This window comes from Pseudomonas sp. PA-1-6B (assembly GCF_021609545.1).
GTDB lineage: Bacteria > Pseudomonadota > Gammaproteobacteria > Pseudomonadales > Pseudomonadaceae > Aquipseudomonas > Aquipseudomonas fluorescens_BV.
This window is the reverse complement of the sequence record NZ_WJZM01000040.1, coordinates 1-54,988: the sequence shown is the minus strand read 5'-3', so window position 1 is coordinate 54,988 and position 54,988 is coordinate 1. Positions and strand designations below refer to the sequence as shown.

General features: G+C 60.2%; 56 protein-coding genes and 1 pseudogene. 43 read left to right on the top strand and 14 right to left on the bottom strand.

Annotated features, from left to right (window positions below; genetic code table 11):
• On the bottom strand, window positions 1-222 hold a 222-nt coding region (locus GIV35_RS18790; RefSeq protein WP_213153534.1), incomplete at its 3' end, for a hypothetical protein.
• A gap of 179 nt (window positions 223-401) precedes the next feature.
• Between GIV35_RS18790 and GIV35_RS18785 the strand changes: the two genes are divergently transcribed.
• Window positions 402-1,775: an MFS transporter gene (locus GIV35_RS18785; RefSeq protein WP_213153533.1), complete on the top strand. Its 1,374-nt coding sequence runs from the start codon at window positions 402-404 to the stop codon at window positions 1,773-1,775.
• A 60-nt stretch (window positions 1,776-1,835) separates the two neighbouring features.
• Here GIV35_RS18785 and GIV35_RS18780 read toward each other — a convergent pair whose 3' ends face one another.
• The 4 genes from GIV35_RS18780 to flgA form a co-directional block, all read right to left on the bottom strand.
• On the bottom strand, window positions 1,836-2,585 hold the full coding sequence (locus GIV35_RS18780) for a flagellar brake protein (protein ID WP_054922165.1): 750 nt from the start codon (window positions 2,583-2,585) through the stop codon (window positions 1,836-1,838).
• A gap of 96 nt (window positions 2,586-2,681) precedes the next feature.
• Window positions 2,682-3,152: a flagella synthesis protein FlgN gene (locus GIV35_RS18775; RefSeq protein ID WP_034128459.1), complete on the bottom strand. Its 471-nt coding sequence runs from the start codon at window positions 3,150-3,152 to the stop codon at window positions 2,682-2,684.
• Between the two features lie 48 nt (window positions 3,153-3,200).
• The gene (gene flgM / locus GIV35_RS18770; RefSeq protein WP_034128458.1) at window positions 3,201-3,524 is read right to left on the bottom strand and encodes a flagellar biosynthesis anti-sigma factor FlgM; all 324 of its coding nucleotides are present in this window, start codon (window positions 3,522-3,524) and stop codon (window positions 3,201-3,203) included.
• 141 nt (window positions 3,525-3,665) lie between these two features.
• A complete protein-coding gene (gene flgA / locus GIV35_RS18765) occupies window positions 3,666-4,430 on the bottom strand; it encodes a flagellar basal body P-ring formation chaperone FlgA (protein ID WP_105227972.1) in 765 nt (254 codons plus the stop codon).
• 74 nt (window positions 4,431-4,504) lie between these two features.
• Here flgA and GIV35_RS18760 point away from each other — a divergent pair, with 74 nt between their 5' ends.
• From GIV35_RS18760 to flgE, 6 genes are all read left to right on the top strand, one after another.
• Entirely contained in the window at window positions 4,505-5,437 is a 933-nt protein-coding gene (locus tag GIV35_RS18760; RefSeq protein WP_105227970.1) for a chemotaxis protein CheV, read from the top strand.
• A gap of 42 nt (window positions 5,438-5,479) precedes the next feature.
• Entirely contained in the window at window positions 5,480-6,307 is an 828-nt protein-coding gene (cheR, locus tag GIV35_RS18755; RefSeq protein ID WP_014719581.1) for a protein-glutamate O-methyltransferase CheR, read from the top strand.
• Window positions 6,308-6,622: 315 nt separating this feature from the next.
• A complete protein-coding gene (flgB, locus tag GIV35_RS18750) occupies window positions 6,623-7,030 on the top strand; it encodes a flagellar basal body rod protein FlgB (RefSeq protein ID WP_034120825.1) in 408 nt (135 codons plus the stop codon).
• A 3-nt stretch (window positions 7,031-7,033) separates the two neighbouring features.
• The gene (gene flgC / locus GIV35_RS18745) at window positions 7,034-7,477 is read left to right on the top strand and encodes a flagellar basal body rod protein FlgC (protein ID WP_032895649.1); all 444 of its coding nucleotides are present in this window, start codon (window positions 7,034-7,036) and stop codon (window positions 7,475-7,477) included.
• Window positions 7,478-7,493: 16 nt separating this feature from the next.
• Window positions 7,494-8,213: a flagellar hook assembly protein FlgD gene (flgD, locus tag GIV35_RS18740; protein WP_034128455.1), complete on the top strand. Its 720-nt coding sequence runs from the start codon at window positions 7,494-7,496 to the stop codon at window positions 8,211-8,213.
• Window positions 8,214-8,243: 30 nt separating this feature from the next.
• Window positions 8,244-9,560 carry a flagellar hook protein FlgE gene (flgE, locus tag GIV35_RS18735; protein ID WP_054922158.1) on the top strand — a complete coding sequence of 439 codons (1,317 nt, stop codon included), beginning with the start codon at window positions 8,244-8,246 and terminating at the stop codon, window positions 9,558-9,560.
• A 257-nt stretch (window positions 9,561-9,817) separates the two neighbouring features.
• Here the strand turns inward: flgE and GIV35_RS18730 are convergent, their stop codons facing one another.
• Window positions 9,818-12,712 (bottom strand): ribonucleoside-diphosphate reductase subunit alpha, encoded by a 2,895-nt coding sequence (locus tag GIV35_RS18730; RefSeq protein WP_032895655.1) that lies wholly within the window; start codon window positions 12,710-12,712, stop codon window positions 9,818-9,820.
• 685 nt (window positions 12,713-13,397) lie between these two features.
• Between GIV35_RS18730 and GIV35_RS27535 the strand changes: the two are divergent.
• The 3 genes and pseudogenes from GIV35_RS27535 to GIV35_RS18720 form a co-directional block, all read left to right on the top strand.
• A pseudogene (locus GIV35_RS27535) lies at window positions 13,398-13,508 on the top strand (outer membrane lipoprotein carrier protein LolA); the annotation flags it as partial.
• Between the two features lie 17 nt (window positions 13,509-13,525).
• On the top strand, window positions 13,526-14,251 hold the full coding sequence (locus GIV35_RS18725; RefSeq protein ID WP_213153530.1) for a response regulator: 726 nt from the start codon (window positions 13,526-13,528) through the stop codon (window positions 14,249-14,251).
• On the top strand, window positions 14,248-15,858 hold the full coding sequence (locus GIV35_RS18720) for an ATP-binding protein (protein ID WP_105227958.1): 1,611 nt from the start codon (window positions 14,248-14,250) through the stop codon (window positions 15,856-15,858). Before GIV35_RS18725 ends, GIV35_RS18720 begins: the two co-directional genes overlap by 4 nt.
• A gap of 79 nt (window positions 15,859-15,937) precedes the next feature.
• Here GIV35_RS18720 and GIV35_RS18715 read toward each other — a convergent pair whose 3' ends face one another.
• A complete protein-coding gene (locus GIV35_RS18715) occupies window positions 15,938-16,657 on the bottom strand; it encodes a 4'-phosphopantetheinyl transferase family protein (RefSeq protein WP_105227956.1) in 720 nt (239 codons plus the stop codon).
• A gap of 138 nt (window positions 16,658-16,795) precedes the next feature.
• On the opposite strand from GIV35_RS18715, the gene GIV35_RS18710 reads away from it, so the two are divergent.
• From GIV35_RS18710 to GIV35_RS18700, 3 genes are read left to right on the top strand one after another with little or no spacing between them, the layout of a single operon-like run.
• Window positions 16,796-17,104, top strand: coding sequence for a hypothetical protein (locus GIV35_RS18710; protein ID WP_198716422.1), 309 nt, complete (start codon window positions 16,796-16,798; stop codon window positions 17,102-17,104).
• Window positions 17,105-17,122: 18 nt separating this feature from the next.
• Window positions 17,123-17,800 (top strand): response regulator, encoded by a 678-nt coding sequence (locus GIV35_RS18705; protein ID WP_003193559.1) that lies wholly within the window; start codon window positions 17,123-17,125, stop codon window positions 17,798-17,800.
• A complete protein-coding gene (locus tag GIV35_RS18700) occupies window positions 17,797-19,143 on the top strand; it encodes an ATP-binding protein (protein WP_019817208.1) in 1,347 nt (448 codons plus the stop codon). The genes GIV35_RS18705 and GIV35_RS18700 overlap by 4 nt, the downstream gene beginning before the upstream one ends.
• 128 nt (window positions 19,144-19,271) lie before the next feature.
• Here the strand turns inward: GIV35_RS18700 and GIV35_RS18695 are convergent, their stop codons facing one another.
• Window positions 19,272-20,270 carry an AraC family transcriptional regulator gene (locus GIV35_RS18695; protein WP_105227952.1) on the bottom strand — a complete coding sequence of 333 codons (999 nt, stop codon included), beginning with the start codon at window positions 20,268-20,270 and terminating at the stop codon, window positions 19,272-19,274.
• A 338-nt stretch (window positions 20,271-20,608) separates the two neighbouring features.
• On the opposite strand from GIV35_RS18695, the gene GIV35_RS18690 reads away from it, so the two are divergent.
• From GIV35_RS18690 to GIV35_RS18680, 3 genes are all read left to right on the top strand, one after another.
• Complete coding sequence (locus GIV35_RS18690) at window positions 20,609-21,940, top strand: dicarboxylate/amino acid:cation symporter (RefSeq protein WP_003189258.1); 1,332 nt, start codon at window positions 20,609-20,611, stop codon at window positions 21,938-21,940.
• Between the two features lie 133 nt (window positions 21,941-22,073).
• Window positions 22,074-23,060 (top strand): XdhC family protein, encoded by a 987-nt coding sequence (locus GIV35_RS18685; RefSeq protein ID WP_223023106.1) that lies wholly within the window; start codon window positions 22,074-22,076, stop codon window positions 23,058-23,060.
• Window positions 23,057-23,641 carry a nucleotidyltransferase family protein gene (locus GIV35_RS18680; RefSeq protein ID WP_236264290.1) on the top strand — a complete coding sequence of 195 codons (585 nt, stop codon included), beginning with the start codon at window positions 23,057-23,059 and terminating at the stop codon, window positions 23,639-23,641. The genes GIV35_RS18685 and GIV35_RS18680 overlap by 4 nt, the downstream gene beginning before the upstream one ends.
• A gap of 557 nt (window positions 23,642-24,198) precedes the next feature.
• On the opposite strand, the gene rne is transcribed toward GIV35_RS18680, so the two are convergent.
• Window positions 24,199-27,357, bottom strand: a complete 3,159-nt coding sequence (rne, locus tag GIV35_RS18675; protein WP_442962633.1) for a ribonuclease E — start codon at window positions 27,355-27,357, stop codon at window positions 24,199-24,201.
• Window positions 27,358-28,114: 757 nt separating this feature from the next.
• On the opposite strand from rne, the gene rluC reads away from it, so the two are divergent.
• Genes rluC through GIV35_RS18660 form a run of 3 tightly spaced genes read left to right on the top strand, consistent with a single transcriptional unit; the run spans window position 28,115 to window position 30,728 of the window.
• Window positions 28,115-29,074 (top strand): 23S rRNA pseudouridine(955/2504/2580) synthase RluC, encoded by a 960-nt coding sequence (gene rluC / locus GIV35_RS18670; RefSeq protein WP_034128444.1) that lies wholly within the window; start codon window positions 28,115-28,117, stop codon window positions 29,072-29,074.
• A complete protein-coding gene (locus GIV35_RS18665) occupies window positions 29,061-29,723 on the top strand; it encodes an HAD-IA family hydrolase (RefSeq protein ID WP_198716417.1) in 663 nt (220 codons plus the stop codon). The genes rluC and GIV35_RS18665 overlap by 14 nt, the downstream gene beginning before the upstream one ends.
• A 21-nt stretch (window positions 29,724-29,744) precedes the next feature.
• On the top strand, window positions 29,745-30,728 hold the full coding sequence (locus tag GIV35_RS18660; RefSeq protein ID WP_034128442.1) for a S49 family peptidase: 984 nt from the start codon (window positions 29,745-29,747) through the stop codon (window positions 30,726-30,728).
• 131 nt (window positions 30,729-30,859) lie between these two features.
• Here GIV35_RS18660 and GIV35_RS18655 read toward each other — a convergent pair whose 3' ends face one another.
• Window positions 30,860-31,438: a Maf family protein gene (locus GIV35_RS18655; RefSeq protein ID WP_223023104.1), complete on the bottom strand. Its 579-nt coding sequence runs from the start codon at window positions 31,436-31,438 to the stop codon at window positions 30,860-30,862.
• A gap of 105 nt (window positions 31,439-31,543) precedes the next feature.
• On the opposite strand from GIV35_RS18655, the gene GIV35_RS18650 reads away from it, so the two are divergent.
• The 20 genes from GIV35_RS18650 to GIV35_RS18555 all read left to right on the top strand — a co-directional run bounded on the left by GIV35_RS18650 (window position 31,544) and on the right by GIV35_RS18555 (window position 49,128).
• Entirely contained in the window at window positions 31,544-32,074 is a 531-nt protein-coding gene (locus GIV35_RS18650) for a YceD family protein (protein WP_003175611.1), read from the top strand.
• A gap of 13 nt (window positions 32,075-32,087) precedes the next feature.
• Window positions 32,088-32,270 (top strand): 50S ribosomal protein L32, encoded by a 183-nt coding sequence (gene rpmF / locus GIV35_RS18645; RefSeq protein ID WP_003179396.1) that lies wholly within the window; start codon window positions 32,088-32,090, stop codon window positions 32,268-32,270.
• Between the two features lie 4 nt (window positions 32,271-32,274).
• Window positions 32,275-33,285: a phosphate acyltransferase PlsX gene (gene plsX / locus GIV35_RS18640; RefSeq protein ID WP_236264292.1), complete on the top strand. Its 1,011-nt coding sequence runs from the start codon at window positions 32,275-32,277 to the stop codon at window positions 33,283-33,285.
• Between the two features lie 126 nt (window positions 33,286-33,411).
• Entirely contained in the window at window positions 33,412-34,350 is a 939-nt protein-coding gene (fabD, locus tag GIV35_RS18635) for an ACP S-malonyltransferase (RefSeq protein WP_054897933.1), read from the top strand.
• Between the two features lie 24 nt (window positions 34,351-34,374).
• Complete coding sequence (gene fabG, locus GIV35_RS18630; protein WP_003189275.1) at window positions 34,375-35,118, top strand: 3-oxoacyl-ACP reductase FabG; 744 nt, start codon at window positions 34,375-34,377, stop codon at window positions 35,116-35,118.
• 191 nt (window positions 35,119-35,309) lie between these two features.
• A complete protein-coding gene (acpP, locus tag GIV35_RS18625; RefSeq protein WP_003175607.1) occupies window positions 35,310-35,546 on the top strand; it encodes an acyl carrier protein in 237 nt (78 codons plus the stop codon).
• Between the two features lie 110 nt (window positions 35,547-35,656).
• Entirely contained in the window at window positions 35,657-36,901 is a 1,245-nt protein-coding gene (gene fabF, locus GIV35_RS18620; RefSeq protein ID WP_034128438.1) for a beta-ketoacyl-ACP synthase II, read from the top strand.
• Window positions 36,901-37,716, top strand: a complete 816-nt coding sequence (pabC, locus tag GIV35_RS18615; RefSeq protein WP_236264293.1) for an aminodeoxychorismate lyase — start codon at window positions 36,901-36,903, stop codon at window positions 37,714-37,716. Before fabF ends, pabC begins: the two co-directional genes overlap by 1 nt.
• A gap of 1 nt (window position 37,717) precedes the next feature.
• A complete protein-coding gene (mltG, locus tag GIV35_RS18610; RefSeq protein WP_236264294.1) occupies window positions 37,718-38,854 on the top strand; it encodes an endolytic transglycosylase MltG in 1,137 nt (378 codons plus the stop codon).
• A 19-nt stretch (window positions 38,855-38,873) separates the two neighbouring features.
• Entirely contained in the window at window positions 38,874-39,506 is a 633-nt protein-coding gene (gene tmk, locus GIV35_RS18605; protein WP_202692307.1) for a dTMP kinase, read from the top strand.
• Complete coding sequence (locus tag GIV35_RS18600; protein WP_202692306.1) at window positions 39,499-40,488, top strand: DNA polymerase III subunit delta'; 990 nt, start codon at window positions 39,499-39,501, stop codon at window positions 40,486-40,488. The genes tmk and GIV35_RS18600 overlap by 8 nt, the downstream gene beginning before the upstream one ends.
• A 62-nt stretch (window positions 40,489-40,550) precedes the next feature.
• Window positions 40,551-41,336 (top strand): TatD family hydrolase, encoded by a 786-nt coding sequence (locus GIV35_RS18595; protein WP_034128433.1) that lies wholly within the window; start codon window positions 40,551-40,553, stop codon window positions 41,334-41,336.
• 445 nt (window positions 41,337-41,781) lie between these two features.
• A complete protein-coding gene (locus GIV35_RS18590) occupies window positions 41,782-42,447 on the top strand; it encodes a TetR/AcrR family transcriptional regulator (protein WP_198716411.1) in 666 nt (221 codons plus the stop codon).
• A 139-nt stretch (window positions 42,448-42,586) separates the two neighbouring features.
• Window positions 42,587-43,555 carry a GTP 3',8-cyclase MoaA gene (locus tag GIV35_RS18585; RefSeq protein WP_019817203.1) on the top strand — a complete coding sequence of 323 codons (969 nt, stop codon included), beginning with the start codon at window positions 42,587-42,589 and terminating at the stop codon, window positions 43,553-43,555.
• Window positions 43,556-43,666: 111 nt separating this feature from the next.
• Window positions 43,667-44,272 carry a DUF4823 domain-containing protein gene (locus GIV35_RS18580; protein ID WP_034128431.1) on the top strand — a complete coding sequence of 202 codons (606 nt, stop codon included), beginning with the start codon at window positions 43,667-43,669 and terminating at the stop codon, window positions 44,270-44,272.
• 16 nt (window positions 44,273-44,288) lie between these two features.
• Window positions 44,289-44,849, top strand: a complete 561-nt coding sequence (locus GIV35_RS18575) for a DUF1285 domain-containing protein (protein WP_105227932.1) — start codon at window positions 44,289-44,291, stop codon at window positions 44,847-44,849.
• A gap of 70 nt (window positions 44,850-44,919) precedes the next feature.
• The gene (locus GIV35_RS18570; protein WP_057976379.1) at window positions 44,920-45,633 is read left to right on the top strand and encodes a GntR family transcriptional regulator; all 714 of its coding nucleotides are present in this window, start codon (window positions 44,920-44,922) and stop codon (window positions 45,631-45,633) included.
• Entirely contained in the window at window positions 45,630-46,631 is a 1,002-nt protein-coding gene (locus tag GIV35_RS18565; RefSeq protein ID WP_105227930.1) for an ADP-ribosylglycohydrolase family protein, read from the top strand. The genes GIV35_RS18570 and GIV35_RS18565 overlap by 4 nt, the downstream gene beginning before the upstream one ends.
• 126 nt (window positions 46,632-46,757) lie before the next feature.
• A complete protein-coding gene (locus GIV35_RS18560; protein WP_105227928.1) occupies window positions 46,758-48,224 on the top strand; it encodes a purine-cytosine permease family protein in 1,467 nt (488 codons plus the stop codon).
• On the top strand, window positions 48,217-49,128 hold the full coding sequence (locus GIV35_RS18555) for a PfkB family carbohydrate kinase (protein ID WP_105227926.1): 912 nt from the start codon (window positions 48,217-48,219) through the stop codon (window positions 49,126-49,128). The genes GIV35_RS18560 and GIV35_RS18555 overlap by 8 nt, the downstream gene beginning before the upstream one ends.
• Window positions 49,129-49,178: 50 nt before the next feature.
• On the opposite strand, the gene GIV35_RS18550 is transcribed toward GIV35_RS18555, so the two are convergent.
• The 4 genes from GIV35_RS18550 to GIV35_RS18535 form a co-directional block, all read right to left on the bottom strand.
• Window positions 49,179-49,559, bottom strand: a complete 381-nt coding sequence (locus GIV35_RS18550) for a termination factor Rho (RefSeq protein WP_213153519.1) — start codon at window positions 49,557-49,559, stop codon at window positions 49,179-49,181.
• A gap of 48 nt (window positions 49,560-49,607) precedes the next feature.
• On the bottom strand, window positions 49,608-49,874 hold the full coding sequence (locus GIV35_RS18545) for a hypothetical protein (RefSeq protein ID WP_032895690.1): 267 nt from the start codon (window positions 49,872-49,874) through the stop codon (window positions 49,608-49,610).
• Between the two features lie 51 nt (window positions 49,875-49,925).
• Window positions 49,926-50,264 (bottom strand): hypothetical protein, encoded by a 339-nt coding sequence (locus tag GIV35_RS18540; RefSeq protein ID WP_034128424.1) that lies wholly within the window; start codon window positions 50,262-50,264, stop codon window positions 49,926-49,928.
• A gap of 85 nt (window positions 50,265-50,349) precedes the next feature.
• Complete coding sequence (locus tag GIV35_RS18535) at window positions 50,350-51,546, bottom strand: MFS transporter (protein WP_236264295.1); 1,197 nt, start codon at window positions 51,544-51,546, stop codon at window positions 50,350-50,352.
• Between the two features lie 188 nt (window positions 51,547-51,734).
• Here GIV35_RS18535 and GIV35_RS18530 point away from each other — a divergent pair, with 188 nt between their 5' ends.
• The 4 genes from GIV35_RS18530 to GIV35_RS18515 form a co-directional block, all read left to right on the top strand.
• Window positions 51,735-52,214 (top strand): GNAT family N-acetyltransferase, encoded by a 480-nt coding sequence (locus GIV35_RS18530; protein ID WP_034128422.1) that lies wholly within the window; start codon window positions 51,735-51,737, stop codon window positions 52,212-52,214.
• 270 nt (window positions 52,215-52,484) lie between these two features.
• Complete coding sequence (locus tag GIV35_RS18525) at window positions 52,485-53,306, top strand: SDR family oxidoreductase (RefSeq protein ID WP_034128421.1); 822 nt, start codon at window positions 52,485-52,487, stop codon at window positions 53,304-53,306.
• A gap of 32 nt (window positions 53,307-53,338) precedes the next feature.
• Window positions 53,339-54,319: a substrate-binding domain-containing protein gene (locus GIV35_RS18520; RefSeq protein WP_014719544.1), complete on the top strand. Its 981-nt coding sequence runs from the start codon at window positions 53,339-53,341 to the stop codon at window positions 54,317-54,319.
• Window positions 54,316-54,988: ATP-binding cassette domain-containing protein (locus tag GIV35_RS18515; protein ID WP_236304378.1), on the top strand; the 673-nt coding region annotated here is incomplete at its 3' end. The genes GIV35_RS18520 and GIV35_RS18515, both read left to right, overlap by 4 nt.

The window sequence follows — 54,988 nt, the reverse complement described above, 5'->3', positions numbered from 1 at the left end:
GCAGTGAAACGATGCATCGCCGATGGTAGTGTGGGGTTTCCCCATGTGAGAGTAGGTCATCGTCAAGATTAAATTCCGAAACCCCAATTGCGAAAGCAGTTGGGGTTTTGTTTTGGGCGCTCGAAAAGCACGCCAACTTCCAAAGCCTGCACAGCGCTCCATTGAAACCTTTTGTACAGATACCCGAATACCAGTCGAACCTTGCGTGTTATCAAGGTTCACAGGTGGTGCGCCGTGTATTTATCTCCACGGTTATGTACCTCACAGACACCCGCGTAGCGTCTGAGCTGTGAAACAAAATAATCGCCGGGAACAGGCCCTGCTGCCTGTCCGGATTCAACCGCCCCGGACTATCATGCTGATAGCCCTACCCTCACCGCAAGGAGCCGCTCGGAACGCCGATGCGCCAGATCTGGAAATCTTTTCGAGCCCTTTATTTCGCCTCTTTGATGATGCTGATCGGCTCCGGCCTACTTAGTACTTATCTGGCTTTGCGTCTGGCAGCAGACAATGTCGACAGCCTGTGGGTCGGTGCGCTGATGGCCGCCAACTATTTTGGCTTGGTGCTGGGCGGTAAGCTCGGACACCGACTCATCGCCCGGGTCGGGCATATTCGCGCCTACGCCACCTGCGCGGGCATCGTCGGTGCAGCGGTGCTGGGGCACGGTTTGATTGATTGGCTGCCAGCCTGGATCGTGCTGCGGATGATCGTGGGCCTGGGGATGATGTGCCAGTACATGGTCATCGAGAGTTGGCTCAACGAGCAGGCGGATGCCAAGCAGCGCGGTGTAGTGTTCAGCGGCTACATGATTGCGTCCTACCTTGGGTTGGTGCTGGGCCAGCTGATCCTGGTCATGCACCCCCATCTTGGGCTTGAGCTGTTGATGCTCGTGGCGTTGTGCTTTGCCCTGTGCCTGGTCCCGGTGGCAATGACTCGACGCATTCACCCGGCCCCACTGCACCCGGCCCCGATGGAGCCGCGCTTCTTTATCAAGCGCGTGCCGCAGTCGCTCAGCACCGTGTTGGGCGCTGGGTTGATCGTCGGTTCGTTCTACGGCTTGGCACCGCTGTACGCCTCTCAGCAGGGCCTGACGACCGAGCAAGTCGGCCTGTTCATGGGTAGCTGCATTTTTGCTGGATTGGTCGTGCAGTGGCCACTGGGCTGGTTGTCAGACCGCTATGACCGCGCGCTGCTGATTCGCTGCTTCGCCTTGTGCCTGGCGGTGACGGCCTTGCCGTTGGCAATCATGACGCAGGTTCCGCTGGAAGTGTTGTTCGTGGCGGGCTTCTTCTGTTCGCTGGTGCAGTTCTGCCTTTACCCTTTGGCAGTGGCCTTTTCCAACGACCATGTGGAAGGCGATCGTCGGGTATCGCTGACGGCCATGTTGCTGGTGACCTACGGGATCGGCGCCAGCGTGGGGCCGCTGTTGGCCGGTGTGGTAATGAAGCTATTCGGCAGCCAGATGCTCTATGCGTTTTTCAGCCTGTGTGCATTGATCCTGGTGTGGCGCATTCGCCCCAAGGCGGTGACCAACCTGCATCAGGTCGATGACGCGCCGCTGCATCACGTGGCGATGCCCGACAGCATGTCCAGTTCGCCTTTGGTGGCTGCCCTTGACCCGCGGGTGGATGAGCAGGTGGTACAGGATCAGATGCAAGTCACTGTGCCCGATCCAGAGGCTGCCCCTGAAACCGATGAGCCGACGAGCGAAGAGCCGCACGAGCCACCAGATCCGGACGAACATCCCCATGACTTAAGCAGGGCACGCCCCTGAACGAAAAAACGGGCAGATTCCATCAGGATCTGCCCGTTTTTTTATCTCAGCGTCTAACGCTTAGAGATCGTCGTCTTTATCGAAGCGCCGAGCTTCACGCTGTAATTGGTAGACAAAGCGTTCCACTTGTCGCTGCACCAAGCCACTCATGTTATGAAAGCGCACGCCGGCAAAGGTGGTGTTGATCTTGTCTTCGAAGTGCAGATAGCGCAGTTCCACAGAGGTGGTCATGCTGCCGAAGGGCAGGGCAGCGATAAAGCGATCATAGACCTGGCCTAACTGCAGACGCTCGGAGATGTCGCCTTCAAAGCGCAATTTGCAGCCGGTTGCCGAGATGTCCAACAGCTTACCGCTGACAGGCACCTTGAGCTTCTCGCCACCTAACTGAATATCCACCAATTGCGCGAGTTTCAGTGCGGCGCGGAAGGCATTGCGTCTTTGGTGGTAAACCACTTCGCCGGGCAGGCTGCCGCTGTAGATGCGGTGGCCGCCTTTCTCGCTGATGGTCAAGGTGCCGTTGCTTTCCCAGGCAACCCGCACGCCCTCATGGAAACCTTCGATACGGAAGGCTTCGCCATTCTCAAGATAGCGTTCACCGTCGCGGGGAATCATTTCGTCCAGTACCAGCGTCTTGCTGTCCCGGTCGATGTCCACCAGGTAGCTCTGGAAGCGCTGGCTACGTTCGTGGAAGGTGATGATCAGCGGGTCATGGCTTTCTTGCAGCATCCGCAACGTGCTGGCGATTTCCAGAGGCGTGGTGAGCACCTTGGGGGGCTGCGGTGCATCTTCCGCATTAAGGGCGTTGAACACGGTTCTTCCATCTCCAGACAAAATACGACTACACGCAAGAGCCGGCATTTTGCCAGTATGTAGCGCGCCTTGGATAGGTCGCGCTGTAAACCGGCGTCAGGCTTGGCTGCGGGTGCTTGGTTTGATCAGGCGTGAGGTGGAGCCTTGGGCGTTATACAGGGCCGGAGGCTCTCCGCCGTGCAGTATGCGCAACTGATTGGCGGTGGTGGCTTGCTGAAGCTGGATCGACTGGCCGTTGAGCAGGTTGGCTTCCTGGCACTGGGCGAGCAAATGATTGAGTTCTTTGCTTTGTGCCAGCAGTTGATCGCCGACTGAGGAGTGGCTGGCCAGTTGTGCCAGGCCATCATGATCGGCGGGCAGGCCCAGGCTGATCAGAATCTCGCTGCGTTTCTTGCCGTGCTGTTCGAGCAAGACAATCAGCGACTGTTTGCGCGCCAGGATTTCTTCCAGCAAGGGCATATCCCGGCCGTACAAGGCCAGTGATTCTTCCTTGAGCAGCTCGAGCAATTGTTGCGTCGGCGCCAGATCATCAATGATCAGTTGGAGCAAATGTTCGTCGTGGTGCATGGCTGGCCTTGGGTTTTAAGCGTCCAAAAGCCCTGCGCAGGCTTTTGCCTAGCGCTCGGCTTCGAAGTTGAGCAGCTTGCTGGCTACACGGTTGCTGTCGACTTTATAGCTGCCATCGGCGATAGCCTGTTTCAACTCGGCCACGCGGGCTTTATTGACGACGGGTTGATCGCGCAGCGAGTCAGTGACCTTCTGCAACTGTTGAGCCTCATTGCTCAGGTGTACCGATTCCCCACTCTGGCTGGCGGCGGCCTGTTCTGCTTTGGCAGGCAAGGGCTGCGGCTTGGCCTCTACGCTGTCCTTGGTACCGCCGGTGCGCGTATTGCCGGGCAAAGCCGGGGCGTTATTCAAACGACTGAAATCAATGACCATGTTGAAAAACCTCTGGGTATTTGGACGCTTGCCATGTTTTCGGCCATACCCGGGCAAACTTTAGGCTCGATTGACAATAAACCTGTTCGGCTCAATATCCAGCACACAGTGTAGGAAAAGCTGGCATTTGATTCCAGTCATCTATAGCGCCACCTCGACCTGGCCTGGTGCCGTGACCCGCGCCTTGATCACGCGATTGGAGTTGAGGTTCTTGACGCGGATCTGTTCGCTCATGCCGCCATTTGACAGCGCCTCGCCCGGCATCCTGACGTTCAGGCCGCCGCTGCTGGCGGAAATTACCACCTGGTCACCCTTGCGAATCACCTCGGCCTGTTCCAGATGAACCAGCGTGAGGACTTGGTCGGTGACCACTGGCCGCGTGAGTTTCTGCCCGACGGCCTGGTCCAGCGACGTCAGGTAGCCCTGGTTGATCAAGCTGATATCCCGCTCGCGCAACGCCACGTCGTCGTAGCCGATGATGCCCGTGCGCTTCAACGGTCGCGCCACTACCACCACATCGCGATACAGCTTGACCTGAGCCGGTACGAAAACCGTCCAGGGCGAGGCGCCCTCACAGCGTACCTTTACGGTCACACGGCCGATGGGCTGGGCGGGGCTTTCCAGAGTGGCTGTCAATTCCTTGTCGCACAGTGGCATGCGCAAGCGAGGGTCCAACTGGTTGACCTGAATTTCATAACGCCCCGGCGTCTGGGTAGTCGCCAGATAATCTTCTACAGTGAACTCAAGAAAGCCTTGGGTGACGCCGATAAGTAGATCAGGCAGGGTGACGTTGTCGGCACGGGCCGTGACGCCCAGGCCCGAGACAAGCAGTGCCATCGCGGCGCAGAGCAGTCTACGGTAGCGTGAGCGGCCAGGGTGTCGGGAAACTGTCGTTTTAATATCCATACTCAGTAAATAGCAAAGCTCGTGCCGTTTAGTGTTGGGTACGCGTCGTACCCCTAGGATTTAGGAGTCTGGGCATGGCAGGTGTAATGGATTCAGTAAACCAGCGCACACAGCTGGTAGGGCAGAATCGCCTGGAGTTGTTGCTTTTCCGCCTGGATGGCAAACAGTTGTATGGCATCAACGTGTTTAAAGTGCGTGAAGTGCTGCAATGTCCCAAGTTGACGATCATGCCCAAGTCCAGTCCGGTGGTGTGCGGCGTGGCCAACATCCGTGGTGCGACCATTCCGATTCTTGACCTGGCCATGGCCACGGGGGCCGCGGGTTTGCAAGACCGCCAGAACCCCTTCGTGATCATCACCGAATACAACACCAAGACCCAGGGTTTCCTGGTGCGCTCGGTGGAGCGCATCGTCAATATGAACTGGGAAGAGATCCATCCGCCGCCCAAGGGCACGGGGCGCGATCACTACCTGACGGCGGTGACGCGGGTCGATAACCAGTTGGTGGAAATCATCGACGTGGAGAAGATCCTCGCCGAAGTGGCCCCCACGTCGGAAACCATTTCCGTCGGGGTGGTGGATGCCGAAACGGCACACAAGGCGGTTTCGCTGCGTGTGTTGACCGTGGACGACTCTTCTGTGGCGCGCAAGCAGGTCACGCGTTGCCTGCAAACGGTCGGGGTTGAGGTGGTAGCCCTCAATGATGGCCGCCAGGCCTTGGATTACCTGCGCAAGCTGGCGGACGAAGGCAGGAAGCCTGAAGAAGAATTCTTGATGATGATCTCTGACATCGAGATGCCGGAAATGGATGGCTACACGCTCACGGCCGAAATACGTAACGATCCACGCATGCAAAAATTGCATATCATCCTGCATACTTCGTTGTCGGGGGTATTCAATCAGGCAATGGTCAAGAAGGTCGGTGCGGATGACTTTCTGGCCAAGTTCCGTCCTGATGACCTCGCATCCCGGGTAGTCGACCGGATCAAGGCAGCAGATCACGGCTAGGGGATTTCCCCCGGCGGTCACACGATTTAAGAGGCGGCATCATTGTCTACGGGTAATTTGGATTTCGAACAGTTCCGGGTCTTCCTGGAAAAAGCCTGTGGCATATTGCTCGGTGAAAACAAGCAGTACCTGGTATCCAGCCGTCTCAACAAGCTGATGGAACAGCAGGGCATCAAGTCCCTGGGTGAGTTGGTCCAGCGGATCCAGGGGCAGCCGCGCAGTGGGCTCAAGGAAATGGTGGTCGATGCCATGACTACCAACGAAACCTTGTGGTTTCGCGATACCTATCCCTTTGAAGTGCTCAAGAACAAAGTCTTGCCGGAAGCCATCAAGGCCAGCCCGGGCCAGCGCCTGCGCATCTGGTCGGCGGCCTGTTCCTCGGGGCAGGAACCGTACTCGATCTCGATGTCCATCGACGAGTTCGAGCGGACCAACATGGGCCAGTTGAAAGCCGGCGCGCAAATTGTGGCCACGGACTTGTCCGGCACTATGCTCACCAACTGCAAGACCGGTGAGTACGACAGCCTGGCGTTGGGCCGAGGCTTGTCCCAGGAGCGCCTTCAACGTTACTTCGATCCCAAAGGGGCGGGGCGTTGGGCGATCAAGGCGCCGATCAAGAATCGCGTCGAATTCCGCTCGTTCAACCTGCTCGACAGCTACGCCAGCCTGGGCAAGTTCGACATGGTGTTCTGCCGCAATGTGCTGATCTATTTCTCCGCTGAAGTGAAGAAAGACATCCTGCTGCGTATCCATGGCACGCTCAAGCGCGGAGGTTATCTGTTCCTCGGTGCCTCCGAGGCATTGAACGGCCTGCCGGATCACTTCCAGATGGTGCAGTGCAGCCCGGGAATCATCTATCAGGCCAAGTAGTCCGGGTACAGGCAATAAAACTGTGGGAGCCGGGCTTGCCCGCGATAGCGTTTTGTCAGTCGACGAATAGGTCGGCAGGCACTCCGCCATCGCAGGCAAGCCGGCTCCCACATTTGTTTTCTCGGCAAGCTGGCGTAAAGCGGCAACTGCCCATTGCCGCTTTACTGGCACTACGCGGAAATCGCTTGCCGCTTTTCTGGCATAGTCGCCGGCAACTCCCTTCGAAACCCTTGATATACGGGGCTTTCGCAAGTTTGGCATACACCTTGCTATAACCCTGCTAACGAACAGCAGGTCAGCCTAAAGGTTTCCGCCATGAGCATCAGCTTCGATAAAGCGCTCGGTATCCACGAACAAGCCCTGGGCTTCCGCGCCCAGCGTGCCGAAGTCCTGGCCAACAACATCGCCAACGCCGACACCCCGAACTACAAAGCTCGGGACCTGGACTTCTCCGCCGTGCTCGCCGCACAACAGGACAAGACCAAGAACGGCACCTTCGCCTTGAACATGACCAATAGCCGTCATATCGAAGCGCAAGGCCTGGGCAATGGTGACGAGTCGCTGCTGTATCGCACGCCGATGCAGCCGTCGATCGACCAGAACACCGTTGACGCCCAGTTGGAGCAATCGAACTACGCCGAAAACTCGGTGAACTTCCAGGCCAGCTTCACCCTGCTCAACAGCAAATTCAAAGGGCTGATGTCAGCCCTGCGCGGAGAGTAAGCCATGTCCCTGTCCAGTGTTTTCAATATTGCCGGCAGTGGCATGAGCGCGCAGACCACGCGTTTGAACACCGTCGCCAGTAACATCGCCAACGCCGAGACCGTCTCCTCGAGCATTGACCAGACCTATCGCGCCCGCCATCCGGTATTCGCCACCATGTTCCAGGGTGGCCAGGCAGGCGGCAGCGAGTCGCTGTTCCAGAATCAGGACGCAGCCGGCTCCGGCGTGCAGGTGTTGGGCGTGGTCGAAGACCAGAGCAACCTGGAGGCCCGTTACGAGCCCAACCATCCTGCCGCGAACGAAAAGGGTTACGTCTACTACCCCAACGTCAACGTGGTCGAGGAAATGGCTGACATGATTTCCGCCAGCCGTTCGTTCCAGACCAACGCGGAAATGATGAACACCGCCAAAACCATGATGCAGAAGGTCCTGACCCTGGGTCAGTGATAAGGGGCGCCAAATAATGGCCATCGTTGATACGTCAAACAACACGGCTGTCCAGGACCTGTTCAACTCCAAGGTCAAGGACGCGTCGAACAATGTCTCGAATGTTTCCAAAGCGGCCACGGGTAACCAGGCGCTGGGCAAGGACGCATTCCTGCAGTTGCTGGTGACCCAGCTGAAAAACCAGAACCCGCTGTCGCCCCAGGACAACGGCGCGTTCGTGGCCCAGCTTGCCCAGTTCAGCAGCCTGGAAGGCATCAACACCCTGAACGACTCGGTGAACAACATCTCCAGCAACTTCAGCTCTTCTCAAGCGCTGCAGGCTTCGTCGCTGGTGGGGCGGTCGATCATTATCCAGACCGACAAAGCCATGGTGGATACCAGCAAGAGCATGAACGGTTCAGTGGCGGTGCCATCGGCTGTTGGCAACGTGTCCGTCAAGATCACCGACAAGGACGGCAACGTCGTACGCACCGTGGATATGGGCGCGCAGAGTGCCGGCAGCCAGAGCTTTATCTGGGACGGCAAGAACGACAAGGGTGAGGTCGCCCCAGCCGGCACCTACACCTTCAATGCTTCCACCAAGAACGACAAAGGTGACGCGGTGGCCCTGACCACCTCGCTACCAGCCACGGTCACCAGCGTGACCCTGAGCAAGACCGGCGGCGAAATGCTGCTCAACCTTGCAGGCGGCATGGGCAGCGTCAAGCTGTCGCAAATTCAGACTATCGGTACATAGAGCCGGCTAAATACGGCAGAGGAGAGAAACATGTCTTTTAACATCGGCCTTAGCGGCCTCTATGCGGCCAACAAACAACTGGACGTGACCGGCAACAACATCGCCAACGTCGCGACCACTGGCTTCAAGTCATCCCGTGCGGAATTCGCGGATATCTATGCGGCCTCCAAGCTGGGCACCGGCCAGAACAGCATCGGCAACGGTGTGAACCTGGCGGCGGTGTCCCAGCAGTTCACCCAGGGCGACGTCAACGGGAGTGGCGGCATCCTCGACATGGCGATCCAGGGTGGTGGCTTCTTCGTGCAGAAGGGCAGCGACGGTTCGCTGGAATACACCCGTAGCGGTGCTTTCCGTGCGGACAAAGACGGCTATATCACCAACAATACCGGCACCTCGCGCCTGCAAGGCTATGCCGCGGACGAGAATGGCAAAATCACCAAAGGCGGCCTGGTTGACCTGCAGCTGAACCTGGCGAACCTGCCGCCGAAGGCGTCTACCAAGGTGGACTCTTCCAGCAACCTGAACTCCTCGTCGCCGGTGATCGATCAGTCCAAGAACCCGTTTGATCCAACCAAGTCCGAAAGCTTCACCACGCAATACAGCACCACCTTGTACGACTCCCAGGGTAATGCGCACCCAATGGTGCAGTACCTGGTCAAAACCGATGCCAACCAGTGGCAGGCCTACACCTTGATCGATGGCCGCAATCCTGATGGTTCGGCTCCTACCGGTACCGGTGCTGACGTGAAGGCGCCTGTGCCGTCGACGTTGAGCTTCGATGGTGCTGGCAACCTCAAGAGCATCGTGACCGGCGGTGTTGCCGGTAACACCTTGACCATCAAGGATTGGGTACCTGGCACGGTGACCGATGGCGTATGGAAAGCTAACGATGCGACGGCTAACAAGGACGGCATCGCCATCAACATGGGCACTGTCACCCAGTACAACTCGGCCAGCTACCGTAACCCGCCGGTCACAGATGGTTACGCCACCGGCCAGATCACCGGCCTGAAGATCGATGGCAGCGGCGTGCTCTTCGCCACCTTCAGTAACCAGCAGAGCAAGGCCATCGGCCAGATTTCCCTGGCCAGCTTCAACAACGAGCAGGGCCTGCAGCCCGCCGGTGGTACGACCTGGAAAGAGACCTTCGCGTCGGGCCAGCCGGGCTACGACGCACCGGAATCTGGCACTCTGGGGTCGATCAAGGCCTCCTCCCTGGAGAACTCCAACGTCAACCTGACCAACGAGTTGGTGGACCTGATCAAGGCCCAGAGCAACTACCAGGCGAACGCCAAGACCATCTCCACCCAAAGCACCATCATGCAGACCATCATTCAGATGACCTGATAGGTTAGCGCTTTACAATGTGGGAGGGGGCTTGCCCCCGATAGCGGTGTATCAGCCAAGTATCCATTGACTGACACCCTATCGGGAGCAAGCCCCCTCCCACATTTGCATCTGCTTCACGCTGTCCATCCAGGTATTGACCGAACAGCAATACAGCAACAAGGGCTTTATGCCCGCCCAAGAAAAAGCCCCCGATACACCCTAGGTGTATCGGGGGCTTTTCTGCCTCGGGTGGTTAAACCCAGGGCAGGTTCAGCTTATTGGCAAGCTTCGCAATCCGGCTCGTCAATCGCGCAGGCCTTTGGCACAGGTGCCGGGCCGGCTGGCGCTGCGAGTACCGAGTCATCACCGTGGTTGCCGCTGGACACTGCGTTCAGCTTGCCGGTGTTGATGGTCGACTTCTCGGTGCTGGTGGCGGCCAGGGCACGGAGGTAGTAAGTGGTTTTCAGGCCACGGTACCACGCCATGCGGTAGGTCACGTCCAGCTTCTTGCCCGAAGCGCCGGCAATGTACAGGTTCAGGGACTGGGCCTGGTCGATCCACTTCTGACGACGGCTGGCGGCGTCAACGATCCACTTGGTGTCCACTTCAAAGGCGGTCGCGTAGAGCTCTTTGAGTTCTTGCGGGATGCGCTCGATCTGCTGCACGGAACCGTCGTAGTACTTCAGGTCGTTGATCATGACCGAGTCCCACAGGCCACGAGCTTTCAGGTCGCGAACCAGGTACGGGTTGATCACTGTGAATTCGCCCGACAGGTTCGATTTCACATACAGGTTCTGGTAGGTCGGTTCGATCGACTGCGACACGCCAGTGATGTTGGCGATGGTGGCGGTCGGTGCGATGGCCATGATGTTGGAGTTACGAATACCTTTCTGCACACGGGCACGTACCGGTGCCCAGTCCAGGGTTTCGTTCAGGTCGACGTCGATGTACTTCTGGCCACGGGCTTCGATCAGGATCTGTTGCGAATCCAGCGGCAGGATGCCCTTGGACCACAGCGAACCCTGGAACGTCTCGTAGGCGCCGCGCTCGTCGGCCAGGTCGCAGGAAGCCTGGATCGCGTAGTAGCTGACCGCTTCCATGGACTTGTCGGCAAACTCGACCGCTGCATCGGAACCGTAAGGGATGTGCTGCAGGTACAACGCGTCCTGGAAGCCCATGATCCCCAGGCCAACCGGACGGTGCTTGAAGTTGGAGTTCTGCGCCTGTGGCACCGAGTAGTAGTTGATGTCGATGACGTTATCGAGCATGCGTACGGCGGTGTTGACGGTGCGCTCCAGCTTGGCGGTGTCCAGCTTGCCGTTGACGATGTGGTTCGGCAGGTTGATCGAGCCCAGGTTGCAAACGGCGATCTCGTCCTTGTTGGTGTTCAAGGTGATCTCGGTGCACAGGTTCGAGCTGTGGACCACGCCCACGTGCTGCTGCGGGCTGCGCAGGTTGCATGGGTCCTTGAAGGTCAGCCATGGGTGGCCGGTTTCGAACAGCATGGACAGCATTTTGCGCCACAGGTCTTTGGCCTGGATGGTCTTGAACAGCTTGACCTTGCCCGGGTACTCGGTGAGGGCTTCGTAGTACTCGTAGCGCTCTTCGAAGGCCTTGCCGGTCAGGTCGTGCAGGTCCGGCACTTCGGATGGCGAGAACAGGGTCCACTTACCGTCATCGAAGACGCGCTTCATGAACAGGTCAGGGATCCAGTTGGCGGTGTTCATGTCGTGGGTACGACGACGGTCATCACCGGTGTTCTTGCGCAGCTCGATGAACTCTTCAATGTCCATGTGCCAGGTTTCCAGGTAGGCACATACAGCGCCTTTGCGCTTGCCACCCTGATTCACGGCAACGGCGGTGTCGTTCACCACTTTCAGGAACGGTACGACGCCCTGGGACTTGCCGTTGGTGCCCTTGATGTAAGAACCCAGTGCACGCACCGGTGTCCAGTCGTTGCCCAGGCCGCCGGCGAATTTGGACAGCATGGCGTTGTCGTGGATCGCGTGGTAGATGCCCGACAGGTCATCCGGCACGGTGGTCAGGTAGCAGCTCGACAGCTGTGGACGCAGGGTGCCGGCGTTGAACAGGGTCGGGGTCGACGACATGTAGTCGAAGGACGACAGCAGGTTGTAGAACTCGATCGCACGGTCTTCTTTGTTCTTCTCTTCGATCGCCAGGCCCATGGCCACGCGCATGAAGAACACTTGCGGCAGTTCGAAGCGGATGCCGTCCTTGTGGATGAAGTAACGGTCGTACAGGGTTTGCAGGCCCAGGTAGGTGAACTGCTGGTCACGCTCGTGGTTGATCGCCTTGCCGAGTTTTTCCAGGTCGAAGGTGGCCAGGACCGGGTTCAGCAATTCGAATTCGATACCTTTGGCGATGTAGGCCGGCAGGGCCTTGGCGTACAGGTCGGCCATCTCGTGGTGAGTGGCGCTGTCGGCGACTTTCAGGAAGCCCAGGCCTTCGGCACGCAGGGTGTCCATCAGCAGGCGGGCGGTCACGAACGAGTAGTTCGGCTCACGCTCGACCAGGGTGCGGGCGGTCATCACCAGGGCGGTGTTGACGTCGGTCAGGGCCACGCCGTCGTACAGGTTCTTCAGGGTTTCGCGCTGGATCAGGTCACCGTCGACTTCTTCCAGGCCTTCGCAGGCCTCGGTGATGATGGTGTTCAGGCGGCCCAGATCCAGCGGTGCGAAGCTGCCGTCGGCCAGGGTGATGCGGATCGACGGGTGCGCTTGCACGGCGGCTTCTTCGGCCGGGGAACGTACGGCACGTTCCTTGGCGCGCGAATCACGGTAGATCACGTAGTCGCGGGCCACTTTCTGCTCGCCGGCACGCATCAGGGCCAGTTCGACCTGGTCCTGGATTTCTTCGATGTGGATAGTGCCGCCCGATGGCATGCGACGCTTGAAGGTCGCGGTGACCTGTTCGGTCAGGCGTGCAACGGTGTCGTGGATGCGCGACGAAGCGGCAGCGGTGCCGCCTTCAACTGCAAGAAACGCTTTGGTGATGGCGACGGTGATTTTGTCATCGGTATAAGGAACGACAGTGCCGTTACGCTTGATCACGCGCAGTTGGCCAGGTGCAGTGGCGGACAGATCCAGGTTCGAATCGGCGGCCTGCGGCACGGAGCCCTGCGGGTTCTCGCGAGTTGTGTCGGTTTGCATGAGGGGGTGTCTCCACATTCTATATTTATTTGGGCACCATCACGGTGCCCACCGTTCCGTCCTGAAGCACTTACAGCAGGCCTGGGCCTGGCATAACAACTTCGGGACAGGAGGAAGGGAGCTCATCGCGCCGCTTCCATGCCGAAGTCTTTGGTTCGGGGCCGGGGAGCCCTTCGCCGTATTCCTGGTGGGTGACAGTGGCCCCATTCAAGCCCTGCAACACCCGTACCGTTTTCTGCCAATCGGGCTGGAAAACGGTTGCCATCCGCGTGCGCGGTTTGGGCTTTCAAAAAATGCTTTGGTTCAACCAAACGCGAGCAAGAAAGCGCTTGAGTTTCTTGTCTGATATGTGTTTGGTCTTTTCGCTGAAAACCCTACATGTAGGGTTTTTTTAGCGCCGAGGTACAAGATAATGCGTTTTTGGGGGCTTAGCAACGCACTACCTGTGGATAACGCTGTGGGTAAAATGTGTATGAATCATGGAACACCCGTGTAGGCCGCATTACTACTGGATTACACCGTTTGTCACCGAATATTCCCGGGTAGAAACTGCCGGCGGGAATTTTGAGGGCGCGAACCCTACCACAAAAAATCGCCATGACCGAATGGATTTCCCGGCTTGTGTTCAAGGGCCGGTGCATGGCTACAATCGGCCTTGATCAGGGCAATAGCATGCTTGCTCCACATGACAACTGTAGGAGCGAGCTTGCTCGCGAAAATCGTCAACGATAATGCAGCAAACCTGGATAAATGCGGTGCCCTTGCGTCCTTCGCGAGCAAGCTCGCTCCTACAATAGAGAACCGAGGTAGCGCATGGAGCAAGAAACCTGGCAGATACTGATCGTCGAGGACGACGAGCGACTCGCCGAGTTGACCCGTGAGTACCTGGAAAGCAATGGCCTGCGTGTGTCGGTGGAAGGCGATGGTGCCAAGGCCGCGGCGCGCATCATCGCCGAGCAGCCGGACCTGGTGATCCTCGACCTGATGCTGCCCGGCGAAGACGGCCTGAGCATCTGCCGTAAAGTGCGCGAGCGCTATGACGGCGTGATCCTGATGCTAACCGCGCGTACCGACGACATGGACCAGGTGCTGGGCCTCGACATGGGCGCCGACGACTACGTGTGCAAACCCGTGCGTCCGCGTTTGTTGCTGGCGCGTATCCAGGCGCTGCTACGTCGCAGCGAGCCGGTGTTGCCGCCCGTAATGGAAAATCAACGCCGCCTGCAGTTTGGCCCACTGGTGGTGGACAATGCCTTGCGCGAAGCCTGGTTGCATGAGGGCAGCATCGAACTGACCAGCGCTGAATTCGACTTGCTGTGGCTGCTGGTCGCGAACGCCGGGCGCATCCTGTCCCGCGAAGAAATCTTCATAGCGCTGCGCGGTATCGGTTATGACGGCCAGGATCGCTCCATTGACGTGCGTATCTCGCGCATTCGGCCAAAGATCGGCGACGATCCGCTCCACCCACGCCTGATCAAGACCATCCGCAGCAAAGGCTACCTGTTCGTCCCCGAAGCCGCTGCCGATATGCCGCTGTGAACTCGATCTTCCTGCGCATCTACGGCGGCATGTGCGCGGCGCTGATCCTGGTGGCGCTGCTCGGCGCCCTGGCACTGCACCTGCTTAATGACGTGCGCAGCGGCCAGTACCGTGAGCGCCTGGCCCACGGCACCTTTGCGTTGATGGGCGATAACCTGCAACCCATGAGCACCATTGAACGGCAGCGCGCCTTGGCGGTGTGGGAGCGCTTGCTGGGCATCCCGCTGGAGCTGCGCACGTACACCGATGCGCAATTGGACTTGGGCCAGCGCAACCGCCTGCAACGCGGCCAGGTCCTGGTTGAGCAGACCGGGCCTCATGCGGCGCGGGTGCTGCGGTTGGTCAGCGAGCAAGAGCAATTGGTGCTCACCGGCGAAGTGCAGCAGATCAGCGAGCAATTGGCCCGTGCGACTATTTACCTGCTGGCCGACGAACTGGTGCGTTTCCCGGTGGCCGAACAGCCCCAGCGCCTGGCCGACATCAAACACGCCAAGGGTTTTGGTTTTGAAATGCACCTGATGGCCCTTGACCAGGCCGACATGGACGACGACCAGCGGCGTCGCGTGGCGGAGGGCGATACGGTGATGGCGCTGGGCAAGGGCGGCGATTCGATTCGCGTGTTTGCCGGCATGGTCGGCACCCCGTGGGTACTGGAGATCGGCCCGCTGTACCAGATGAATCCGTACCCGGCGCAATGGCTGATCCTGATCACCTTGATCGGCCTGACTTTGATCGGCTTGATCGTCTATTTGCTGGTGCGTCAACTTGAGCGCCGGCTCAAAGGTCTTGAGGCGGCGGCTACGCGTATCGCCAAGGGCAACCTGGAAGTGCGCGTACCCGCTCGCGGTGCAGACTCGGTAGGGCGGCTGGCGGCAGCTTTCAATGGTATGGCCGAGCACCTGCAGCAATTGCTGGCGATTCAGCGTGAGCTGGTGCGGGCGGTCTCCCACGAATTGCGCACACCCGTCGCGCGCCTGCGTTTTGGCCTGGAGATGATCGGTGACGCCGCCACGCCCGAGGCGCGACGCAAATACCTGGAAGGCATGGATGGCGATATCCAGGACCTCGATGGCCTGGTGGACGAGATGCTCACTTATGCGCGCTTGGAACAGGGGGCGCCGGAGCTGAATTTCCAGCGCGTAGACCTTGATGCATTGCTCGATCAGGTGATTGGCGAATTATCGCCATTGCGCCCGCAGGTCACCGTCACCCGGGGTATTTGCCTGTCCTCGGCACATTGGGATGACGCTTGGGTCGACGCTGAACCGCGCTACTTGCACCGTGCCCTGCAAAATCTGGTGAGTAACGCCATGCGCCACGCCAGAGGCCAGGTGTTGATCAGTTATCAGGTGGGGCAGGTGCGCTGTCGCATTGATGTGGAAGACGACGGTCCTGGTGTGCCGGAAAGCGCCTGGGAGCGTATCTTCACGCCGTTTCTGCGCTTGGATGACAGCCGTACCCGCGCTTCTGGCGGGCATGGCCTGGGCTTGTCGATCGTGCGGCGGATTATCTATTGGCACGGCGGGCGGGCGCTGATCAGCAAGAGCAATAACCTGGGTGGGGCGTGTTTCAGCCTGAGCTGGCCCAGGGATCAGAATAAACCCTGAAACCGCTATCGCAGGCAAGCCAGCTCCCACAGGTGAATGCGTTCCCAATGTGGGAGCCGGGCTTGCCCGCGATGGCGGTCTACCAGGCGCTGATAGCCACCAGGCTCAACAACTGCTCCCCTTGCACCACAAACTGCCCTTCCAGCTCTTTGCCATGCTTCCATTCTTGCGAAAGATCGGTCAGCAACCGCAACCGCACCCCCCCAGCCGCTGACCACTCCAACACCTCGGCATGCTCGAAATAAAAGCGCTTGTGCACGATCGGATAGAGCGCCTTGAACAGGCTTTCCTTGACCGAAAACGTCAGCGTCACCAGCAAGGCGTGTTGCTCACGGGGTAGGGTGGCCATGCGCTGCAACTCATCGGCCGTCAGGATTTCCCCGGCCAGGCGTTCGGCCCGTTCCAGTGACAGCAGGTGCTCCAGGTCCATGCCCAGCCCGCGCCATTGCGCCTTGTGCCCGACAATCGCCGCAGCGTGCCCGGTGCTGTGGGTGATGGAACCACTGATATGCCCTGGCCAGACCGGGGCGCGGTCTTCGCCGATGGCCGGGATGCAGCGCAGATGATCGAGTCGTTGCAGCGCTTCGCGCGCGCACAGGCGGCCGGCGAGAAATTCCGCCTGGCGCTTGGCGACCGAGCGCTGGATGCTCGCAGGCGGTGGCACATCGCAGCGCTGGAAATCACCGGGGCTCAATAAAGCCGGGTCGAATCGCGTGCTCAAAAACACCGTGCCCGGCAAAGAAACCGGCAACGGCCAATGATCATCGAGTGGGGTGCAGCAAGCGGGTAGGGGCGTCATGCGCGGTATTTTGCCGAGTTGGCGCGCCAGTGGATAGCCCGGTGCGGTTCAGCTGCGGTTCAGAGCCTGTTCAGGGGGAGTTCAGGGGCGCCTGCGTAGTCTGGACCCCACAGCCTAAATGCGTATGAGGTAACCACCATGACTGCGATCAAAAAGCTGATGTTGGCCTTGACCATGCTCGGCGCCACTGCCGGCGTGCAGGCGTCCGATGGCGCCTTTGCGGCCTTTGGCAGCGAGAAAACCAAGAAATCCAGCAACCTGATCCATCGTGTCAGCTTCGAAGACGCCGGCACCCAGGCCGCGCCGTGGGGCCAGGCCCTGGGCGCTAACGCCGCGCAACCCGACTATCGCAGCGGCTACGCGCACCTGACTGGCCACTACAATGGCATAAAACTGCGCCCCCAAGAGCTGCAGGGCCGCTATGATATCCCCCTGGCGGCTAGTTGAATTGCAGTGGAGAACCTTATGAAATTGCTGGTGGTGGAAGATGAGGCGCTGCTGCGTCATCACCTGTTTACCCGCCTGACCGACAGCGGGCACGTGGTCGAAGCCGTGGCCAATGCCGAAGAAGCCCTGTACCAGACCGGCCAGTTCAACCATGACCTGGCGATCATCGACCTTGGCCTGCCCGGTATGGGCGGCTTGGACCTGATTCGCCAGTTGCGCACCCAGACCAAGACTTTCCCGATCCTGATCCTCACCGCCCGCGGCAACTGGCAGGACAAGGTTGAAGGCTTGGCGGCCGGGGCCGACGACTACGTGGTCAAGCCGTTCCAGTTCGAAGAGCTGGAGGCACGCATGAACGCCTTGCTGCGCCGCTCCAGCGGTTTTACCCAGTCGACTATCGTTGCCGGGCCGCTGCTGCTGGACCTCAACCGCAAGCAAGCCTCCCTGGACGAGCAGCCCCTGGCGCTGACCGCCTATGAGTATCGGATCCTCGAATACTTGATGCGTCATCATCAACAAGTGGTCGCCAAGGACCGCTTGATGGAGCAACTGTACCCGGATGACGACGAGCGCGATCCAAACGTGATCGAAGTGCTGGTCGGCCGCCTGCGCCGCAAGCTGGAAGGCCCGGCAGGGTTCAAGCCGATCGACACCGTGCGTGGCCTGGGCTACCTGTTCAATGAGCGCTGCCGTTGATTCGTTCGCTACGTGTGCGCCTGATGCTGGCGGCCGCCACCCTGGCCGTGCTGTTTATGCTCGGCTTGTTGCCGGCCATGCAAGGCGCGTTCAGCCTGGCGCTGCAGGATTCCATCGAACAGCGCCTGGCGTCGGATGTGACCACCCTGATATCTGCGGCGCGGGTCGACAATAACCGCCTGCTGATGCCGGCGCAGTTGCCCGATGAGCGTTTCAACCTCACCGACAGTCGGCTGTTGGGCTATATCTACGACCGTGAAGGTCATCTGGTATGGCGCTCACGGGCGACCCAGGAAGAAAACATCAACTACAAACCGCGCTATGACGGGCGCGGCAACGAATTTGCGCGGATTCGCGAGGCCAATGGCCAGGAATTCTTTGTGTATGACGTCGAGGTCCGGCTGCTGGGAGGCAAGAGCGCGGCGTTCAGCATTGTCGCCCTGCAGCCGGTACGCGAATACCAACTGACCCTCGAAGGCCTGCGTGAGAACCTCTACCTCGGGTTCGGCGCGGCGTTGCTGGTGCTGTTGACGCTGTTGTGGCTGGGCCTGACCTGGGGCCTGCAAGCCCTGCGGCGCCTGAGCCATGAGCTCGACCAGATCGAAGGCGGCACCCGCGAAAGCCTCAGCGAAGAACACCCCCGTGAGCTGCTGCGCCTGACCGGCTCCCTGAACCGCTTGCTGCACAGCGAGCGCGAACAGCGTGCGCGCTACCGCGACTCCCTCGATGACTTGGCCCACAGCCTGAAAACGCCACTGGCGGTGTTGCAGGGCGTGAGCGAAGACATGGCCCAGCGCCCCGAAGAACGTAGCCAGGCGTGGGTGTTGCAATCGCAGATCGAACGCATGAGCCAGCAGATCGGTTACCAACTGCAGCGTGCCAGCCTGCGTAAAAGTGGCCTGGTGCGCCATCAGGTCCGCCTGGAACCGGTGGTGCAAAGCCTGTGCGATACTCTGGAAAAGGTTTACCGCGACAAGCGGGTCACCGTGACCTTCGATTTACCGCAGGCCTGCGAAGTGCCCATCGAGAAGGGTGCGTTGCTCGAAATGCTCGGCAACCTGCTGGAAAACGCCTACCGCTTGTGCCTCAAGCAAGTACGTATCAGCCTGGTGGAAAACCTCGATGGCATTGAGCTGTGTATCGAAGACGACGGCCCCGGCGTACCACCGGACCAGCGTGCACGGATCCTGCAGCGCGGCGAACGGCTCGACCGTCAGCACCCGGGGCAGGGGATCGGGCTGGCGGTGGTCAAGGACATCATCGAAAGCTATCACGCGCGGTTGACGTTGGGGGATTCAGCGTTGGGTGGGGCGGCGTTCAGGATTCACTTTCCTGCCTTGTGATCTGCACTGGCCTCATCGCAGGCAAGCCAGCTCCCACACTTGAATGTATTCACACATCAAAATTTGTAAACCCGATCAACTGTGGGAGCTGGCTTGCCTGCGATGAGGCCCTCCCAGCCGATACGCCTCTAACTCTCCTGCGCTCTGTAGGCCCCCGGCGTCAACCCCGTCCACTTCTTGAACGCCCGATGAAACGCCGACGGTTCGGAAAATCCCAACTGCTCGGCGATCTCCTGCAAAGACAAATCCGCCCGCCCCAGGTGGTAAATGGCGATATCCCGGCGTAGCTCATCCTTCAATGCCTGAAAACTTGTGCCTTCTTCGCGCAGGTGGCGGCGCAGGGTCTGTGGGCTGATGTGCAGGTGCTGGGCAACGGCTTCCAGGTCTGGCCAGGGCGTGCGGTCGCGGCTCAGCAGGCGGCGCAACTGGCTGCTCAGGCTGTCGCCTTCATCCGGCCGGGACAACAAGTCGGCAGGGGAGCGCTGCAAGAAGTGCTTGAGGGTGCGTTCATCCTGCAACAGCGGCAGGCTCAGGTAGCGGCTGGGAAACACCAGGCTGCTGTTCGGCGCGCCGAACACCTGAGGGCAGGGGAACAGCAGGTCGTATTCACCGGCATGGGCTGGCATCGGGTAACTGAAGGTGGCCTGCTGCAGCCGGATACGCTGGCCGATCAACCAACTGCCCAGGCGATGCCAGATCACCAGCAGGCATTCACTGAGGAAGTGGTCCGGGTCCCATAGCTGTGAGTCGTCCAGGCTCAGGCGCGCCATGTCGCCCTCTTTGGTCAGCTGCCAGCGTGGGCCTTGGGGGAACAGGCTATAAAACAATAAGCCGCGCTCCAGCGCCTTCTCCAGCGTGCGGCAATGGATCAGCGCGTGGCACATCATGGCGAAAGTGCCGCGTTTGCTCGGCCCTTCGGCAAATCCGAGGTATTCGTCATCCAACCCCAGCCAGAGCATTTGCAGCAAGCGCGTAAATTGCTCTGGAGCGATGCGGGCGCGGGGTTCGGTCAGTAGTTCCGGGGTGATGCCCACCTGCTGCAACACCCCCGAGTAGTCAAAACCGACCCGGCGCGCACCGCCGAGTGCCGCTCGGGCGTAATGGCTGGCGATGGTACGTTCACGCATGCAAGGGCCTCATCCATGGAGTGGCGAATGGTAGCCATCACCCGGCGGAGCGACAAGGCGGATATCCGCCAAATTGTAGGACGAGACAGGATGAGTGGGCGGAAATCCGCCACTGTGTTGCACTCTCCGGAGTCGCCCGTGAACCCCAAGCCCCGATGTCTAAAGGCCTTCAGCGCGTTTAAGCAAAGTGGCACGCTGTTTGCGATAAGGATTACAGCGCAGGCTTGCTCCTACAGGCTTCGCAAACAACAAATCCCTCCAGTGCAGGAGGGTTCGCAATTCAAGTGCCGTGGGCAATGGCGGATATTTGCCACACGGGACGATTGAGGAACTTTGCAATGACGACTCGTCAGCCAATCTACAAATCCCTGTATTTCCAGGTGATCGTTGCAATCGTTATCGGTATTTTGCTCGGCCACTTCTACCCGCAGACCGGCGTGGCCCTCAAGCCACTGGGTGACGGCTTTATCAAGCTGATCAAAATGGTCATCGCCCCGATCATCTTCTGTACCGTGGTCAGCGGCATCGCTGGCATGCAAAGCATGAAGTCGGTGGGCAAGACCGGCGGCTACGCGCTGCTGTACTTCGAAATTGTTTCCACCATCGCCCTGCTGATTGGCTTGGTCGTGGTCAACGTGGTGCAGCCGGGCGCCGGCATGCACATCGACGTCGCGACCCTGGATGCTTCCAAGGTGGCAGCCTACGTCACCGCCGGTAAAGACCAGAGCATCGTCGGCTTTATCCTCAACGTCATCCCGAACACCATCGTCGGCGCCTTCGCCAACGGCGACATCCTGCAAGTGCTGATGTTCTCGGTGATCTTCGGTTTCGCCCTGCACCGCCTGGGTGCCTACGGCAAGCCGGTGCTGGACTTCATCGATCGCTTCGCCCACGTGATGTTCAACATCATCAACATGATCATGAAGCTCGCCCCAATCGGTGCCCTGGGTGCCATGGCGTTCACCATCGGCGCCTACGGTGTCGGTTCCCTGGTGCAACTGGGCCAGTTGATGATTTGCTTCTACATCACCTGCATCCTGTTTGTGGTGCTGGTGCTGGGCGCTATCTGCCGCGCTCACGGTTTCAGCGTGTTGAAGCTGATCCGCTACATCCGTGAAGAACTGCTGATCGTACTGGGCACCTCGTCTTCCGAATCCGCACTGCCACGCATGCTGATCAAGATGGAGCGCCTGGGCGCGAAGAAGTCCGTGGTCGGCCTGGTGATTCCAACCGGTTACTCCTTCAACCTCGACGGTACGTCGATCTACCTGACCATGGCGGCCGTGTTCATCGCCCAGGCGACCGACACCCACATGGATATCACTCACCAGATCACCCTGCTGCTGGTGCTGCTGCTGTCGTCCAAAGGCGCTGCTGGCGTGACCGGTTCGGGCTTCATCGTACTGGCCGCCACCCTGTCGGCCGTTGGTCACCTGCCGGTTGCCGGCCTGGCGCTGATCCTGGGTATCGACCGTTTCATGTCCGAAGCCCGTGCGCTGACCAACCTGGTGGGTAACGCAGTTGCCACCATCGTTGTGGCCAAGTGGGTCAAGGAACTGGACACCGACAAGCTGCAAAGCGAGTTGGCGTCTGGCGGTACCGGTATCTCGGAAACCCGCGAGCTCGATGACCTGGGCGTGGCTGAAGGCCCGGCGCCTGTCGTCAAGTAAGTGGCTGTTGGCGTGAACTGACGCCAACGCTATCCGTAAACGCCCCGACTGGTTCGGGGCGTTTGCGTTTCTGGCGGGATACAACGGATATTTTTGGTTTACAGTGAGCGCGACAGTACTTACCGGAGGCCTGATGGACAGTGTGGATCTGAACGTCCTGCGCAGCGTACTGCAATGGCGCCGCGCCGGGGAGCGCGTGATGTTGTACAGCGTGGTGCAAACCTGGGGCAGCGCGCCGCGCCCGCCGGGGGCGATGCTGGCCCTGCGCGGTGATGGCGTGGTGATTGGTTCGGTGTCGGGCGGTTGCATCGAGGATGACTTGATCGCGCGGCTGCAGGACGGCCGCTTACCCGCTGACGGCCCGCCCGTGCAGTTGGTGACCTACGGCGTCACTCGCGACGAGGCGGCGCGTTTTGGCCTGCCCTGCGGCGGCACCCTGCGGCTTACCGAGGAGCGCGTGGAAGAGTGGGGTTGGGTCGAAGCGCTGCTGGCGCGTTGTGAAGATCATCAGATCGTCGCTCGCGAGCTGAACCTGGCCACCGGCGAGGTGACGTTGAGCGCCGCCAGCAAGACCGACGTGGTGAGCTTCGACGGCGAACGCTTGCGCGCCATCTATGGCCCGCGCTGGCGCCTGCTGTTGATCGGCGCCGGGCAGCTGTCGCGCTACGTAGCGGAAATGGCACGCCTGCTGGATTTCGAAGTGCTGATCTGCGACCCCCGCGAAGAGTTCGTCTACGGCTGGGAAGACCAGCATGGACGCTTTGTGCCGGGCATGCCCGACGAGGCGGTGTTGAATATCCATACCGATGAGCGCACGGCCATTGTCTGCCTGACCCACGATCCACGTCTGGATGACATGGCGTTGCTGACGGCGCTGAACTCCACGGCGTTCTATATCGGCGCCCTGGGTTCGCGGGTCAATACCCAGAAGCGTCGGGAGAACCTGGCCGCGCTGGGCCTGTCGGCGGAAGCCATCGCACGTTTGCACGGGCCGATCGGCCTGCACATCGGCAGCCATACGCCGGCGGAAATTGCGCTGTCGCTGATGGCGGAAATTGTTGCGATCAAGAACGGTGTGGCACCGATGCAGAAGAAACCGATGGCAGTGGTGGCTGAGTGACGGTGACGGCGATTGTGCTGGCGGCGGGGCAGGGCAGTCGTTTTCGCGCTGAAGCCGGAGCGGATCAAGACAAATTGCTCGCCGCCAGCGTGGGGCTGGATGGCGTTACTCGGCCGGTCATCGAGCAGGTATTGGTGAACCTGCCGGCGACGCTTGTTGAACGCTGGGTGGTGACCTCGCCGGAGCGCCTTGAGGTTATTCGGCTGGCTGAGGCGCATGGTTGCAAGGTCCTGCTGCTGGAATCGGCCGGTATGGGCGACAGCATTGCGGCGGCGGTCAAGGCCAGCGATGCAGCGGATGGGTGGCTAGTGGTGTTGGGGGATATGCCGTTTATTCAGTCATCGAGTATCGAACGGGTGATTGCCTGCGTGGAGGGCGTCACTGTACCGGTATCTGCCGGGCAGTACGGGCACCCGGTGGCTTTCCATCACAGGTTTGGGCCGGCGCTGATGGCGCTGAGTGGGGATCGTGGGGCCAGGCCTTTATTTGCACAAACACAGGTGCGAGAGGTGCAGGTAGATGATCCTGGTGTGCTTTGGGATGTGGATGTGCCGCAACGGTTGAGTTTTACTGCAGGTTAAGTGTGGCAGCTGGCTTGCCTGTGATAGCCATAGGTATCTACTTAGAGCCGACGTTGGACCTGTGGCGAGGGAGCTTGCTCCCGTAACGGCCTGATAGCCGGCGCTTATCTACCTGACGCACCACCGTCCAATGTGGGAGCTGGCTTGCCTGCGATAGCGGCCTGACAGTCAACACAGTTGGATTGTGTACATATCCATTCCTGCGGTAACGGCCACTTAGGGTTCCGCCCTGACGGCGGCTAAACCGGCATCCCTGCCGGTTTACCCTCCAAATCCCTGTCGAATTCCGGCCAGCGTGGTTTGACGGGGCGCCTAAGATCAAAAGCAGATCAAGAGCGACTCGCTTCGCATCGTGGTTACCGTCTGCCGTTACAGCCCACAAAGTTGTGTAGATAACTCTGCTGCGATAGCGGTGTGTCAGTCACCGCCACGCTGGCTGAATCGACGCTATCGCAGGCAAGCCAGCTCCCACAGTGATCGCATTCCAGGTCGAGATAATCAGCCATAAAAAAGCCCCGCCTGATCACTCGGGCGGGGCTTTTTAGTGGCTTATGGAATCAGACGAGGGGTTTAGGCTCGTGCTCTGCTTCCTGGGCCTCGTGCTCTACCGCCTTGGCTGCGGCTGCAGCAGCTTCGGCTTCCTTGCGGCGACGACGCACTTCACGCGGGTCGTTCGGCGCACGGCCGTTTTCGGTGAGGGCGCTTGCAGGTGCAGCTTCAACCACTGGGGCGGCCACTTCGGCAACCACTGGGGCTTCAACTTCAACCACGGGCGCAGGCTCAGCAACCGGCGTCGGCTCAACCACTGGGGCTGGCTCGGCGACGACTTCAGCAACCGGTGCCGGTGCTTCTTCTACCACTGGGGCAGGCGCTGGCGCTTCAACCGGTGCAGCCGGTTCGGCAGTCCACTGGAAGGCGGTCTGTTCTTCGCGAACTTCACGCACAGCCGGGGCGGCTTCTTCGACCACCGGAGTTTCTACAGCCGCTTCGACTACTGGCTGAGGCTCAACCGATGGAGCTGGCTCAACGGCAACCACGTCGGTTTCTGGCTGTGCATCGCGAACCGGGGCAACTTCCACTTCCGGAACCACTGGGGCTTCGACAGTGGTCGTGGCTTCAACGACTGGCGCTTCAACAACCGGCGCTTCAACCGCTGGGGTTTCGGCGGCTGGCGCTTCTACGGCAACAGTGTCTTCGACGGCAGCGGTAGCGCGTTCGGCTTGCTCGTGAGCCTGGGCTTCAGCAGGTGCGCTGATGACTGAGCTGGCAACGGCAGCGGTAACGGCCAAGCCGGCAGCCAGTTCGGCGCCTGTTGGCTCGTTGTTGGCAGCTTCTGGGTTCTCGCCGGTTTCTTCCGAACCTTCGATTACGTTGCCGTTGGCATCACGCTGACGCTCACGACGGTTGCTGCGACGACGCTGGCCACGGGAGCGGCGGCGTGGACGATCGCCTTCGGCGTTGTCCTGGCCGTCTTCCTGCAACTGCTCTTCGCCGGTCAGTACTTCTTCTTCGGTGGCAGCAGCGGCTTGCTCGGCGCGTGGTTGACGCTCTTCACGTGGCGGGCGCGGTTGGCGCTCTTCGCGTGGTGCGCGTTCTTCACGCGGCTGGCGGGCCGGGCGTTCTTCAGTGCTAACGGCTGCGGCAGCGGCAACGGCAGGTGCCGCGTCCAGAGGCTCACGCAGTTCACGCACGCGTTCTTCACGCTCGCCACGCGGCTTGCGATCTTCACGTGGAGCGCGTGGGGTACGTGGGGCGCGCTCTTCACGCGGTGCACGTTCTTCACGGGCTACGGTCGGGGTGTCTTCACGGGCTTCGCGAGGCGCACGCTCTTCACGTGGTGCGCGTTCTTCACGCGGGGCACGTTCTTCGCGAGGCTTGCGCTCTTCGTCACGGCGGCCATTGCGGTTACGGCTCTGCTGGCGACCGTTGCGACGCTCTTCATTGCGTGCTGGGCGCTCGGTGGCAGGCTTTTCAACCACAACCGGGGCTGCAGGCTCTTCCTTGGTGGCGAACAGGCTGACCAGCGACTTCACCAGGCCCTTGAACAGGCTTGGCTCAGGCAGGGCGGCCGGCGCGGCAACCGGGGCGGCAGCTTCGGTCGGTACCGGTGCGTTGGCACGGGCCGGTGCAGTCTTCACCGCGGCTTCCTGGCGAACCAGGGTGCGGGTCGCAGCGGCTGGCTGGACTTCTTCGACTTCGGCGGCAGCCGCGGCGATTTCATAGCTGGACTGCCCGCTATGGGCTTCCGGGCTGTCGTCACGCAAGCGCTGGACTTCGAAGTGCGGCGTCTCGAGGTGATCGTTCGGCAAGATGACGATACGGGCACGGGTGCGCAGTTCGATCTTGGTGATCGAGTTGCGTTTTTCATTGAGCAGGAAGGCGGCAACCGGAATCGGCACTTGTGCGCGAACTTCGGCGGTGCGGTCTTTCAGGGCTTCTTCTTCGATCAGGCGCAGGATCGCCAGGGACAGCGATTCAACGTCACGGATGATGCCGGTACCGTTGCAACGCGGGCAGACGATTCCGCTGCTCTCGCCCAGGGATGGGCGCAGGCGCTGACGGGACATTTCCAGCAGGCCGAAGCGCGAGATGCGGCCGACTTGCACGCGAGCGCGGTCAGCTTCCAGGCATTCGCGGACTTTCTCTTCCACGGCGCGCTGGTTCTTGGCAGGGGTCATGTCGATGAAGTCGATCACGATCAGGCCGCCGATGTCACGCAGGCGCAGCTGGCGGGCGATTTCTTCAGCCGCTTCCAGGTTGGTCTGCAGGGCGGTTTCTTCGATGTCGCTGCCTTTGGTCGCACGTGCCGAGTTGATGTCGATGGACACCAGGGCTTCGGTCGGGTCGATCACGATGGAGCCGCCGGAAGGCAGTTCGACCACGCGCTGGAAGGCGGTCTCGATCTGGCTTTCGATCTGGAAACGGTTGAACAGCGGCACGCTGTCTTCGTACAGCTTGATCTTGCTGGCGTACTGCGGCATCACCTGGCGAATGAAAGTCAGGGCTTCGTCCTGGGCTTCAACGCTGTCGATCAGCACTTCGCCGATGTCCTGGCGCAGGTAGTCGCGGATGGCGCGGATGATCACGTTGCTTTCCTGGTAGATCAGGAACGGCGCGGAACGATCCAGGGACGCTTCTTTGATAGCGGTCCACAGTTGCAGCAGGTAGTCGAGGTCCCACTGCATTTCTTCGCTGCTGCGGCCAAGGCCGGCAGTGCGCACGATCAGACCCATGTCGGCCGGTGCGATCAGGCCGTTCAGCGCTTCACGCAGTTCGTTACGCTCTTCGCCTTCGATGCGACGGGAAATACCGCCGGCACGTGGGTTGTTCGGCATCAGCACCAGGTAACGACCGGCGAGGCTGATGAAGGTGGTCAGGGCTGCGCCCTTGTTGCCACGTTCTTCTTTTTCGACCTGGACGATGACTTCCTGGCCTTCGCTCAGGACGTCCTTGATGTTCACGCGGCCTTCAGGGGCTTTCTTGAAGTATTCGCGGGAGATTTCTTTGAGGGGCAGGAAGCCGTGGCGCTCGGAGCCGAAATCGACAAAGGCAGCCTCAAGGCTTGGTTCGATGCGAGTGATACGGCCTTTATAGATGTTGGCCTTTTTCTGCTCGCGTGCACCGGATTCGATGTCCAGGTCGTAGAGACGTTGGCCATCTACCAGTGCAACACGCAACTCTTCGGGTTGAGTTGCGTTAATCAGCATTCTTTTCATGTTGTACCGTCGGTTTCCGGGCTGCCGGAAACGGCGTTCGGCACACACGACTTCTCACGGTCGGTGTCAGGTGCGTCAAGAGTGGTTGGCCACTCCAGTGTCCAGCAACATCGGCCAATTGGGCCGGTATCGCGACGGACGCGTCCTGCTCGTTAGCGGTGGTGACAAAGGCACCACTTCAACAAAAGCTAAGGTCAGGAGGAGGAATCAACCGGCGACTGTGGACGAGATGAAGCGTCTAAAACAAGCCTAGTGCTACACAGTCCGACGGTTGTGCATCTCCACCCTACACGTATCCCTGATAATTCGGGTGCTGCCGCGCGCAGAATCCGCAGCGGGTTGGCATTTACCGTGTTCTCCAATGGGGAGTCCACGCTCATGGCTAAACAAGACTAGGTGTGGGCGGTTGCGCTCTCACTCAGCTCTTAACAGGCGTTGTTTCCGAAGCATTCGCCATGGTCTGGCTCAAAACTGACTGCACTTTGTGAACTGGCCGTAAATATCGGCGCAAAAGGCGAGTATTCACTCTGCTTTCTGCACTCGCTTCAGGCCTCATGTCACCTGCGCTTGTTACAATCTTGAGCCTTCCTGGGTGGCGAAAGCCCCGTAGGACGGCCTCGCGTCCTGATGAATTGCGATGGTCAGGGCCGGCAGTTTGCCGCATGTCCTCTGTCCAGGCCGCTTTTGGCGGCGTTCGCGACTATAGCAGTAATGATTAAGTGCTTCAATTCCATAAAAAATTGTTATCATCGCCGCCATGACGACTACCACCCCCCCGACCCCCAGCGTCCAGCTGCTTGAGGTCTCGCCGGAATATGCCGGCCAACGCATCGACAACTTTCTTTTGGCCAGGCTCAAAGGCGTGCCCAAGACCTTGATTTATCGCATTTTGCGTAAAGGCGAAGTGCGCGTGAACAAGGGGCGCATCAAGCCTGAGTACAAGCTGCAGGCGGGCGATATCGTCCGTGTGCCGCCCGTGCGCGTGCCTGAGCGCGACGAGCCGGTGCCGCTGGCCCAAGGCCTGTTGCAGCGCCTGGAAGCGTCGATTGTGTTCGAAGACAACAAGCTGATCGTGATCAACAAGCCCTGTGGTATTGCGGTTCACGGCGGCAGTGGCTTGAACTTCGGCGTGATCGAAGCCTTTCGTCAGTTGCGCCCGGATGCCAAGGAGCTGGAACTGGTGCACCGCCTGGACCGTGACACCTCCGGCCTGTTGATGATCGCCAAGAAGCGCAGCATGTTGCGCCACTTGCACACCGCCCTGCGTGGCGACGGCGTGGACAAACGCTACATGGCGCTGGTGCGCGGCAACTGGGCCAGCTCGATCAAGAGCGTGCGTGCGCCGCTGCAGAAGAGCAACCTGCGCTCCGGCGAGCGCATGGTCGAAGTGGACGAGGAGGGCAAAGAGGCCCTGACCCTGTTCAAGGTGCTGCGTCGCTTCGGTGACTTCGCCACGATGGTCGAGGCCAAGCCGGTCACTGGCCGTACTCACCAGATTCGTGTGCATACCCTGCATGCGGGCCACTGCATTGCGGGCGACACCAAGTATGGCGACGAAGATTTTTCCAAGGAGATTCGCGACCTGGGCGGCAAGCGCCTGTTCCTGCATGCCTACATGCTCACCGTGCCGCTGCCCGATGGCGGCGAGCTGAAATTGCAGGCGCCGGTCGATGAAATGTGGGCCAAGACCGTGGAGCGTTTGAGTGTCGCACCTTGACTACAAGCTGCTGATCTTCGATTGGGACGGGACGCTGGCCAATTCCATTGGCCGCATCGTCGAGTCCATGCACATGGCGTCGACCCGCTCGGGCTTTGAGTTGTGCACGGACCTGGCGGTCAAGGGCATTATCGGCCTGGGTTTGCCTGAAGCCATTCGCACCCTGTACCCCGACATCAGCGACGCCGAGTTGGTAGCGTTTCGCGAGCACTACGCCGACCACTACATTGCGCTGGAAGCTACGCCTTCGCCGCTGTTTGAAGGCGTGGTGCAATCGCTGCAAGCGTTTCGTGCCCACGGTTATCACCTGGCGGTCGCCACCGGCAAGGCTCGTCGCGGCCTGGACCGTGTGCTCAAGGCTCACGGCTGGGAAGATTACTTTGATATCACCCGGGCTGCGGATGAAACCGCCAGCAAGCCTCATCCCTTGATGCTGGAGCAGATCCTTGCGCACTGTGGCGTTACGCCACGCGAGGCATTGATGGTGGGTGATGCGTCTTTCGATCTGATGATGGCCCGCAATGCGGGCATGGATAGTGTCGCCGTCAGCTACGGCGCCCAGTCTGCCGAGGCGTTGCAGCAGTACGAACCGAGGCTGACGATTGATCATTTTTCCGAACTGCAGGCCTGGCTCAGCCGGGCCCGATAAGTCTTTGCTGGGGTTAATGGCATGAGTGACGAGTGGAAGGCGCCTGAAAAGGCCGAGAGCAGTGATGATAAAAGCTGGAAGCTGTTGGAGAAGACCCTCTTGGCCAGCGTCCAGGAACAGCGGCGTTCGCGGCGCTGGGGGATTTTCTTCAAGCTGCTGACCTTTGTGTACCTGCTTGGGATGCTGGCGCTGTTCAGTCCGCTGATGGACATGGAAAAGAGCGCCACCCGTGGCAGTCACTACACCGCCTTGATCGAAGTGCGCGGCGTGATTGCCGACAAGGAGCCCGCCAGTGCCGACAATATTGTCACCAGCCTGCGCGCGGCTTTTGAGGATGCCAAGGTCAAGGGCGTTATCCTGCGCATCAACAGCCCAGGTGGCAGCCCAGTGCAGTCGGGTTATGTGTATGACGAGATTCGTCGTCTGCGCGCCTTGCATCCGGATACCAAGCTCTATGCCGTAATCTCCGACCTGGGTGCCTCGGGTGCCTATTACATTGCCAGTGCTGCAGACCAGATCTATGCCGACAAGGCCAGCCTGGTGGGTTCTATCGGTGTGACAGCGGCCGGTTACGGTTTTGTTGGTGCCATGGAGAAGCTGGGGGTCGAGCGTCGCACCTATACCTCGGGTGAGCATAAGTCGTTCCTCGATCCTTTTCAGCCGCAGAAGGCGGATGAAACCGCGTTCTGGCAGGGCGTGCTCGACACTACCCATCGTCAGTTCATCGCCAGCGTCAAGCAGGGGCGTGGGGATCGCTTGAAAGATAAGGAGCATCCGGAGCTGTTCTCCGGCCTGGTATGGTCGGGCGAGCAGGCATTGCCGCTGGGCTTGATTGACGGCTTGGGCAGCGCCAGCTCGGTGGCGCGGGATGTAGTGGGTGAGAAGGAGTTGGTGGATTTTACGGTCGAGGAATCGCCGTTTGATCGCTTCTCCAAGAAGCTCGGTGCCAGTGTGGCGGAGAAGTTGGCGCTGTACATGGGCTTCCAGGGGCCGTCCCTGCGCTGAAATTCCAAGCTAGGTGTAGATCAACTGTGGGAGCGGGCTTGCCCGCGATAGCGATGGATCAGTCGATATAAGTGTCGCCTGGTACATCGCTATCGCAGGCAAGCCAGCTCCCACATTGCTTTACGAAGGTTTCAAGGGATCTGTACGCCTTCGGTCAGCAGCATGTCCACCAGTCGAATCAGTGGCAGCCCAACCAGGCTGGTCGCATCCGGTCCCTCGGTGCTCCGGAACAAGCTCACACCGAGCCCTTCTGCTTTGAAGCTGCCTGCGCAGTCATACGGCTGTTCAATTCGCAGATAGCGCTCAATACGCTCTGCATTCAGTTCGCGCATGTGTACGGTAAACGGCACGCAGTCCACCTGGCAGCGCCCAGTCTCGCTGTTGAGCAGTGCCAGTCCGGTAAGAAAGCTCACACGCTTGCCGCTGGCAGCCAGTAATTGCTCGCGGGCATTTTCGAAGGTGTGCGGCTTGCCGATGATCCGGCCTTCCAGTGCGGCGACCTGATCCGAGCCAATGATTAGATGGCCAGGATGGCTGGCGGCGAGGGCGCGGGCCTTTTGTTCGGCCAGGCGCTTGACCAGTTCGATGGCGGATTCATCCGGGCTGTGGCTTTCGTCGATATCCGGCGAGCTGCAGGTGAACGGCAGGTGCAGGCGACTCAGTAATTCCCGGCGATAAACCGAGCTGGACGCGAGTAATAAAGGCAGCATATACGTCTCCTCAAGGCAGTCGCCGATTCTAGCGACGTGACCGGCTGACGCACAGGGCTGAATTTCCTTTGACATGGCCGGGTGCATCCCTATAATGCTGCGCCTATGTTGAATGACCCGATTCCACCTCACGTTGACCCGCGCAAATTGGCTGATCGTGGCACCACCCTTCAAGGTGAAGTGCTGCTGGCCGATTTGGAGAGACTCTGCGACCCGCTTTCCGACACTGTCGGTACGGTGCAGGCGAAATTCGTTTTTGAACGAGATGAACGTAAATCTGTGGTAATCCACAGCGTTATCGACACCGAAGTCAAAATGGTTTGCCAGCGTTGTCTTGAGCTGGTCACCCTGCCGATCCACAGCGAATGCAGTTATGCTGTGGTGAAAGAGGGTGCGAATACCCAGTCGTTGCCGAAAGGTTATGACGTGCTGGAACTGGGCGAAGATCCATTGGATCTGCATGCACTGATCGAGGAGGAGCTTTTGCTCGCCTTGCCCATTGTGCCTGCTCATCATCCGGAAGAATGCCAGCAGCCGGAGGGTCTCGATGACGAGGCCGAGCCGAGCGAGGACGAGGTAACGCGGTCCAACCCGTTCAGTGTATTGGCGCAGTTAAAGCGTGACCCAAACGTTTAGGAGTTAATCAATTATGGCTGTTCAGCAGAACAAAAAATCCCGCTCCGCCCGTGACATGCGCCGTTCGCACGACGCTCTCGAGGCTAGCACCCTGTCCGTGGAAAAGACCACTGGTGAAGTTCACCTGCGTCACCACGTATCGCCAGAAGGCGTATACCGTGGCCGTAAAGTGATCGACAAGGGCGCTGACGAGTAATCACTTGTCTGCTCAAGTCATCGCGATTGACGCAATGGGCGGGGACTTCGGTCCCCGCAGCATTGTTCAGGCCTGCATTGCCAGCCTGTCTGCCACGCCCTCGCTGCACCTGACCCTCGTCGGTCAACCCTCCCTACTTGAAGAACTGATTGCCAGCCATCCGGCGGTGGATCGCGCGCGCCTGACGATTGCGCCAGCCAGCGAAACCATCAGCATGGATGAAAAACCGGCGGTTGCCCTGCGTGGCAAACCCGATTCTTCAATGCGGGTGGCCCTTGAGCTGTTGCGTGATGGCAAGGTGCAAGCCTGTGTCAGTGCCGGCAACACGGGCGCGTTGATGGCCTTGTCACGGCATGTGCTCAAAACCTTGCCAGGTATTGATCGGCCGGCGATGGTGGCGGCGATCCCGACGCAGAAGGGCTATTGCCAGCTGCTGGACCTGGGCGCCAATGTTGATTGCAGCGCCGAGCACCTGCTGCAGTTCGCCGTAATGGGCTCGGTGGCCGCCGAAGCGCTGGGCGTGGCCCGGCCCAGGGTTGCCCTGCTGAATATCGGTACCGAGGACATCAAGGGCAACCAGCAAGTCAAGCTTGCCGCCACCTTGCTACAAAGCGCGCGGGGCTTGAACTACATCGGCTTTGTTGAAGGTGATGGTTTGTACCGTGGTGAAGCTGATGTGGTGGTGTGCGACGGCTTTGTCGGTAATATCCTGCTCAAGTCCAGCGAAGGCCTGGCAACCATGATTGCCACGCGTATTGAAGCTTTGTTCAAGCGCAACCTGGCGTCACGTATGGTGGGGGCCTTGGCGTTGCCCCTGATGCGACGCTTGCAGGCTGACCTGGCGCCAGCACGGCACAACGGTGCAAGCTTTCTTGGCTTGCAGGGCATTGTGGTAAAAAGCCATGGCTCGGCCGGTGTGCTGGGCTTTCAAAGTGCAATTGCACGGGCCTTGATCGAGATTCAGGAGAACCTGCCGCAACGCTTGCACGGCCGTCTCGAGGATCTGTTGCCTTAGGCGAATTGGCCCGGGAGTGCTTAAATGTGACCGGCCAGTTCAATTGACCATCCAATCAGTCAGTTTCGTTCGCGCCCACCGTAGGCGCGAGCATTTTTGACGACCAGATCATTAGGGGCTTGTTACATGTCTACATCCCTCGCATTCGTCTTTCCAGGGCAGGGTTCGCAGTCCCTCGGCATGTTGGCCGAGCTGGGCGCGCAATACCCGCTGATCCTGGACACCTTCAAGGAAGCTTCCGACGCCCTGGGTTATGACCTGTGGGCACTGACCCAGCAAGGGCCGGAAGCATTGCTCAACCAAACCGATAGAACTCAGCCGGCCATCCTGACCGCCTCGATCGCCCTGTGGCGCTTGTGGCTGGCAGAAGGCGGCGCACGCCCTGCCTTCGTCGCGGGTCACAGCCTGGGCGAATACAGCGCCCTGGTGGCCGCGGGCAGCCTGACCTTGGCTGAAGCGGTCAAACTGGTCGAGCGTCGTGGTCAACTGATGCAAGAAGCCGTTCCGGCCGGGCAGGGCGGCATGGCCGCTATCCTGGGCCTGGACGACGCGGTGGTGATCGAGGCCTGCGCCGAAGCGGCGCAAGGCGAAGTGGTCAGCGCGGTGAACTTCAACTCCCCAGGTCAGGTGGTGATCGCCGGTGCAAAGGCGGCCGTCGAGCGTGCCATCGAGGGTTGCAAGGCCCGTGGCGCCAAGCGAGCGTTGCCATTGCCGGTGAGCGTACCGTCCCACTGCGAACTGATGCGCCCGGCGGCCGAGCGCTTTGCCGAGTCTATCGCTGCCATCAACTGGCAGGCGCCGCAGATCCCGCTGGTGCAGAACGTCAGCGCGGCCGTGGCCGCCGACCTCGACACCCTCAAGCGCGATCTGCTGGAGCAACTGTACAAGCCAGTTCGCTGGGTTGAATCGGTCCAGACCCTGGCCGCCAACGGTGCCACCGAACTGGTCGAGTGCGGCCCGGGCAAAGTCCTGGCCGGCTTGAACAAGCGCTGCGCCGACGGTGTGTCGACCGCCAACCTCAATACCCCAGAAGCCTTCGCTGCCGCTCGCGCGGCACTGGCCTGAATCCCGTACTTAGGAGAAGCCTGCATGAGTCTGCAAGGTAAAGTTGCACTGGTTACCGGCGCAAGCCGTGGCATTGGCCAGGCGATCGCCCTGGAGCTGGGCCGTCAGGGCGCCGTTGTGATCGGCACCGCCACCTCCGCCTCGGGCGCCGAGCGTATCGCCGCGACCCTGAAGGAAAACGGCGTGCAAGGTACCGGTCTTGAACTGAATGTGACCAGCGATGAGTCCGTGGCTGCCGTACTGGCCCAGATCACTGCTCAGTTCGGTGCACCGGCTATCCTGGTGAACAACGCCGGGATCACCCGTGACAACCTGATGATGCGCATGAAAGACGACGAGTGGTACGACGTGGTCGATACCAACCTGAACAGTCTGTTTCGCCTGTCCAAGGGCGTTTTGCGCGGCATGACCAAGGCGCGTTGGGGCCGAATTATCAATATTGGCTCCGTAGTGGGTGCCATGGGCAACGCAGGCCAAGTAAACTATGCCTCTGCCAAGGCCGGCCTGGAAGGTTTCAGCCGCGCACTGGCGCGTGAAGTCGGCTCGCGGTCGATTACGGTCAACTCGGTGGCCCCTGGGTTCATCGACACCGATATGACCCGCGAACTGCCGGAAGCACAGCGCGAAGCCTTGCTGACGCAGATTCCGCTGGGCCGTCTGGGCCAGGCCCAAGAGATCGCGAATGTGGTCACTTTCCTGGCATCTGACGGTGCGGCATACGTGACTGGGGCTACAATCCCGGTTAACGGCGGGATGTACATGAGTTAAATTGTGACGGATCGCTTCAAAAAAATGTCATACGAGCTGTCTAAAATCCGTTATAAAGCTGCAACTTAATTTATAGGCAGGTGGCCGACCGGGTACAGGGTGAAGCTTTCAGTTGAAAAGCTGAAATGGCTTTCTATACACTTACCCACTGGCCAGCTGCCTGAATTTGTCCATTAGGAGTTAAACAAGGTATGAGCACCATCGAAGAGCGCGTCAAGAAAATCGTCGCCGAGCAACTGGGCGTTAAGGAAGAAGAAGTGGTCAACACTGCTTCCTTCGTAGAAGACCTGGGTGCCGATTCCCTTGACACCGTTGAGCTGGTGATGGCTCTGGAAGAGGAATTCGAGACCGAAATCCCGGACGAAGAAGCTGAAAAAATCACTACTGTTCAAGCTGCCATCGACTACGTTACTAGCCACCAGGCGTAATAGTTTGTAGTCGTCGCTTGCTGTCAGGGAAAAACCGCACTGCTGTAAAGGCGTGCGGTTTTTTCTTTAGCGGCGATGAAAAGTGTCGTCATTAGAAAAAGGAGAGTGCTGTGTCGCGTAGACGCGTCGTAGTCACCGGTATGGGTATGTTGTCGCCACTGGGTACGGATGTGCCGAGCAGTTGGCAGGGCATTCTGGCTGGCCGCAGTGGTATTGGTCTGATCGAACACACGGACCTTTCTGCCTATTCCACCCGTTTTGGCGGCTCGGTAAAGGGCTTCAATGTCGAGGAATATCTCTCGATCAAAGAATCCCGCAAGCTCGACCTGTTCATTCAGTACGGCCTGGCTGCCGGGTTTCAGGCTGTGCGTAACGCCGGCCTGGAAGTCACCGACGCCAACCGTGACCGCATCGGCGTGGCCATGGGTTCAGGTATTGGCGGTCTGACCAATATCGAAGAAACCAGCCGCACTTTGCATGAGACTGGTCCACGTCGAATTTCACCGTTCTTCGTACCGGGCTCGATCATCAATATGATTTCCGGCTTCCTGTCCATTCATCTGGGTGCACAGGGACCGAACTACGCAATCGCCACGGCGTGTACCACAGGTACCCACTGCATTGGCATGGCGGCACGCAACATTGCCTACGACGAAGCCGACGTGATGATCGCCGGCGGCGCCGAAATGGCCGCGTGCGGCCTCGGCATGGGCGGCTTCGGCGCGTCTCGTGCGCTGTCGACCCGCAACGACGAGCCGACCCGTGCCAGCCGTCCGTGGGACAAGGGCCGTGACGGCTTTGTGCTCTCCGACGGTGCCGGTGCGCTGGTGCTCGAAGAGCTGGAGCACGCCAAGGCGCGTGGCGCCACTATCTACGCCGAATTGATCGGGTTTGGCATGAGCGGCGATGCTTACCACATGACCTCGCCGCCGTCCGATGGTGCGGGTGCTGCGCGTTGCATCACCAATGCCCTGCGCGATGCGAAGGTCAACCCCAACCAGGTGCAGTACATCAACGCCCATGGCACTTCGACCCCGACCGGCGACCTGGCGGAAGCAGAGGCCATCAAGTCGGTGTTCGGCGAGCACGCCTATAAGCTGGCGGTCAGCTCCACCAAGTCCATGACCGGTCACCTGTTGGGTGCGGCGGGCGCGGTCGAGGCGATCTTCAGTGTGATGGCAATCAGGGATCAGGTCGCTCCGCCGACTATCAACCTTGATGAGCCGGACGAAGGCTGCGACCTGAACTTCGTGCCCCACGAAGCGCAGCCCATGCCGATCGACGTGGCGATTTCCAACTCGTTCGGTTTCGGTGGCACCAACGGTTCCCTGGTGTTCCGCCGGTTCGCCGAGTGATGCACAGCTGGGTCGACGGTCAGTCAGCGGACAGCGTGCCCCTGAAAGATCGCGGCCTGGCCTATGGCGATGGGGTGTTCGAGACCATCGCCGTCAAGGCCGGGCAGCCGTTGCTGCTCGACCGTCACCTGCAACGCCTGGAAGAGGGTTGCCGGCGTTTGGCATTGGTGGTGGATCACGGGTTGATTCGCCACGAAGTGCTGAGCTTCGCCGCCGCCCTTGGCGACGGTATTCTCAAATTGATCCTCACCCGTGGCGACAGCTTGCGCGGTTACGGCATCAACCCTGGCGCCCCGGTGCGCCGCATCTTGCAGGGCAGTGCGCCCGCTGTTTACCCATCTACCCATGAAGTCGAAGGCGTGCGCCTGTTCGCGTGTGCCACGCGCTTGGCGCAGCAGCCGCTGCTGGCCGGTATCAAGCACCTCAATCGCCTGGAGCAGGTGATTGCGCGTGCCGAATGGCAAGATGCCGAACATGCCGAAGGCCTGATGCTGGATATGTCTGGCCGGGTGATCGAAGGCATATTCAGCAATCTTTTCCTGGTGAGCAACGGCTTGTTACTAACCGCTGATCTGAGCCGTTGTGGCGTTGCGGGCGTGATGCGCGCCGAAGTTCTGGCCCAGGCACAAGCGCTGGGCGTCCCGGTGGCCGTGGCCGACATCAGTTTGGAGCAGTTGCAACAGGCCGATGAAGTCTTCGTCTGCAACAGCGTTTATGGCATTTGGCCGGTGCGAGGCTGCGCTGCGATGAGCTGGCCGGTTGGGCCGCTCACCCGTAAACTGCAGGGCATTGTTCGCGCGCTATTGGATATTTGAGTTGATACGAAAACTGGTGTTACTGCTGCAGATCAGCCTGATCTCGGCGGCGTTGCTCGTGGGCTTTTCTGCCTGGAAACTCGACTCTGCCCTCAAGCAGCCCCTGAAGCTGCCTCAGGAGCAGTTGCTCGATGTACCTGCTGGCGCTACGCCGACGGGCACCTTCAATCGTCTGGAAGCCGACGGCGTGCTCGACGATGCATTCTGGTTGCGTCTGTACTGGCGCTTCAACCTCGAAGGCCAGCCACTGCACAGCGGCGAGTACCGCATGAGCCCGGGCCTTACCGCCGAGGGTTTGATCGGCCTGTGGCAGCGCGGCGAAGTGGTGCAGTACAGCCTGACCTTGGTGGAGGGCTGGAATTTCCGTCAGGTGCGCACCGCCCTGGCCAAGCATGAAAAGATCGTGCAGACCCTCGCGGGCCTGACTGACAGCGAAGTGATGGATAAGCTTGGCCACCCAGGTGTGTTTCCTGAAGGGCGGTTCTTCCCCGACACCTACCGTTTTGTCCGCGGCATGACTGATGTCGAGTTCCTGAAAAAAGCCTACAACCGCCTGGACGATGTACTCGCCCAGGAGTGGAGCAAGCGTGCCGCCGACGCGCCCTACACCGACCCTTACCAAGCACTGATCATGGCGTCGCTGGTGGAAAAGGAGACCGGGGTGCCTCAGGAGCGCGGGCAGATTGCCGGTGTGTTTGTGCGTCGCCTGAAGATCGGTATGCTGCTGCAGACCGACCCCACCGTGATCTACGGCCTGGGTGAGCGCTACAACGGTAAATTGACCCGCGCCCACCTCAAGGAAGCCAACCCCTACAACACCTACATGGTCGCCGGCCTGCCGCCCACGCCCATCGCGATGGTCGGCCGTGAGGCCATCCATGCAGCGCTGAACCCGGTACCGGGCAGCAGCCTGTACTTCGTCGCCCGTGGCGATGGTAGCCATATATTCTCGGATAATCTGGATGCGCATAATGCCGCTGTGCGTGAGTTCCAACTCAAGCGCCGTGCCGATTACCGTTCCAGCCCGGCACCGGTGGTGAAACCGCTGGAAGATTCGGCACATTCCAGCGATGCGCCTACCCCCGACGCTCCGATCGAGCCCGCGCCGGACACGACCGCGCCGCAAAGCCCGCAATGACTCTGACTAAGGACTGCCTGTGACTGGCTTGTTTATTACCCTGGAAGGCCCGGAAGGCGCCGGCAAAAGCACTAACCGTGACTACCTGGCCGAGCGCCTGCGTGCGCAGGGCATCGAGGTGGTGCTGACCCGCGAACCGGGTGGTACGCCGTTGGCCGAGCGCATTCGCGACGTCCTGCTGACCCCGGGTGACGAGCCGATGAATCCGGACACCGAGTTGCTCCTGGTGTTTGCCGCCCGTGCCCAGCACCTGGCCGAAGTGATTCGCCCGGCCCTAGCGCGGGGTGCCGTGGTGATCTGCGACCGGTTTACCGATTCCACCTACGCCTACCAAGGTGGGGGCCGGGGGTTGTCCCTGGAGCGCATCACCACACTGGAAACCTTCGTGCAAGGCGATCTGCGCCCCAACCTGACCCTGTTGTTCGACCTGCCGGTGGAAGTGGGCATGGCCCGCGCCAGTGCGCGAGGTCGTCTGGATCGCTTCGAGTTGGAAGGCAAGGCCTTTTTTGATGCGGTGCGCAGCGCTTTCCTGCAGCGCGCCAAGGCCGAACCCGCACGTTATTATCTATTGGACGCCGCCCAGCCGCTGAGTCAGGTGCAACAGGCTATCGACGCGCTGCTGCCCACTCTGTTGGAGCGTAGCCGTGGCTGAGTCCTACCCGTGGCAGGATGGCCTCTGGCAGCAACTGGCGGGGCGCGCCCAGCACGCCCACGCCTATCTGCTGCATGGGCCGGTGGGCATCGGTAAACGCCACCTCGCCGAACGCCTGATGGGCAGCCTGTTGTGCCAACGCCCGGTCAATCTGGAGGCATGTGGCGAGTGCAAGTCCTGCCTGTTGCTCAAGGCTGGCAGTCACCCGGACAACTATGTGCTGGAGCCCGAGGAAGCGGACAAGGCCATCAAGGTCGACCAGGTGCGCGACCTGGTGAGCTTCGTGGTGCAGACCGCGCAGATGGGCGGGCGCAAAGTGGTGCTGATTGAGCCGGTTGAGGCGATGAACATCAACGCGGCCAACGCCTTGCTCAAAAGCCTTGAAGAGCCGTCCGGCGATACCGTGCTGTTGCTGGTGAGCCACCAGTCCAGCCGCTTGTTGCCGACCATTCGCAGCCGTTGCGTGCAGCAGGCTTGCCCGTTGCCCAGCGAGTCCATGAGCCTGCAATGGCTGGCGCAGGCGTTGCCGGAATGCAGCGCAGAAGAACGAGGCGAGTTGCTGACCCTGGCGGCCGGCTCGCCTTTGGCGGCAGTGAAGCTGCAGGCTCAGGGTGTGCGCGAACAGCGTGCACTGGTCGTGGAAGGCGTGAAGAAACTGCTCAAGCAGGAATTGTCCGCCACGCAACTGGCCGAAAGCGCCTGGAAAGATATTCCGCTGTTGCTGCTGTTCGACTGGTTCTGCGACTGGTCCAGCCTGATCCTGCGCTACCAGCTCACCCAGGATGAAAACGGCCTGGGCTTGGCGGATATGCGCAAGGTCGTGCAATACCTGGCGCAAAAAAGTGCCCAGGACAAAGTGCTGAACATCCAGGACTGGATCCTCGCCCAGCGCCAGAAAGTCCTCGGCAAGGCCAACCTCAACCGCGTGCTGTTGCTCGAGGCATTGCTGGTGCAGTGGGTCGGCCTGCTCGGGCGCCGTTAAATTCCGTGGCTGACGGGTGTATCGTTGGCCCTACCTCTTTTGTGACTTAAGCTCAGATTCCTATGCTCGTAGATTCCCATTGCCACCTTGATCGCCTCGACCTTGCCCAGCACGGCGGCTCCCTCGACGTCGCCCTTGAAGCTGCCCGCCAGCGTGGGGTAGGGCACTTCCTGTGCATTGGCGTCAGCGCCGACAACGCCGCCGACGTCAAAGCCCTGGCTGATCGCTACGCCGACGTCGATTGCTCGGTGGGCATTCACCCGCTGGACCTCAAGCCAGGCGAAGCGCCGGCTCTGGACTGGCTACTGGGCGAACTCAACCATCCGCGAGTGGTGGCCATTGGCGAAACCGGGCTGGACTATCACTACGAGCCTGAAGCTGCCGAGTTGCAGCAGGCCTCGTTCCGCCTGCACCTGCAAGCCGCCCAGCAGACGGGCAAGCCGGTGATCGTCCACACCCGAGGCGCCCGTGCCGATACCCTGGCTTTGCTGCGTGAAGCCGCGTTGTCGCAGGCTGGCGTGTTGCACTGCTTTACCGAAGACTGGGACATGGCCAAGGCGGCCCTGGACCTGGGGTTCTATATTTCCCTGTCGGGCATCGTCACCTTCCGCAATGCCGACGCGCTGCGCGATGTGGCCCGCCAGGTGCCCGCCGACCGCCTGCTGGTGGAAACCGACTCGCCGTACCTGGCGCCCATCCCCCATCGTGGCAAACCGAACTTGCCCGAATATGTACGTGACGTGGCTGATTACCTGGCGATGCTGCGCGGCGAGTCGTACGAACGCTTTGCCGAGCAGACTACCGAGAACTTCAAGCGCCTGTTCCCGCTGGCCCACGTAGCCGGTTAGGGCGGCCGAATCCCAGGCAAAAAAAACCCGGGTTCTGGGGGGTGAATCCGGGCTAAGACCATTAGGAGTAAAACAAGGGCACGCAGTCCGTCGGTACCCAGGTCGACGCGTCACTTGGGGGAGATGTCGCGCCGACAGTTGAAGTATTGACCACTATCCCATTCAGTCCAGTCGTGATTGATCGTTTTTTAAACAGATTTGGAATACGCGGCCTTCGGTTGAGTTCTCATTGCGCTGATGGGCAGGTTCAGGTGTTGCGTATTATTTCTGACTGATAACGGCGAAATCGTTGGCGCATTGAAAGTTATGTGCCTGACGGGTTCACATAGACATTGCCCAACGACCGTTCAGTCGGGATAATCCCTCGCACCGGGTAAATCGTATCGCCACGTATCCATGGCCCTGCGCAACCCTCCCTATTTCCGACCTTTGCAGACTCTTCCTCATGCACAAAGAACCCCGTAAGGTCCGTGAATTTCGCCGCCGTGAGCAGGAAATTCTCGACATCGCGCTCAAGCTGTTCCTCGAACAAGGTGAAGACAGCGTCACCGTCGAGATGATTGCGGATGCCGTGGGTATCGGCAAAGGCACGATCTACAAACACTTCAAGTCCAAGGCCGAAATCTACCTGCGCCTGATGCTTGACTACGAGCGCGATTTGAACGAGTTGCTGCACTCGGCGGATGTCGACAAAGACAAGGAAGCCCTCTCCCGCGCTTACTTCGAGTTCCGCATGCGTGACCCACAGCGCTACCGCCTGTTCGACCGCCTGGAAGAGAAGGTGGTCAAAGGTCACCAGGTGCCGGAGATGGTCGAGGAGCTGCACAAGATCCGCGCCTCGAACTTCGAACGCCTAACCCTGCTGATCAAGGGCCGTATCAGCGAAGGCAAGCTTGAAGACGTGCCACCGTATTTCCACTACTGCGCCGCCTGGGCCTTGGTGCATGGCGCTGTGGCGCTGTACCACTCGCCGTTCTGGAGCAATGTGCTGGAAGACCAGGAAGGTTTCTTCCAATTCCTGATGGACATCGGCGTGCGCATGGGCAACAAGCGCAAGCACAGCCCGGAACTGCCGGGCGCCGAGAAGAGCGGCGACACCCCTGCCACGTAAGTCATTCGCCACAGTGATGGCACAACGATTTACTGCCAGGCGCAGTAACCCAGGAATATACTCAGGCAAGGACCTTGCTAAAAGCTGAGTTATGAGTCAGCTTTTAGCGCGCCCGAATTATCCTCTGCCGGAGTGATCCATGATCGTTGATCGTCAAGGCAGGCGTTTTCGCAATTTGCGGATCAGCCTGACTTCAGCCTGCAATTATGCGTGTACCTATTGCGTGCCTGACGGCAAGCGGCTGGTGGCTGCCCAGGATGAACTGTCGGCCGAGGCCATGGCCCGAGGCGTGGCTTATCTGATCGAAGCGGCGGGTATCGAGCGCTTGCGCATTACCGGCGGTGAGCCGTTGGTCAGCCCCAAGTTGGAAGCCTTCATGGGGGCGGTAGGGCAGATGGGCCTGAGCGACATCAGCCTGACCACCAACGGCCAACTGCTGGCGCGTAAACTGCCGTTGCTGGTGGCAGCCGGTATTCGGCGCATCAATGTCTCCCTCGACACGCTGGATGCCGACGCTTTCCGCAGCATCGCCCGTGGCGGCGACCTGGCCACCGTGCTCGATGGCATGGACCAGGCCAGTGCTGCCGGAATCAAGATCAAGGTCAACATGGTGCCGTTGCGCGGCCAGAACCTGGACCAGGTGATGCCGTTGCTCGATTACTGCCTGGCGCGTGGCTACGAGCTGCGCTTTATCGAACTGATGCGCATGGGGCACCTGGCCAAAGACTCCAACGCGTTCCTGCAACAGTTCGTCAGCTTGCAACAGCTGCTCAGCTTGATCGGCGAGCAACATGAATACCTGCAAGCCAACGCCCCCGTCGATGCGACGGCGGTACGCTACGAAGTGCCGGGCAAAGGCTTCTTCGGTGTGATCGCCAACGAGAGTGTGCCGTTCTGCCGCACCTGTTCGCGGTTGCGGTTGTCCTCCACCGGCTGGCTGCATGGGTGCCTGTCCTCCAGCAATCGCCATTATGTCGGTGACTTGCTCGATCAACCGCGTCACCAGGCGTTGCCAGCGTTGCAGGGTTTGTTGATGAAGGCCTTGGCCGACAAGCAGGAAGTGGCGTTTTCGGGCGGTGCCACGATCATGAAGATCATTGGTGGCTAAGCTAAATATTGCGGGTTCACACATTTGATTTGTAGCGCAGCTGAATGGCGCGGATTCTGCATCCCACGCCCCATTCGCCGGTTTCCTGTCACCGGCCTCTGGAGGATTAGGATGCGTAGTCTGGTTTTGCTGCTGGCGTCATTGGCCTTGGGCGGTTGCATGACCGTCAGTGATATGGCCGAAGGCACCCGCTATCAGATGAGCGATGCCGGGCTGCTCGATCACAGCGATACGCGGCGTACCGCCTCGGTGCGCATACAGCCGGACTCCTTTGTGTTTATTGCCCAAGGCGCCTTCGTGCCGCCGGGCAGCGCCTACCCGCGGCCCAATGTGGTGGCCGAGGAAGCATTCAATGGCTTCGTTGAATATTTCCCTATGGTGCGTCGCGCCCGCCAGCCCGAAGGTCTTGAACAGGCCATGGCCGAAGCCCGTGCCGTCGGTGCTCACTACCTGCTGTATTGCCGTTTTGCGGCAGCCGATGACCGTATCGGCAACGCCGACGAGTGGACCGACCAGCAAGCCCTGGACCGCCTTGGCCTGGACAGCGGGGTGATCCAAGTCATGTTGATCGAGACCAGCACCCAGTATTTGATTGATACTGCACGTATTCGCAGTCGTGGCGGTTTACTGACGTTCCACGACACATCGCCACAAGATTTGATCGCTCGCCCCCTGGCGCAATATGCCCGCGGTTTGCTGGGTATGAGTGATCAGTAAGACAGAGGAGCCCGCCATGACCGATTCCGCCAAGGCCAATGATTTATTGGCCCAACTGCCCAAGGGCAAGGGGCCGGCACCGGTACATCTGTGGAACCCGGATTTCTGCGGCAACATCGACATGCGCATCGCCCGCGATGGCACCTGGTTCTACCAGGGCACACCTATCGGGCGAAAGCCGATGGTCAAGTTGTTCTCCAACATCATCCGCCGCGATGGCGACGATTATTTCCTGGTGACGCCCGTGGAGAAGGTCGGCATCCGTGTCGATGACGCACCCTTTGTTGCAGTGACAGTGGAAGTGCAAGGGCAGGGCGAAAGCCAGGTATTGCGTTTTACCACCAACGTCGACGAACAGGTCGAGGCAGGCCTCGAACACCCGCTGCGGGTGGTCACCGACCCCATCACCCAGGAACCCGCCCCCTATGTGCGCGTTCGCACCAACCTCGAAGCCCTGGTGCATCGCAACGTTTTTTACCAGTTGGTGGAGCTGGCGGTGAGCCGTCCGATCAACGGTCAGAACTGGCTTGGCGTCTGGAGCAACGGGGAGTTTTTCCCCATCGGCCTGGAGCCCTGAGGCGGTTTTTGTCTTCAGCCTGAAATAATCCTCTTGCGGTAAACGCGCGCTTTCGGTTATCAATTTGTACATGATTAGACATGTTCGATTTGATAAGAAAAAACGCGTCGTCGATGAGCTCATCCGCCGTATCGAAGGTGGAGTCATGGCCGACGGCTTTCTATTGCCGGGCGAGCACCAACTGGCCGAGGAGTTTGCGGTCAGCCGGGGCACGCTGCGCGAGGCGCTGGCCGAGCTCAAGCGTCGCAACTACATCGCCACCCAGAGCGGCGTCGGTTCGATTGTCACCTTTGACGGCATGGTGTTGGACCAACGCAGCGGTTGGGCCCAGGCCTTGGCCGATACGGGCGCCCAAGTAAGCACCGACGTCCTGCGTTTCGAAGCCGTGACGCGCCCGGATCTGTTCAGCCGTTTCGGCACCGACCAGTTCATTACCCTCGACCGCCTCCGGCGCACGGCTGACGGTACAGCGGTGTCGCTGGAACGCTCGTTGATGCCGGCCGTTGGCGATCTGGAAAACCTGCCCCACATTGGGCTGATCGATAATTCCCTGACCATCACTCTGGCCGCCTACGGCTACGTCGGGGCCGACGGCGACCAGTGGATCGGTGCCGAACCCCTGAGCGATGAAGACGCCGAATTACTCGGGCGCCCCAGCGGTACGGTATTTCTCAAGGCGTCGCGCACCACCTATGATCGTCGCGAGCGTTTCATGGAGCATGTCGAAAGCCTGCTTGACCCGTTGCACTTTCGCCTGCATCTGCAGTTTGGAGCGTCGAAATGAGCCGAGAAAATCGCGCACTTGGCGCCTTTTATGGCCTGGCCCTGGGCGATGCCTTGGGCATGCCCACCCAATCCTTGAGCCGCGAGCAGGTCCAACAGCGCTTCGGTGCCATCACCGCCTTGGAAGACGCCGACGCGGACCAGCCCATTGCGCCCAACATGCCTGCCGGTTCCATCACCGATGACACCGAACAAGCCATCCTGGTTGCCGAGTTACTGGTGCAAGGCCAGGGCAATATCGAGCCCACCGTGCTTGCCCAGCGCCTGATCGACTGGGAAGCAGGGATGCGCGCCAAGGGTTCCCAGGACTTGCTCGGGCCGTCCACCAAGCGCGCGATTGACATGATCCTCGCCGGCCATACCCCGGAAGAATCCGGGCGCTACGGCACCACCAATGGCGCGGCGATGCGCATCACCCCGGTGGGCGTCGCCGCCGATGTTGGCGACCCGGGGCGGTTTATCCAGGCGGTGATCCAGGCGTGCCAGGTCACCCATAACACCAGCCTGGGTATTTCCAGCGCTGCGGCCGTGGCGGCGGTGGTGTCGGCTGGCATCAATGGCGTGGACCTGGGGGAAGCCCTGAATATCGGGACCCAGATTGCCCGACAGGCCGAAAGCCATGGTCACTGGATCGCGGGCGGACGCATTTCTACCCGCATCAGTTGGGCTCGCACCCTGAGCGTCGGCAGCGGCGATAAAGCGTTGTTTGCCGACCTGCTTTACGAGTTGATCGGTACTTCGGTGGCTTCCCAGGAATCGGTGGTGGTCTCGTTTGCCTTGGCCCAGCAAGTGGCGTCGGGTGATATGAACGCCTTCGAAGCCCTGTGCCTGGCGGCCAGCCTGGGCGGCGACACCGACACCATTGCCGCGATTCTGGGCGCCATGCTGGGGGCGTGCCTGGGTATGCAGTGCTGGCCTGAGGCGTTGGTTGAACAGGTCAAGCGGGTCAATGGCCTGGACTTGCAGCCGCTGGCCCAAGGGTTATTGGCCTTGCGATAAACACGGAACTAAATGTGGGAGCAGGCAAGCTCCCACATTCAAAAGCGTTGGGTCAGGAAGACCGGATAAAGATTCGACTCGCTGCCACAACCACAACAACAATACAGGCACCAGGAGCACCCCTTAATGAGCAGCCCCTCTTCCGGCCAAACCGCCGGGCAACTGGAAACACGCGGCATCGAACCGGTCCCGGAAGGCGAGTGCAACGGTCATCCGCTGCAACTATTCTGGGTGTGGTTCGCGGCCAATATCAGCATCCTCGGTTTGCCCCTTGGTGCAACGCTGGTGGCGTTTCGTGGCCTGGCCATCTGGCAGGCGATCATCGTCGCGATTCTTGGCGCCGCGGGCTCCTTTGCCGTAGTGGGCATCATCTCCATCGCCGGTCGCCGTGGTCGTGCGCCCAGCCTGACCTTGTCCCGCGCCATTTTCGGTGTGCGCGGCAATATCGGCCCGACATTGGTGTCGCTGATGTCCCGCCTGGGTTGGGAAACCGTCAACACCACCACCGCAGCCTTCGTATTGTTGTCGTTGAGCTCCATCCTGTTCGGCTCGGCAGTGGAGGCCAAGAGCGCGCCGGTGCTCACCCTGATCTTCATTGCCATCTTCGTGCTGTTGACCCTGGCCGTATCGGGCCTGGGCCACGCCACGTTGCTGGTGATCCAGAAGTGGGCCACCTACGTATTCGGCGGCCTGAACATTCTGGTGGGCGGCTTTCTGTGTGCCACCATCGACTGGAGCGCGGTGTTCAACGCCACCCCGGCGCCGTTGAGCGCGATGATCATTGGCGTAGGCACCATGGCTGCCGGTACCGGTATCGGTTGGGCCAACGCCGGTGCAGACATGTCGCGTTACCAGCACCGCAGCGTCAAGGCCGTGCGCCTGGTGGCCTCCGCCGCGTTTGGTGCAGGTATCCCGCTGGTGCTACTGATCACCCTGGGTGGCCTGTTGTCGGTGGGTAACAATGACCTGGCATCGGCCACCGACCCCATCATCGCGATCCGCGACATGCTGCCGACCTGGATGGCCGTGCCGTACCTGATCACCGCGTTCGGCGGCCTGTTGCTGTCGAACAACCTGTCGGTGTATTCGGCCGGCCTCACTACCCTGACCCTGGGCTTGAAGGTCAAGCGCGTGCATGCGGTGATCGTCGATATCGTGGCGATTTTTGCCGGCTCCATCTATTTCATGCTGATCGCCGATAGCTTCTATGGCCCGTTCATTACCTTCATTTCGTTGCTGGCGGTGCCGATCACGGCGTGGGTCGGGATCTTCGTGGTCGACCTGATTCACCGTCATTACTACAGCCCCACCGACCTGCTGGACGTCAGCGCCAGCAGTGCCTACTGGTATCGCGGTGGCGTGGAGTGGCGTGCATTTGGCGCCTGGGCCGTGGCCATTGTGCTGGGGTTCAGCTTCACCACCATCGGCACCACCGCCGAAAACATCTGGTTTGCCGGGCCGCTGTCCGACTCCTGGCTGGGCCACAACGGGCTGGGCTGGATCGTGACCTTCGTGGTGGCTGGCGGAATATATGCAGTCTTGGGCGGAGCGTCTGACCGTCGTCCGGCTTTAGCAGAGAGCGCCAATGTCTAGATTGCTGCACACCGGCCAGGTCATTGTCGACCTGGTCATGGGCCTCGACACCCTGCCGGCAAGCGGCGGTGACGTGCTGGCCAACTCCGCCAGTTTCCAAGTCGGTGGCGGTTTCAACGTAATGGCTGCGGCACGGCGCAATGGGTTGCCGGTGGTTTATCTGGGCCGCCATGGCGATGGGCGCTTTGGCGAGCTGGCGCGTGCCGCGATGCAGGCCGAAGGTGTTGAAATGGCCTTGGCGGCCAGCGCTGGCAAAGATACCGGGTTGTGCGTGTCGCTGACTGAAGCGAGCACCGAACGCACCTTCATCTCCCATCTCGGCGCCGAGGGTGAGCTGAGCGCCGACGACTTGGCTCAGATCGTGCCGCGTATCGATGATTACGTGTACGTCAGTGGCTACAGCTTGCTGCTTGAAGGTAAGGCGCAGCCGTTGCTTGACTGGCTGCTGGCGCTGCCGCGAGAGATCGTGGTGGTATTCGACCCAGGCCCGCTGGTCAAGGCGCCGGACTCGGCGTTGATGCGTGCCTTGTTGCCGCGTATCGACATCTGGACCAGCAATGGCCCTGAAGCCCTCGCGTTTACCGGGGCGACGGATATGAGTCAGGCGCTGCCCGTGCTGAATCAGCACTTGCAGGCACTGCTGGTTGTGCGTGATGGACCAAATGGTTGCTGGGTAGGGCGTGGGGCAGAGACGGAGCATGTACCTGGCTTCAAGGTGCAGGCGGTAGACAGCAATGGTGCGGGGGATGCGCATGCAGGGGTATTTATTGCCGGGTTGGCGAAGGGTTTGAAACCGGTTGAGGCGGCGCGTCGAGCGAACGCAGCGGCGGCGTTGGCGGTGACGCGTTGGGGGCCGGCCACTTCACCTGGCGTCACCGAAGTCGACGCATTGCTGGCTGAATAAATACGCACAATCCAGTGGGAGCAAGCCCGCTCCCACAACGGGTTCTGCGTCTACCCTGCTTTTTTCAGCGCTTGAATCAACTCATCTTTGCGCATGGTTGAGCGCCCAGGAATATCCTTGGCCCGCGCCTCTTTCATCAAACTTTCCTTGGTCTGCGTACCCAGCGAAGCCCCACTGCTGCGCGGGTGGCCTTCACGGCTGGCAGCGGCACGCTTGGCCGATTCCTGCCGGTCCTGGGTCTTCTTGGCTGACGCCTTGCGTCGGCCTGATCCGCCGGCTTTTTCACCACCGCCAGACTGTTTGTTCACGGTAGCCCAGGCACGGGCTTCGGCTTCGTCTTTGGGCAACCCCTTATGCTCATAACTGTCTTCGATATGAGCGGCCTTGCGTTTCTGTTCGTCGGTGTATTTGGCTTTGCTTCCACGAGGCATCGCTAAAACTCCCTCTGGCCCCAGTCGCGGGGCCAGGCCAGAAATGGATTACTGAGTACTTTGAGCGTCGAGCTTGCGCGCCTCATCCACACCAGAAGCGGTGAGCTTGATCGGCAGGTTCAACGCGTATTCGCCGGCGTCGTCGGTGGTCACATGCCCATCCTTGATCAGCCCGCGGTCCTGCAGGAACGCCAAGACACTGGCGACCTCTTTTTCACCGCGGTAATTGTCCAGCACCTCCTTGCCCAAGCCTTGCGGATGGGCGTGCAGCAGGCGGGTGAGGACTTCTTTTTCAAGGTTTCTATCGACGTTCATGCGTACCTCTTCACTGGGAAATGGTCGGGTGTTGGTCGTACCAAGGGTGCATCAAGGCGCGGGTTGTTTCTGTGCGCCGGGGATGTTCGAGTCGTCGCCTTTGTTGATCTTCGGCTCATTGTTGCTCGTGCCAGGGCCCATCTTGCCGTTGCCTACGGCAGGCGGTGCCTGGCGCTGGGTGTCGTTGCCTTTGGTGCGTGGGTCGGCGCTGTTGTCGATGATCGCGCCACCGTTGGTGTCCAGGCCGGTGCCCATGGACTTTTGCGATTCGGTAGTGGCGTCCGGCGTTGGATCGGTGGGGCCAGTGGTCGAGCTAGCCGCGAAGGCGCTCAAGGACGCGGCAGACAACAGGCCTGTGAGGGCGAGGGCAGCAAATTTGGAATTTTTCATCAGGGTGTCTCCATATGATTAATGTCCTTACCCTGTATTGGTCTGCCCGCGTTTGCCGATCGTGCCGGGATGGCGACGAACGGTATCAGCTCACATGTATCACTTTATGTGCCGATACTCGGCGCGCTACCAAGCGCGCCACCGTGATCGTCCAGTTGAGTGCGGCGATCACCAGTACGCTCAGCATCATTGTCGCAAGGCCGAAGTCGACGATGATCTTGCCTGCGAGCCAGGGAAACCCGAAGACGCCGATAAAGTACGCCAGGCTGAACAGCAATAACGCCTGGGAAGTGGTGCCGCTGGGCGATTCGTTGGCCACCAGGCCGTTAATCACCGAATACGTCAGGCCATACCCGATCCCTAGCGTGGCGGCGGCGAGCACATAACTGAGGTTGCCGCTGACACCAAACGCGAACAGCGTGATCGCGCCGAGCATCACCCCGGATAATACGCAGGCAGCCTGGTACGCATCGCGCTTGACCACGAAACCGGCGATCAGCAGGCGACTGATAATTGCCGCTGTCAGGAAACCCGCGAAGAACAGCGAATAGTCCAGCTTATGGGCAACGGCATAGCTGGTCTGGAACGAAGACAGCCCCCCGAATACGCAGCCACCCAGGCCGACCATCAGGATGGCGAACGCCGCCTTGGAAGACAGTACGCGGCGGCTTACAGCCCAGGAAATCCTGGAGGTCGGTACATTCGCGTGCTGTCGCAACCGAGAGCCCATGCGCCAGAACATCACCACCCCGGCGAGGCTGGCGAGCCCGGCAATATAAAACGCCGTTGTCAGGGGCAGGTCCAGCGCAGTGGCGGCGCGTCCCAGCAAAGGGCCGGAACCTATGCCGCTCAACATACTGCCCGAGAGCAAGGCGAAATATTTGGCCCGCTGGCGGGGCTCCACCAGCAGCGTCACGATGATCGGACCCAAGGTATAGAACACGCCCCAGCCCAAGCCAAGGGACAATCCAAACAGCATCAAGCCCTGGCCAAACCCTGGCGTCAGGGCAAACCCCAGGCAGGCCACCACCAACAATAGGCCGCTGCTCGCAATCGCTCGCGCCGCGCCCAGCGCATCGGCCAGATGCCCGGAAAGCACCACCGCTACGAAGGTGCTGAGCATCGCCGTGGCAATGACACTGCCCGCGTCGTGTTCATTACCGCCACGGGCATGGATCAGCAGTGACAACAAAAAGGTCGAGCCGTAAGACAGTGACAGCAGGAAACTGGCGAGGCAGAACAGCGCGAATGTCTTCGTGCCCACTGTTGGCGTGGCGTGCATGAGCAGGTCTCTGATCGTTGGATTTATGCCCATTGTTTACCATGGGCGTCCGCAGGCTTTGTTCTGTGGTTGCTGATGCTTGCTTCACCCCGCGCCGGAGTGAAACGCGCTGATTGGCATCAATTGCACTGCAAACGGCCATCAAACCGTCTTAGTATGGGGCCTTTGAATTTGCCCAAGGCTCGCCCATGACCATCGAGATTCGCCCCGCCGTGCCCAGCGATGCTGCGCAGATCCTGACCTTTATCACTGAACTTGCCGAGTACGAGAAAGCCCGGCATGAAGTGATCGCCAGCGTGGTGGATATCGAACGCAGCCTGTTCAGCGAAGGCGCCACGGCCCATGGCCTTATCTGCTTGCGCGACGGCTTGCCGATTGGCTTTGCGGTGTTCTTTTTCAGTTACTCGACGTGGCTGGGCAGTAACTGCCTGTACCTGGAAGATCTGTACATCAACCCGGAACAACGCGGCGGCGGGGCCGGCAAGAAGTTGCTGCGCCACTTGGCCAAGATCGCCTGTGACAACGGTTGCGGGCGCTTTGAATGGAGCGTGCTGGACTGGAACGAGCCAGCGATTGCCTTCTACAAATCCATAGGCGCCCAGCCTCAGGAGGAATGGGTGCGTTATCGCATGGAAGGCGATGCCCTGCGCGACTTCGCCCAAGGCTGAAGCCTCATTTATGTAAACACTAAAACCAGAATGTGAGCTTTCCTGTGGCGAGCAAGCTTGCTTGCGCTGGGGTGCGAAGCGCCCCCCCAAAAGCTGGAGTCTGCTGCGCAGACAGCGGGAGCAAGCTCCCTCGCCACAGCTAACCCGCTCGAACATTTTTTGTTTTTTTCTCAATATATGGGATCTTAATTTATATATTGAGATATTTCAGGCGATGGGTTTATAGTCGCCAGCATCAGCACTCACTACAAAAAATAAAAAGGTGAAGCGATGCAGGCGCAACCGTTGTCCCTACCCGCCGTGCCCGAGCCGACTTACGGCGAGCGGCTGAAGAACAAGGTGGTGATCGTCACCGGCGCCGCCCAAGGCATTGGCGAAGCCATCGTTGCCTGTTTCCAGGCCCAGCAGGCGCGGTTGATCATTGCCGATATCCAGGGTGACAAAGTCGAGAAAATCGCCGCTCATTGGCGCGAACACGGTGCGCAGGTTTACGCTCAACCGGTTGATATCACTTCCAAGGATCAGTGGCAGGCATTGGTCAACCTGGCCATCGAGCGCTTTGGTCGCGTGGATGTGCTGGTCAACTGTGCCGGAGTCAACGTGTTCCGTGACCCGCTGGAGATGAGCGACGAGGACTGGCGCCGCTGTTTCGCCATCGACCTCGACGGTGCCTGGTACGGCTGCCGCTCGGTATTGCCGCACATGATCGAGCAAGGTATCGGCAACATCATCAATATCGCGTCCACCCATTCCAGCCACATCATTCCCGGTTGCTTTCCTTACCCCGTCGCCAAGCACGGCCTGCTCGGCCTCACCCGTGCACTGGGCATCGAGTACGCGCCCAAGGGCATCCGCGTGAATGCCATCGCCCCCGGCTATATCGAAACCCAGCTCAACGTCGATTACTGGAACGGTTTCCCTGACCCTCACGCCGAACGCCAGCGTGCGTTCGACCTGCACCCGCCCAAACGCATTGGCCAGCCCATCGAAGTGGCCATGACAGCACTGTTCCTGGCGACCGACGAGGCGCCCTTTATCAACGCCACTTGCCTGATGATCGATGGCGGGCGGTCTGTGATGTACCACGACTAAAGCGTTTTCCAATAACAAGAAGGAGGTGGTCCATGTTCAAGCAAACACTCGGTGCCGTGGCACTGGCAATGGCGTTCTGCGGCTGGGTATCGGCTGAAGAAGTGAAGATCGGTTTCCTGGTCAAGCAGGCCGAGGAACCCTGGTTTCAAACGGAGTGGGCATTCGCGGAAAAAGCCGGCAAGGAGCATGGTTTTACTGTGATCAAGATCGCCGTGCCCGATGGCGAAAAGACCTTGTCGGCCATCGACAGCCTGGCCGCCAATGGCGCCAAGGGTTTTGTGATCTGCCCGCCAGACGTGTCCCTGGGCCCGGCCATCGTTGCCAAGGCCAAGGTCAACGGTTTGAAAGTGATGGCCGTGGATGACCGCTTTGTCGATGCCAAGGGCAACTTCATGGAAGACGTGCCGTACCTGGGCATGGCCGCGTTTGAGGTGGGCCAGAAGCAGGGCGCCGCCATGGCCGCCGAAGCGAAAAAGCGCGGTTGGGACTGGAAGGACACCTATGCGGTGATCAACACCTTCAACGAGCTCGACACCGGCAAGAAGCGCACAGACGGCTCGATCAAATCCCTCGAGGAGGCCGGTATTCCTAAGGACCACATCCTCACCGCTGCGCTGAAAACCCTCGACGTCCCCGGCAGCATGGACGCCACCAACTCGGCCTTGGTCAAGCTGCCGAGCGGAGCGAAGAACCTGATCATCGGCGGCATGAACGACAACACCGTGCTCGGGGGCGTGCGCGCCACCGAAAGTGCCGGCTTCAAGGCCGCCAACGTCATCGGCATCGGCATCAATGGCACCGACGCCATTGGCGAATTGAAGAAAGCCGACAGCGGCTTCTTCGGCTCCATGCTGCCCAGCCCGCATATCGAGGGCTACAACACCGCGCTGGCGATGTACGAGTGGGTCACCACCGGCAAGGAACCGGCCAAATACACCGCCATGGACGAAGTGACCTTGATCACCCGCGCCAATTTCCAGGAAGAACTGACCAAGATCGGCCTGTGGAAATGAGCGGCGCGGCCCTGCGTTTCAATGGCATCGGCAAGGAGTTTCCCGGTGTGAAAGCCCTGGCGCAGATCAGCTTTGAAGCGCGGCCGCATTCGGTGCACGCGCTGATGGGCGAGAACGGCGCCGGCAAGTCGACCCTGCTGAAAATCCTCGGCGGCGCCTACATTCCGTCCAGCGGTACGGTGCAGATCGGCGCGCAGACCATGGCCTTCAAATGCGCCGCCGACAGCATCGCCAACGGTGTGGCGGTGATTCACCAGGAGCTGCATCTGGTGCCGGAAATGAGCGTGGCCGAGAACCTGTTCCTCGGGCATTTGCCCACGCGCTTTGGCGTGGTCAACCGGAGCCTGCTGCGCAAGCAGGCCCTGGCCTGCCTAAAGGGCCTGGCCGATGAAATCGACCCCGACGAAAAACTCGGGCGCCTGTCTCTGGGCCAGCGCCAACTGGTGGAAATCGCCAAGGCGCTGTCCCGTGGCGCCCATGTGATCGCCTTTGACGAGCCGACCAGTAGCCTCTCGGCGCGGGAAATCGAGCGCTTGATGGCGATCATCACGCGCCTGCGCGAGGAGGGCAAAGTGGTGCTCTACGTGTCGCACCGTATGGAAGAAGTGTTCCGTATCTGCGACGCAGTGACGGTGTTCAAGGACGGTCGCTACGTGCGCACGTTCGAGG

Excerpts from the sequence above, each read along its gene's own strand:
- GIV35_RS18785 (WP_213153533.1), top strand. The coding sequence starts at position 402 with ATGCGCCAGATCTGGAAATCTTTTCGAGCCCTTTATTTCGCCTCTTTG.
- GIV35_RS18775 (WP_034128459.1), bottom strand. The coding sequence starts at position 3,152 with ATGCACCACGACGAACATTTGCTCCAACTGATCATTGATGATCTGGCG.
- flgM (WP_034128458.1), bottom strand. The coding sequence starts at position 3,524 with ATGGTCATTGATTTCAGTCGTTTGAATAACGCCCCGGCTTTGCCCGGC.
- flgA (WP_105227972.1), bottom strand. The coding sequence starts at position 4,430 with ATGGATATTAAAACGACAGTTTCCCGACACCCTGGCCGCTCACGCTAC.
- GIV35_RS18760 (WP_105227970.1), top strand. The coding sequence starts at position 4,505 with ATGGCAGGTGTAATGGATTCAGTAAACCAGCGCACACAGCTGGTAGGG.
- flgB (WP_034120825.1), top strand. The coding sequence starts at position 6,623 with ATGAGCATCAGCTTCGATAAAGCGCTCGGTATCCACGAACAAGCCCTG.
- flgC (WP_032895649.1), top strand. The coding sequence starts at position 7,034 with ATGTCCCTGTCCAGTGTTTTCAATATTGCCGGCAGTGGCATGAGCGCG.
- flgD (WP_034128455.1), top strand. The coding sequence starts at position 7,494 with ATGGCCATCGTTGATACGTCAAACAACACGGCTGTCCAGGACCTGTTC.
- flgE (WP_054922158.1), top strand. The coding sequence starts at position 8,244 with ATGTCTTTTAACATCGGCCTTAGCGGCCTCTATGCGGCCAACAAACAA.
- GIV35_RS18730 (WP_032895655.1), bottom strand. The coding sequence starts at position 12,712 with ATGCAAACCGACACAACTCGCGAGAACCCGCAGGGCTCCGTGCCGCAG.
- GIV35_RS18725 (WP_213153530.1), top strand. The coding sequence starts at position 13,526 with ATGGAGCAAGAAACCTGGCAGATACTGATCGTCGAGGACGACGAGCGA.
- GIV35_RS18715 (WP_105227956.1), bottom strand. The coding sequence starts at position 16,657 with ATGACGCCCCTACCCGCTTGCTGCACCCCACTCGATGATCATTGGCCG.
- GIV35_RS18710 (WP_198716422.1), top strand. The coding sequence starts at position 16,796 with ATGACTGCGATCAAAAAGCTGATGTTGGCCTTGACCATGCTCGGCGCC.
- GIV35_RS18705 (WP_003193559.1), top strand. The coding sequence starts at position 17,123 with ATGAAATTGCTGGTGGTGGAAGATGAGGCGCTGCTGCGTCATCACCTG.
- GIV35_RS18695 (WP_105227952.1), bottom strand. The coding sequence starts at position 20,270 with ATGCGTGAACGTACCATCGCCAGCCATTACGCCCGAGCGGCACTCGGC.
- GIV35_RS18690 (WP_003189258.1), top strand. The coding sequence starts at position 20,609 with ATGACGACTCGTCAGCCAATCTACAAATCCCTGTATTTCCAGGTGATC.
- GIV35_RS18685 (WP_223023106.1), top strand. The coding sequence starts at position 22,074 with ATGGACAGTGTGGATCTGAACGTCCTGCGCAGCGTACTGCAATGGCGC.
- rne (WP_442962633.1), bottom strand. The coding sequence starts at position 27,357 with ATGAAAAGAATGCTGATTAACGCAACTCAACCCGAAGAGTTGCGTGTT.
- rluC (WP_034128444.1), top strand. The coding sequence starts at position 28,115 with ATGACGACTACCACCCCCCCGACCCCCAGCGTCCAGCTGCTTGAGGTC.
- GIV35_RS18660 (WP_034128442.1), top strand. The coding sequence starts at position 29,745 with ATGAGTGACGAGTGGAAGGCGCCTGAAAAGGCCGAGAGCAGTGATGAT.
- GIV35_RS18655 (WP_223023104.1), bottom strand. The coding sequence starts at position 31,438 with ATGCTGCCTTTATTACTCGCGTCCAGCTCGGTTTATCGCCGGGAATTA.
- GIV35_RS18650 (WP_003175611.1), top strand. The coding sequence starts at position 31,544 with ATGTTGAATGACCCGATTCCACCTCACGTTGACCCGCGCAAATTGGCT.
- rpmF (WP_003179396.1), top strand. The coding sequence starts at position 32,088 with ATGGCTGTTCAGCAGAACAAAAAATCCCGCTCCGCCCGTGACATGCGC.
- fabD (WP_054897933.1), top strand. The coding sequence starts at position 33,412 with ATGTCTACATCCCTCGCATTCGTCTTTCCAGGGCAGGGTTCGCAGTCC.
- fabG (WP_003189275.1), top strand. The coding sequence starts at position 34,375 with ATGAGTCTGCAAGGTAAAGTTGCACTGGTTACCGGCGCAAGCCGTGGC.
- acpP (WP_003175607.1), top strand. The coding sequence starts at position 35,310 with ATGAGCACCATCGAAGAGCGCGTCAAGAAAATCGTCGCCGAGCAACTG.
- pabC (WP_236264293.1), top strand. The coding sequence starts at position 36,901 with ATGCACAGCTGGGTCGACGGTCAGTCAGCGGACAGCGTGCCCCTGAAA.
- GIV35_RS18595 (WP_034128433.1), top strand. The coding sequence starts at position 40,551 with ATGCTCGTAGATTCCCATTGCCACCTTGATCGCCTCGACCTTGCCCAG.
- GIV35_RS18590 (WP_198716411.1), top strand. The coding sequence starts at position 41,782 with ATGCACAAAGAACCCCGTAAGGTCCGTGAATTTCGCCGCCGTGAGCAG.
- GIV35_RS18585 (WP_019817203.1), top strand. The coding sequence starts at position 42,587 with ATGATCGTTGATCGTCAAGGCAGGCGTTTTCGCAATTTGCGGATCAGC.
- GIV35_RS18580 (WP_034128431.1), top strand. The coding sequence starts at position 43,667 with ATGCGTAGTCTGGTTTTGCTGCTGGCGTCATTGGCCTTGGGCGGTTGC.
- GIV35_RS18575 (WP_105227932.1), top strand. The coding sequence starts at position 44,289 with ATGACCGATTCCGCCAAGGCCAATGATTTATTGGCCCAACTGCCCAAG.
- GIV35_RS18570 (WP_057976379.1), top strand. The coding sequence starts at position 44,920 with ATGATTAGACATGTTCGATTTGATAAGAAAAAACGCGTCGTCGATGAG.
- GIV35_RS18565 (WP_105227930.1), top strand. The coding sequence starts at position 45,630 with ATGAGCCGAGAAAATCGCGCACTTGGCGCCTTTTATGGCCTGGCCCTG.
- GIV35_RS18560 (WP_105227928.1), top strand. The coding sequence starts at position 46,758 with ATGAGCAGCCCCTCTTCCGGCCAAACCGCCGGGCAACTGGAAACACGC.
- GIV35_RS18555 (WP_105227926.1), top strand. The coding sequence starts at position 48,217 with ATGTCTAGATTGCTGCACACCGGCCAGGTCATTGTCGACCTGGTCATG.
- GIV35_RS18550 (WP_213153519.1), bottom strand. The coding sequence starts at position 49,559 with ATGCCTCGTGGAAGCAAAGCCAAATACACCGACGAACAGAAACGCAAG.
- GIV35_RS18545 (WP_032895690.1), bottom strand. The coding sequence starts at position 49,874 with ATGAACGTCGATAGAAACCTTGAAAAAGAAGTCCTCACCCGCCTGCTG.
- GIV35_RS18540 (WP_034128424.1), bottom strand. The coding sequence starts at position 50,264 with ATGAAAAATTCCAAATTTGCTGCCCTCGCCCTCACAGGCCTGTTGTCT.
- GIV35_RS18535 (WP_236264295.1), bottom strand. The coding sequence starts at position 51,546 with ATGCACGCCACGCCAACAGTGGGCACGAAGACATTCGCGCTGTTCTGC.
- GIV35_RS18530 (WP_034128422.1), top strand. The coding sequence starts at position 51,735 with ATGACCATCGAGATTCGCCCCGCCGTGCCCAGCGATGCTGCGCAGATC.
- GIV35_RS18525 (WP_034128421.1), top strand. The coding sequence starts at position 52,485 with ATGCAGGCGCAACCGTTGTCCCTACCCGCCGTGCCCGAGCCGACTTAC.
- GIV35_RS18520 (WP_014719544.1), top strand. The coding sequence starts at position 53,339 with ATGTTCAAGCAAACACTCGGTGCCGTGGCACTGGCAATGGCGTTCTGC.